The 50,970-nt window shown below is 72.5% G+C and carries 40 protein-coding genes and 1 riboswitch (1 of these 41 only partly in view); of the genes, 17 read left to right on the top strand and 23 right to left on the bottom strand.

The features are described 5' to 3' along the window. Positions 1-100: 100 nt before the first annotated feature. The gene (gene purH / locus ABD241_RS00965; protein ID WP_344057504.1) at positions 101-1,765 is read right to left on the bottom strand and encodes a bifunctional phosphoribosylaminoimidazolecarboxamide formyltransferase/IMP cyclohydrolase; all 1,665 of its coding nucleotides are present in this window, start codon (positions 1,763-1,765) and stop codon (positions 101-103) included. Between the two features lie 79 nt (positions 1,766-1,844). Next, positions 1,845-1,921: riboswitch (ZMP/ZTP riboswitch) on the bottom strand. Positions 1,922-1,929: 8 nt separating this feature from the next. Further along, positions 1,930-2,526, bottom strand: a complete 597-nt coding sequence (purN, locus tag ABD241_RS00960) for a phosphoribosylglycinamide formyltransferase (protein WP_344057654.1) — start codon at positions 2,524-2,526, stop codon at positions 1,930-1,932. 165 nt (positions 2,527-2,691) lie between these two features. Between purN and ABD241_RS00955 the strand changes: the two genes are divergently transcribed. After that, complete coding sequence (locus tag ABD241_RS00955) at positions 2,692-3,084, top strand: hypothetical protein (RefSeq protein WP_344057502.1); 393 nt, start codon at positions 2,692-2,694, stop codon at positions 3,082-3,084. 50 nt (positions 3,085-3,134) lie between these two features. Here the strand turns inward: ABD241_RS00955 and ABD241_RS00950 are convergent, their stop codons facing one another. Then, the gene (locus tag ABD241_RS00950; RefSeq protein ID WP_344057500.1) at positions 3,135-4,430 is read right to left on the bottom strand and encodes a cell division protein PerM; all 1,296 of its coding nucleotides are present in this window, start codon (positions 4,428-4,430) and stop codon (positions 3,135-3,137) included. A 204-nt stretch (positions 4,431-4,634) separates the two neighbouring features. On the opposite strand from ABD241_RS00950, the gene ABD241_RS00945 reads away from it, so the two are divergent. Next, positions 4,635-5,351: a polysaccharide deacetylase family protein gene (locus ABD241_RS00945; protein ID WP_344057498.1), complete on the top strand. Its 717-nt coding sequence runs from the start codon at positions 4,635-4,637 to the stop codon at positions 5,349-5,351. Positions 5,352-5,518: 167 nt separating this feature from the next. Here the strand turns inward: ABD241_RS00945 and sucD are convergent, their stop codons facing one another. The 3 genes from sucD to ABD241_RS00930 form a co-directional block, all read right to left on the bottom strand. Then, the gene (sucD, locus tag ABD241_RS00940; protein ID WP_344057496.1) at positions 5,519-6,412 is read right to left on the bottom strand and encodes a succinate--CoA ligase subunit alpha; all 894 of its coding nucleotides are present in this window, start codon (positions 6,410-6,412) and stop codon (positions 5,519-5,521) included. 32 nt (positions 6,413-6,444) lie between these two features. Further along, entirely contained in the window at positions 6,445-7,629 is a 1,185-nt protein-coding gene (gene sucC, locus ABD241_RS00935) for an ADP-forming succinate--CoA ligase subunit beta (protein ID WP_344057494.1), read from the bottom strand. A gap of 315 nt (positions 7,630-7,944) precedes the next feature. Beyond that, positions 7,945-8,418, bottom strand: a complete 474-nt coding sequence (locus tag ABD241_RS00930) for a cobalamin B12-binding domain-containing protein (protein WP_344057492.1) — start codon at positions 8,416-8,418, stop codon at positions 7,945-7,947. 79 nt (positions 8,419-8,497) lie between these two features. Between ABD241_RS00930 and ABD241_RS00925 the strand changes: the two genes are divergently transcribed. Together ABD241_RS00925 and ABD241_RS00920 are read left to right on the top strand one after the other, a co-directional pair. Further along, complete coding sequence (locus ABD241_RS00925; RefSeq protein ID WP_344057490.1) at positions 8,498-9,499, top strand: esterase/lipase family protein; 1,002 nt, start codon at positions 8,498-8,500, stop codon at positions 9,497-9,499. A gap of 124 nt (positions 9,500-9,623) precedes the next feature. Then, positions 9,624-10,424 carry a M23 family metallopeptidase gene (locus ABD241_RS00920; RefSeq protein WP_344057488.1) on the top strand — a complete coding sequence of 267 codons (801 nt, stop codon included), beginning with the start codon at positions 9,624-9,626 and terminating at the stop codon, positions 10,422-10,424. Positions 10,425-10,535: 111 nt separating this feature from the next. Here ABD241_RS00920 and pcrA read toward each other — a convergent pair whose 3' ends face one another. The 4 genes from pcrA to ABD241_RS00900 all read right to left on the bottom strand — a co-directional run bounded on the left by pcrA (position 10,536) and on the right by ABD241_RS00900 (position 17,476). Beyond that, entirely contained in the window at positions 10,536-13,034 is a 2,499-nt protein-coding gene (pcrA, locus tag ABD241_RS00915; protein WP_344057486.1) for a DNA helicase PcrA, read from the bottom strand. A 191-nt stretch (positions 13,035-13,225) separates the two neighbouring features. After that, complete coding sequence (glpD, locus tag ABD241_RS00910; protein WP_425580644.1) at positions 13,226-14,893, bottom strand: glycerol-3-phosphate dehydrogenase; 1,668 nt, start codon at positions 14,891-14,893, stop codon at positions 13,226-13,228. 59 nt (positions 14,894-14,952) lie between these two features. After that, positions 14,953-16,467, bottom strand: coding sequence for a glycerol kinase GlpK (gene glpK, locus ABD241_RS00905; protein WP_344057484.1), 1,515 nt, complete (start codon positions 16,465-16,467; stop codon positions 14,953-14,955). Between the two features lie 160 nt (positions 16,468-16,627). Beyond that, a complete protein-coding gene (locus ABD241_RS00900; RefSeq protein ID WP_344057482.1) occupies positions 16,628-17,476 on the bottom strand; it encodes an MIP/aquaporin family protein in 849 nt (282 codons plus the stop codon). A gap of 206 nt (positions 17,477-17,682) precedes the next feature. Here ABD241_RS00900 and ABD241_RS00895 point away from each other — a divergent pair, with 206 nt between their 5' ends. The 7 genes from ABD241_RS00895 (at position 17,683) to ABD241_RS00865 (ending at position 26,406) form a co-directional block, all read left to right on the top strand. Then, positions 17,683-18,450: an IclR family transcriptional regulator gene (locus ABD241_RS00895; protein WP_344057480.1), complete on the top strand. Its 768-nt coding sequence runs from the start codon at positions 17,683-17,685 to the stop codon at positions 18,448-18,450. Beyond that, positions 18,447-20,030 (top strand): glycerol kinase GlpK, encoded by a 1,584-nt coding sequence (gene glpK, locus ABD241_RS00890; RefSeq protein WP_344057478.1) that lies wholly within the window; start codon positions 18,447-18,449, stop codon positions 20,028-20,030. The genes ABD241_RS00895 and glpK (ABD241_RS00890) overlap by 4 nt, the downstream gene beginning before the upstream one ends. A gap of 1 nt (position 20,031) precedes the next feature. Further along, on the top strand, positions 20,032-20,520 hold the full coding sequence (locus ABD241_RS00885) for a GNAT family N-acetyltransferase (protein WP_344057476.1): 489 nt from the start codon (positions 20,032-20,034) through the stop codon (positions 20,518-20,520). Continuing rightward, complete coding sequence (locus ABD241_RS00880; RefSeq protein WP_344057474.1) at positions 20,521-21,954, top strand: wax ester/triacylglycerol synthase family O-acyltransferase; 1,434 nt, start codon at positions 20,521-20,523, stop codon at positions 21,952-21,954. It begins immediately after the preceding gene. Between the two features lie 10 nt (positions 21,955-21,964). Then, positions 21,965-22,948 carry a quinone oxidoreductase family protein gene (locus tag ABD241_RS00875; protein WP_344057472.1) on the top strand — a complete coding sequence of 328 codons (984 nt, stop codon included), beginning with the start codon at positions 21,965-21,967 and terminating at the stop codon, positions 22,946-22,948. Beyond that, on the top strand, positions 22,945-24,516 hold the full coding sequence (locus ABD241_RS00870) for an amidohydrolase (protein WP_344057470.1): 1,572 nt from the start codon (positions 22,945-22,947) through the stop codon (positions 24,514-24,516). Before ABD241_RS00875 ends, ABD241_RS00870 begins: the two co-directional genes overlap by 4 nt. Positions 24,517-24,684: 168 nt before the next feature. Then, positions 24,685-26,406 (top strand): sigma factor-like helix-turn-helix DNA-binding protein, encoded by a 1,722-nt coding sequence (locus tag ABD241_RS00865; RefSeq protein WP_344057468.1) that lies wholly within the window; start codon positions 24,685-24,687, stop codon positions 26,404-26,406. On the opposite strand, the gene ABD241_RS00860 is transcribed toward ABD241_RS00865, so the two are convergent. From ABD241_RS00860 to ABD241_RS00845, 4 genes are read right to left on the bottom strand one after another with little or no spacing between them, the layout of a single operon-like run. Further along, entirely contained in the window at positions 26,403-26,612 is a 210-nt protein-coding gene (locus ABD241_RS00860; protein ID WP_344057466.1) for a hypothetical protein, read from the bottom strand. The genes ABD241_RS00865 and ABD241_RS00860 overlap by 4 nt on opposite strands. 27 nt (positions 26,613-26,639) lie before the next feature. Further along, entirely contained in the window at positions 26,640-26,993 is a 354-nt protein-coding gene (locus tag ABD241_RS00855; RefSeq protein ID WP_344057464.1) for a hypothetical protein, read from the bottom strand. A 10-nt stretch (positions 26,994-27,003) separates the two neighbouring features. Next, positions 27,004-27,774, bottom strand: a complete 771-nt coding sequence (locus ABD241_RS00850) for an NUDIX hydrolase (RefSeq protein WP_344057462.1) — start codon at positions 27,772-27,774, stop codon at positions 27,004-27,006. Continuing rightward, on the bottom strand, positions 27,771-28,895 hold the full coding sequence (locus tag ABD241_RS00845; protein ID WP_344057460.1) for a glycosyltransferase: 1,125 nt from the start codon (positions 28,893-28,895) through the stop codon (positions 27,771-27,773). The genes ABD241_RS00850 and ABD241_RS00845 overlap by 4 nt, the downstream gene beginning before the upstream one ends. Before the next feature lie 35 nt (positions 28,896-28,930). Between ABD241_RS00845 and ABD241_RS00840 the strand changes: the two genes are divergently transcribed. The 3 genes from ABD241_RS00840 (at position 28,931) to ABD241_RS00830 (ending at position 33,957) form a co-directional block, all read left to right on the top strand. Beyond that, a complete protein-coding gene (locus ABD241_RS00840) occupies positions 28,931-29,764 on the top strand; it encodes a PIG-L deacetylase family protein (protein WP_344057458.1) in 834 nt (277 codons plus the stop codon). A 183-nt stretch (positions 29,765-29,947) separates the two neighbouring features. Continuing rightward, complete coding sequence (locus ABD241_RS00835) at positions 29,948-32,284, top strand: heavy metal translocating P-type ATPase (RefSeq protein WP_344057456.1); 2,337 nt, start codon at positions 29,948-29,950, stop codon at positions 32,282-32,284. Beyond that, positions 32,281-33,957, top strand: a complete 1,677-nt coding sequence (locus tag ABD241_RS00830) for a long-chain-fatty-acid--CoA ligase (RefSeq protein ID WP_344057454.1) — start codon at positions 32,281-32,283, stop codon at positions 33,955-33,957. Before ABD241_RS00835 ends, ABD241_RS00830 begins: the two co-directional genes overlap by 4 nt. A 146-nt stretch (positions 33,958-34,103) precedes the next feature. On the opposite strand, the gene asnB is transcribed toward ABD241_RS00830, so the two are convergent. From asnB to ABD241_RS00795, 7 genes are read right to left on the bottom strand one after another with little or no spacing between them, the layout of a single operon-like run. Continuing rightward, positions 34,104-36,773, bottom strand: coding sequence for an asparagine synthase (glutamine-hydrolyzing) (gene asnB, locus ABD241_RS00825; RefSeq protein WP_344057452.1), 2,670 nt, complete (start codon positions 36,771-36,773; stop codon positions 34,104-34,106). 10 nt (positions 36,774-36,783) lie between these two features. Then, positions 36,784-37,485 (bottom strand): phosphatase PAP2 family protein, encoded by a 702-nt coding sequence (locus ABD241_RS00820; RefSeq protein ID WP_344057450.1) that lies wholly within the window; start codon positions 37,483-37,485, stop codon positions 36,784-36,786. Continuing rightward, positions 37,482-39,071, bottom strand: coding sequence for a glutamine-hydrolyzing GMP synthase (gene guaA / locus ABD241_RS00815; protein ID WP_344057448.1), 1,590 nt, complete (start codon positions 39,069-39,071; stop codon positions 37,482-37,484). Before guaA ends, ABD241_RS00820 begins: the two co-directional genes overlap by 4 nt. A 43-nt stretch (positions 39,072-39,114) precedes the next feature. Continuing rightward, positions 39,115-40,020 (bottom strand): hypothetical protein, encoded by a 906-nt coding sequence (locus ABD241_RS00810; RefSeq protein ID WP_344057445.1) that lies wholly within the window; start codon positions 40,018-40,020, stop codon positions 39,115-39,117. After that, positions 40,010-43,264 carry an efflux RND transporter permease subunit gene (locus ABD241_RS00805; protein ID WP_344057443.1) on the bottom strand — a complete coding sequence of 1,085 codons (3,255 nt, stop codon included), beginning with the start codon at positions 43,262-43,264 and terminating at the stop codon, positions 40,010-40,012. The genes ABD241_RS00810 and ABD241_RS00805 overlap by 11 nt, the downstream gene beginning before the upstream one ends. Then, positions 43,261-43,704, bottom strand: a complete 444-nt coding sequence (locus ABD241_RS00800) for an efflux RND transporter periplasmic adaptor subunit (RefSeq protein WP_344057441.1) — start codon at positions 43,702-43,704, stop codon at positions 43,261-43,263. The genes ABD241_RS00805 and ABD241_RS00800 overlap by 4 nt, the downstream gene beginning before the upstream one ends. Continuing rightward, positions 43,701-46,886 (bottom strand): efflux RND transporter permease subunit, encoded by a 3,186-nt coding sequence (locus ABD241_RS00795; RefSeq protein ID WP_344057439.1) that lies wholly within the window; start codon positions 46,884-46,886, stop codon positions 43,701-43,703. Before ABD241_RS00795 ends, ABD241_RS00800 begins: the two co-directional genes overlap by 4 nt. Before the next feature lie 331 nt (positions 46,887-47,217). On the opposite strand from ABD241_RS00795, the gene ABD241_RS00790 reads away from it, so the two are divergent. Continuing rightward, on the top strand, positions 47,218-48,510 hold the full coding sequence (locus ABD241_RS00790) for a sensor histidine kinase (RefSeq protein ID WP_344057437.1): 1,293 nt from the start codon (positions 47,218-47,220) through the stop codon (positions 48,508-48,510). Continuing rightward, a complete protein-coding gene (locus ABD241_RS00785; RefSeq protein WP_344057435.1) occupies positions 48,507-49,220 on the top strand; it encodes a response regulator in 714 nt (237 codons plus the stop codon). The genes ABD241_RS00790 and ABD241_RS00785 overlap by 4 nt, the downstream gene beginning before the upstream one ends. Before the next feature lie 66 nt (positions 49,221-49,286). Here the strand turns inward: ABD241_RS00785 and ABD241_RS00780 are convergent, their stop codons facing one another. Together ABD241_RS00780 and ABD241_RS00775 are read right to left on the bottom strand one after the other, a co-directional pair. Then, positions 49,287-49,661 (bottom strand): DUF3817 domain-containing protein, encoded by a 375-nt coding sequence (locus tag ABD241_RS00780; protein WP_344057433.1) that lies wholly within the window; start codon positions 49,659-49,661, stop codon positions 49,287-49,289. Further along, positions 49,658-50,425, bottom strand: coding sequence for an SURF1 family protein (locus ABD241_RS00775; protein ID WP_344057431.1), 768 nt, complete (start codon positions 50,423-50,425; stop codon positions 49,658-49,660). Before ABD241_RS00775 ends, ABD241_RS00780 begins: the two co-directional genes overlap by 4 nt. An 82-nt stretch (positions 50,426-50,507) precedes the next feature. On the opposite strand from ABD241_RS00775, the gene ABD241_RS00770 reads away from it, so the two are divergent. Then, on the top strand, positions 50,508-50,970 hold the 5' portion of the coding sequence (locus ABD241_RS00770) for a hypothetical protein (RefSeq protein ID WP_344057429.1). 206 nt of this gene lie beyond the right edge of the window; the window shows 463 of its 669 coding nt (coding positions 1-463); the start codon lies at positions 50,508-50,510; the stop codon falls past the right edge of the window.

Below are 50,970 nucleotides of genomic sequence, written 5' to 3'. Positions count from 1 at the left end.
GGTGTGGGGGCGGCCAGACGTGGCCTCTCGACGGTGTGGGGGCGGCCAGACGTGGCCTCTCGACGGTGTGGGGGCGGCCAGACGTGGCCTCTCGACGGTGTCAGTGGAAGAAGTGGCGCGTCCCGGTGAAGTACATCGTCACTCCGGCGGCCCTGGCCGCCTCGATGACCTCGTCGTCGCGGATGGACCCACCGGGGGCGACGACGGCACGCACGCCCGCGTCGAGCAGGATCTGCAGGCCGTCGGCGAACGGGAAGAACGCGTCGGACGCCGCCACGGAGCCGCGGGCCCGGTCCTCCGCCGCCCGACGCACCGCGAGGTAGCAGGAGTCGACCCGGTTGACCTGGCCCATGCCGACACCGACGGCCGCGCCGTCCTTGGCGAGCAGGATCGCGTTGGACTTCACCGCGCGGATGGCGCGCCAGGCGAACTGCAGGTCGGCGATCGTCGCCTCGTCGGCGGCCTCACCGGCCACGAGCCGCCAGTCGGCCGCGTCGTCGCCTCCGGTCACCTCGCCCCCCTCGCCGCGCACGACGGCGTCGACCTTGTCGACGGTCTGCACGAGCAGCCCGCCGCTGACGGGTCGCGTCTCGATCGGGTCGGCGGCCTCGGCCATGCCGGCCGGCAGGCGCAGGACCCGCAGGTTCTTCTTGGCGGTGAGGATCTCGAGCGCCTCGGGCTCGTAGTCGGGCGCGATGATGACCTCGGTGAAGACCGGCTTGGCCGCCGCTGCCATGGCCGCGGTCACCGTGCGGTTCGCCGCGATGATGCCGCCGTAGGCGCTGACCGGGTCGGTCGCGTGGGCCTTCTCGTAGGCCTCCTCGATCGTGGCGCCGACGGCGATGCCGCACGGGTTGGCGTGCTTGATGATCGCGACGGTCGGCCGGTCGCCGTGGTCGTGCGCGGCTCGCACAGCGGCGTCGGTGTCGACGTAGTTGTTGTACGACATCTCCTTGCCGTGCAGCTGCTCGGCCGACGCGACGCCCGGGCGCCAGTGGCGGTATAGCGCGGCGCCCTGGTGCGGGTTCTCGCCGTAGCGCAGCACCGCGGCCCGCTCGAAGGTCGCGCCGGTCCAGGCCGGGAAGCCCGTGCCGTCGGTCGTGTCGGCGACGACGGTGCCCATCCAGTTCGCGACCGCGTTGTCGTAGCTCGCGGTGTGCACGAACGCCTCGGCGGCGAGACGCCGGCGCTCGGCCAGGGTGAAGCCACCGACCGCGACCGCCTGCGCCACGTGGTCGTATGCCGCCGGGCTCGTCACGATGGCGACGCTCGCGTGGTTCTTGGCGGAGGCCCGCACCATCGACGGGCCGCCGATGTCGATCTGCTCGACGCACTCGTCCTCGCTGGCGCCCGAGGCGACGGTCTCGCGGAAGGGGTAGAGGTTGACGACGACGAGGTCGAACGGCTCGACGCCCAGGTCGGCGAGCTGCTGCACGTGGTCCGGGTTGCGGGTGTCGGCGAGGATGCCGGCGTGCACCTTCGGGTGCAGCGTCTTGACCCGGCCGTCGAGGCACTCGGGGAAGCCAGTCAGCTCCTCGACCTGCGTCACGGGAACGCCAGCGGCCGCGATGGTCTTCGCCGTGGAGCCGGTGGAGACGATGGCGACACCGGCCGCATCGAGCGCCCGGGCCAGCTCGTCGAGGCCGGTCTTGTCGTAGACGGAGACGAGGGCCCGCTTGATCGGGCGGCGGCCGTCGGACTCGGACGAGCCGGAGGAGCCGGCAGAGGCGGCGGTGGACGCGGCTGCGGACGGGACGGCAGTCATTCGGTGCACTCCTGGTTCGGTGACATCGGTCGCGGTGCCCGGGTCGTGCAGGTCGGCAGACCCGACGGCATCCGTTCTCGCGAGGCACCCAGGCGGTCGATGCTCCCGACGTCACTCCCCGGTGGTGTCCCACCCGCGCCAGTCGTGTGCGACCAGCGTAGCGGTCAGCGCTTCCCGATCCGAACTCGTCGCCCGTCGACGGCGAAGCCCTCCCGGGCCAGCCGGTGCACGACGTCGACGAGCAGCTCGCGCTCCTGCACCTTGATCCGCTCGTGCAGGCTCTCCTCGGTGTCGTCGTCCTCGACGGCGACGACGCGCTGCTCGATGATCGGCCCGGTGTCGACGCCCGCGTCGACGACGTGGCACGTCGTGCCGGTCACCTTGACGCCGTAGGCGAGCGCGTCGCGGACGCCGTGGGCGCCGGGGAAGCTCGGCAGCAGGGCCGGGTGCGTGTTGACCACGGGCACCAGGCCCAGCGTCGCCGGGCCGAGGATCCGCATGAAGCCGGCGGTCACGACGAACCGGGGGGCGGCGCCCGCCACGCGCTCGGCGAGCGCGAGGTCCCAGGCCGTGCGGTCGGCGTACTCCCGCGGCGCCACGACGAAAGTCTCCACCCCGGCCGCTGCGGCCCGCTCGAGCCCCACGCAGTCCCGGTCGGCGCCGACCGCCGCGATCCGCACGCCGTAGGCCGGCTCGGCCGCCGCGTCGATCAGCGCCTGCAGCAGCGTGCCGGAGCCGGAGACGAGTACGACGACCGGCACCGGGTCAGGTCGGACGTCGGGCCGGGCGTCGCGCCGGACGGCACCGCGGGGATGCGGCTCGGACGTGCTGGCGGGTGCGTCGGTCGTCACGCGCCGGAGTGTATCCGCCGCCTCAAGCACCTCCCGATGCCGTGCCGCGGCCCGGGATGGGTGAGGATGGAGCGCATGACCGATCCGCGCCCCGAGCAGGACCTCGCGTTCCGGCGCGAGAAGGCCAAGCGCACCCTCCCGGTGTCGCTGCTCGTGCTCCTGGGCCTGGTCGCGATGTACCTGCCGCTGCCCAAGCGGTTCGTCGCCTTCCTCCCGCTCGTGCTCGCGGTCGTGCTGACCGTCCGGTTGCTCCGGTTCCTGTCGCCGAGCAGCAGCCGCGAGAAGGTGTGGCCCGCCCTGACGCTGGCGATGGTGGGGCTGCTGCTGTCGACGCTGACCATGCAGGTGGCCTTCTACGACAAGGTCAGCGCCTACGAGCAGTGCCTCGACCAGGCCCAGACCAACCTCGCCCAGGGTGAGTGCGAGCAGCAGCGCAACGCCAGCCTGCTCGGCCTGCTCGTGCGCTGACCGTCACCCGGCACAGCAGCGCCCTTGCCCGGTAGCCGTATGCGTTCGGCTCAGTCCGCGTCCGCCGTGGCGCCGGCGCCTGGGCCAGCATCCGGCTCCTGCGTCGACCGCTCGCGGCGGCGCTCGAGCAGGATGAGCGCACCGACGTAGAGCAGCGCGCCGGCGACGACCTCGGCCGTCAGCGCAGCGGCGAACGACCAGAGGTGCGGTCCGACGGACGAGAGCCGGTCGACCCCGACCGCACCCCTGCCCAGGGCGGTCACGGCCACGACGACCGCCACGGCGACGACGGCCGCGACCCCGGTGGCCAGCAGGCGGGCACGCACGTCACCGAAGAACTCGAGCTCGGTGTCGACCCGACGGCCCACCCACGCGCCGAGGGCCACGGGAGCCAGCAGGACGGCATACGTCATCGCGGGATAGTCCGCCGCCTGCGGGAGCGCGCCGAACACGGGGACGAGCGGCAGCAGGCCCGGGTGCGCGCCCGCCGGCGAGATGGTGGAGCCGAGGGCGACCTGGAAACCGGGGCCCGCCAGGAACGACAGGGCCCACGTCGCGCCGTTGCCGAGGAGGGCGAGCTGCGCGAGGGAGATGACGACCACGGCGCCGAGGTTGGACCCGTACTGGTCCTGGATGTCGGCGACCGCCGACCACGAGACGGCAAGCCGCACGACCGCGACGAGGAGCCCGAGGCCGAGCAGCAACCCGGCCGCGCGCCATCCCGTGCGCCAGACCGAGGGCAGCCACGTCGGGCCGCGGCGGAACCACGTGCGCACGAACGCCGGCGCCTCCTCGTCGTCGGGACGCAGCATGACGAAGCCGAGCGCGGCGACGGGCACGAGCAGCGAGCCGAGCACGGCGGCGACGCCCGGTGTGGCCGGCCCGCCGAGCGTGAGGAGGGCGAAGAGAGCAGAGACCAGCCCGTAGCCCACGACGAAGCCCGGGACCACACCCCACTGGGCGACCCGGCTCCAGTCGGTGCCGCCGACCCGGTGCCGCTCGGTCGCGGCCAGGCGCCGCGCGAAGCGGTAGGCGATGTGGACGAAGACGGCCAGCAGCAGCAGCGGCGTCACCGAAATCGCCACGCCACCAGCCCCGACCGACTGGCCGTGCCCGAGGAACCACACGGCGCTCGCGAGCGACACCGCGGAGAACCAGCCGACCGTCGTCTCGGGTGCCGCCAGCCAGCCGACGAGCGCCGGGAGCACGACGACCACCCAGGTGCCGACCGCGGCCAGCGCACCCGCGCGCAGCGCTGCCGGGACGGCGGTGGACGGGCTCGTCGTCGCCGTCGCGGACTTCGCGGGCGGCGTCGTGGTCGTGCTCGGCGGGGCCAGTGGTCTCACTCCTGCGCGTCGGGTGCCCGGGTGCGGCGTGCGCGGGTCGGGCCGGTGCCCCCATGGTCACAAGATCCCCGCCCCGCAGCGAGCACCCACGCCGGTGGGACCCCGCTCGCCCGGATTGCCCCGCACAGTGTGACCGACGGATCACGCGATTCCAGACAGCCGGAGGAAACCGGGTCGACAATGAACGTAAGGGGATGAACGACCATGAACAGCAAACGCCTTCTCCTGCTGACGCCCCTGCTCATCGCACTGACGCTCATCGCAGGCCTCGCCGTACCGAACCCGGCGAACCTCACCACGACGTCCCCGACGCACCCTACCGGCCCGGTCGCCACGGCACCCCAGACCGTCGCGGCCGTCCCGGTCGCCTACGCCGGCACCGTCTACCTCACCTTCGACGACGGACCGAGCTACACCTACACGCCGCAGATCCTGTCCGTGCTGCGCAAGTACGGGGTCCGGGCTGTCTTCTTCGAGGTGGGCCAGAACATCACCTGGTACCCGTGGATCACCCGGAACCTGCGCTACTACGGCAACCTCATCGGCAACCACACCTGGAGCCACCCGTACCTGACGAGCCTGTCCGACTACTGGGTGAACTGGCAGCTCGACCGCATGGAGTCGGCCCTCGGCTACCGGCCGCGCTGCGTCCGGCCGCCCTACGGAGCCACCAGCTACCGGATCCAGGCCATCATCGCGGCCCGCGGTCAACGCCACATCCTGTGGACGGTCGACCCCAGCGACTGGGCTCGACCCGGCACGTGGACCATCGTCAACCGCGTGCTCTACTACGTCCGCGACGGCTCGCGGATCCTCCTGCACGACGGCGGCGGGGACCGTTCCCAGACGGTCGCGGCCCTCGACCTGCTGATCCCCCGGTTGCGCGCGCGGGGCTTCGTCATCGGCCTGATGGCCTGCTGAAGACCCGATCGGCCGGTCACCCGGCGGTGACCGGGAACCGCGCCGCGGCGCAGTTCAAGCCGGGCCCGACCCTCGAACGCAACAGAAACCGCGCCGCGGCGCACTTCAAGCACGAGTGGGCGGTCACCCGGAGGTGACCGCCCACTCGTGTGTGCTTGTGCCAGAGGCTACTTCGCGAGGCCCTGCATGATCTCGCGCATGAGCTCGGCGGTCTCGGAGGGCGTCTTGCCGACCTTGACGCCGGCGGCCTCGAGGGCCTCCTTCTTGGCCTGGGCCGTGCCCGAGGAGCCCGAGACGATGGCGCCGGCGTGGCCCATCGTCTTGCCCTCGGGGGCGGTGAAGCCGGCGACGTAGCCGACGACCGGCTTCGTCACGTGCTCCTTGATGTAGGCGGCAGCGCGCTCCTCGGCGTCGCCGCCGATCTCGCCGATCATGACGATCGCGTCGGTGTCGGGGTCGTTCTGGAACGCCTCGAGGCAGTCGATGTGCGTCGTGCCGATGATCGGGTCGCCGCCGATGCCGACGGCCGAGCTGAAGCCGAAGTCCCGCAGTTCGTACATCATCTGGTAGGTCAGCGTGCCCGACTTGGACACCAGGCCGATGCGGCCCGTGCCCGAGATGTCGGCCGGGATGATGCCGGCGTTGGAGACGCCGGGCGTGATGAGGCCGGGGCAGTTCGGGCCGACGATGCGCGTCGTGCCCTTGTCCTTGGCGTAGTTGTAGAACTCGGCGGTGTCCTTGACCGCGACGCCCTCGGTGATGACGACGGCGAGCGGGATCTCGGCATCGATCGCCTCGACCGCGGCGGCCTTGGTGAACTGGGCGGGCACGAAGATCACCGACACGTTGGCGCCGGTGGCCTCGACGGCCTCCTTGACGGAGCCGTAGACGGGGACGGAGACGCCGCCCTCGAAGTCGACGGTCGTGCCGGCCTTGCGCGGGTTGACGCCGCCGACGATGTCCGTGCCGGACTTCAGCATGCGCTGGGTGTGCTTCATGCCCTCGGACCCGGTCATGCCCTGGACGATGACCTTCGAGTCGGCGTTGAGGAAGATAGCCATGTTCGTCGTTCTCTCTTCTGGAGGCTCGGTGGTCAGTTGGCGGGCCGGGCGGCGAGCTCGGCGGCGCGGCGCGCGGCGCCGTCCATCGTCGGCTCGATCGTCACCAGGGGGTGGTTGCGCTCCTGGAGGATGCGGCGGCCCTCCTCGACGTTGTTGCCGTCGAGGCGCACGACCAGCGGGCGGTCCTCCTCGTCACCGAGCGCGTCGAGGGCACCGACGATGCCGTTGGCGACCGCGTCGCAGGAGGTGATGCCGCCGAAGACGTTGACGAAGACGCTCCTGACCTGCGGGTCCGACAGGATGATGTGCAGGCCGTTGGCCATGACCTCGGCGCTGGCGCCGCCGCCGATGTCGAGGAAGTTGGCCGGCTTCTGGCCGCCGAACTGCTCGCCGGCGTACGCGACGACGTCGAGCGTGCTCATGACGAGGCCGGCGCCGTTGCCGATGATCCCGACGGAGCCGTCGAGCTTGACGTAGTTGAGGTCCTTCTCCTTGGCGGCGGCCTCGAGCGGGTCGGCGTGCGCCTTGTCCTCCAGGGCCGCGTGGTCCGGGTGGCGGAAGTCCGCGTTGGTGTCGAGGCTGACCTTGCCGTCGAGCGCGACGATGTCGCCGTCCTCGGTCTTGACGAGCGGGTTGACCTCGACGAGCGTGGCGTCCTCCTCGCGGTAGACGGTCCACAGCTTCTGGATCACGTCGGCGATGGCCGCCTTGTCGGCGTCGTCGAAGCCGGCCGCCTCGACGATCTCCTGCGCCTTGGCCTCGTCGATGCCCGTGTTGGGGTCGACGGCGATGCGGGCCAGGGCCTCGGGGCGCTCGACGGCGAGCTGCTCGATCTCCATGCCGCCCTCCTTGGAGCACATGGCGAGGTAGGAGCGGTTGGCCCGGTCGAGCAGGATCGAGAAGTAGTACTCCTCGGCGATGCGGGCGCCCTGGGCGACCATCACGGTGCCCACGGTGTGGCCCTTGATGTCCATGCCGAGGATCTGCTGCGCGTGCTCCTGGGCCTCGTCGGCGCTCTTGGCGACCTTGACGCCGCCGGCCTTGCCGCGCCCACCGGTCTTGACCTGCGCCTTGACGACCGTGACACCGCCCGACTTCGGGCCGATCTGCTCGGCGGCCGCGCGGGCCTCCTCGGGGGTGGTGGCGATGGCGCCGGCCAGCACGGGTACGCCGTGCTTCTCGAACATGTCGCGGGCTTGGTACTCGAAGAGATCCACGGGTGGGGTCCGTCCTCGTCGTCGATTCGAATCGTCGTCGATCGCGTCGCTGCGGCGTCCCGGGTCCCCGTGCTCGCGCTCGGACGGGCCCTGCACCGTGGCGCAACCGAATCAGGCTGTCTCCCGGACTCTAGTGGCTGGCGTCGCCGGCGCCCGCATCGGGTCGGCCCGACCGGGCGAAGATCACACCGGGTGTCCACGAACTGGCCGGTACGCAGGGTTGCGGGCTCGGACCCGCACCCCACGCGTACGGGTCGGGAAGCCGCGTGGACGCTTTGGACGCGTGGCCGCTTGGACGCGTGGCCGCTGGCCGGGTCAGGCGGGGTGGACGTGCTCCCGGACCCAGCCGACGATCTCCATCGTCGTCGCACCGGGGGTGAAGACCTTGGCGACGCCGAGCTTCTCGAGCTCGGGGATGTCGTCCTCGGGGATGATGCCGCCGCCGAAGACGACGATGTCGCTGGCGTCGCGCTCGGCGAGCAGCTCGACGACGCGCGCGAAGAGCGTCATGTGCGCGCCGGACAGCACGGAGAGCCCGACGACGTCGGCGTCCTCCTGGATGGCGGCCTCGACGATCTGCTCCGGCGTCTGGTGCAGGCCCGTGTAGATGACCTCCATGCCGGCGTCGCGCAGCGCCCGGGCCACGACCTTGGCCCCGCGGTCGTGCCCGTCGAGACCCGGCTTGGCCACGACCACGCGGATGACGTCGGTCGACACCGCGCCCGGGCCACCCACGGCGGTCTCGTCTGCGTTCACGGGGGCGGCCTCGGCGCCGGGCGACTCGCTCATGTCGGGCACTCTAGCCAGCCCGCTGAGACGCGGCGGCAGATAGTGATGCATCGCCCACCCGCGGGGGTACGGTCAGGAGGTGGCATTGGCAGCATGCGCGGCGAGGACGCCGCGGCAGACCGGCACCCCCAGGGTTCGCGGCGAGGGCCCCCGGGGGTTCGCCGCTGCAGTCGGCGAGGTCGCCGGCGCGTTGTTGACGCCCACCGGGCTGGCGGGCGCTGCGCTCGAGGCGACGTGGATGGGGCTGCACCTCGGGCTCTATCCGCTCGGGCTGCTCGGCAACCGGTCCATCCACCGCCGGCAGGGCTACCGCCTCGGGCACCTGCCGCCGAGCCAGCGCGGCCTGGCCATCCGGAACGTCGAGGCCGCAGAGACGCCGATCCTGCTCGTGCACGGCATGGTCGACAACCGGTCCATCTTCACGGTCCTGCGACGCGGCCTCGTGCGACGGGGCTTCGGGCGGATCGAGACGATCAACTACTCCATCTTCACCGGCGACATCCGTGCCGCAGCGGCCGACCTCGGGGCCGAGGTGGAGCGCATCGTCGAGGAGACCGGCTACGAGCGCATCCACGTCATCGGCCACTCGATGGGCGGCCTCATCGCGCGCTACTACGTGACCCGGCTCGGCGGCGACCAGCACGTCCACACGCTCGTCACGCTCGGCACGCCGCACCAGGGCAGCTACTTCGCCTACCTGTGGGACAACGGCCTGACCCGCCAGCTGCGGCCGGGCAGCGGCCTCATGCGTGAGCTGGCCGCTCCGGTCAAGGACTGCCAGACCCGGTTCCTCGTCTACTCCTCCGACCTCGACCAGGTCGTCGTGCCGCAGCGCAACGCCGCCCTGCACCATCCGGACCTCGACGTCCACAACGTCGTGCTCCACGGCGTGGGGCACATGAGCCTGCCCATCACCAACACCGTCGTGCACGGCATCTCGACGGCCCTGGCGCACCTCGACACCTCCGGCGCCACCGTCACGCCCGGGGTCAGCACGCTGCCGAGCCGGCGGGGCGCCCATCGGGCGAAGTCGGGCAATTCACCCGCCGGAAGTCTTGGTTCCGCCGACGCGATGGCCTAGGGTCGAGCGCAGTCGCGCCCCTCCACGCGGCAGGAAACGCCCGGAGCACGCCCCGTTTTCTGATAACGAAACGGTCACGGTACGCTCGCGGTTCGCCCCCTGTGACCGATAGGTAAGTTCTTCCGTGCCCAAAACCAGCTACGTCGGCCGTCACCGGCCGGCCGCACGACCCTCGCGGGGACGGCAGATCGTCGTCCCCGTCGCGTTGCTCTCCTCGACCGTCGCCGCCGGTCTCGTCATCCACGACGCGGGCGCCAGCGAGTCGAGCCCCGAGGCGGCTGCGATGAAGAACGTGTCGGACCCCGTCGCCGGTGGCATCTCCGGGGACCCGGACCTGGCGGCCGCGGCGTCGGCCAGCCGGGCCGGGGGCCGGTCGTCGCGCGACCTCGCCGGCGACGCCCGAACCGTCATCGTCGGCGCCACGCAGACCGCCACCCAGACGGCGACCGAGGCACAGGCCGTCGCCGACAAGGCCGCAGCGGCCAAGGCGGCTGCCGCCCAGGCGCAGCGCGAGCAGGCTCTGGCCGCCGCGCACCGCTGGGTCTCCCCCGTCTCGGGCTACTCCCTCACCTCGGGCTTCGGGTTCCGCTGGGGCAAGATGCACCCGGCGCAGGACCTCGCGTGCCCGGTCGGCAGCCCGGTCCACGCGCTGTCCAGCGGCACCGTCGTCTTCGCCGGCTGGTCCACCGAGGGCTACGGCAACTTCGTCAAGATCCGCTACTGGGACGGCACCGTCTCCTGGATGGCGCACAACAGCCGCCTGCTCGTGTCGGTCGGCGACGAGGTGACCCCCGGCCAGGTCGTCGCCTACAGCGGCGACACCGGCCACTCGACCGGACCGCACGTCCACCTCGAGATCCACCCCGAGGGCGGCACGGCCGTCCCGCCCGTGCCGTGGCTCGCAGCCCACGGCGTCGACCTCTGACCGAGGCGCCCTGACAGAACGACTGAGGCCCGCCCCGCTCCGGGACGGGCCTCAGTGCTGTGCGTCGACGAGCTCCCTCGAGTCGGACCAGCCGCTCACGGGAGTGGGCGGTCAGAGCTTGACGAGCGGGGCGTAGCGCAGCAGGAGGCGCTTGGTGCCGGTATCGGCGCCGAAGTCGACGTGGGCCATCGCCTTGTCGCCGTCGCCCTCGACGCGCACGACGGTGCCGAGCCCGAAGGAGTCGTGGCTGACCCGGTCGCCGGACTGCAGGGCGATGACCGGGCGCTTGCCGGCGCTGCGCACGCCCGGACGGGCGGCGAGGGTCGCGACGGCCGGACGGTCGGAGCCACGGGCGCCGCTGAACGACGGGCCGAGGCGCTGCCAGTCGAGCAGGTCACCCGGGATCTCGTCGAGGAAGCGTGAGGGCGGGTTGTACTGGGGGGCTCCCCAGGCCGAGCGCACGGCCGCCCGGGAGAGGTAGAGGCGCTCGCGCGCGCGGGTGATGCCGACGTAGGCGAGGCGGCGCTCCTCCTCCAGCTCCTTGGGGTCGCCGAGGGCGCGCATGTGCGGGAAGGTGCCGTCCTCCATGCCGGTGAGGAACACGACGGGGAACTCCAGGCCCTTCGCTGTGTGCAGCGTCATGAGGGTGACGACGCCCTGGGCCTTGGCCTCCGGCTCGTCGGGGATCTCGTCGGCGTCGGCGACGAGCGAGACCTGCTCGAGGAACTCCTCGAGAGCACCCGCGGGTCCGACGTCCTCGGGCTCGACGCCGGGAGCCAGCTCGCCGCCGGACTCGGCCAGCTCGGTCGCGCGCCGGTCGTCGTACTCCTGAGCGACGGCGACGAGCTCGGCGAGGTTCTCGACGCGGGTCTCGTCCTGCGGGTCGTGGCTGGCGCGCAGCTCGGCGAGGTAGCCGCTCTCCTCGAGCGTCATCTCGAGCAGGGCCGCGACGCTGTCGTCGGCCTCGTAGGAGGTGCGCAGCTTCTCGAGCAGGGCGGTGAAGCCGTTGATGGCCGCGACCGAGCGCGTGGCGATGCCCGGCGCGTCCTCGGCCCGGCCGAGCGCCGCGACGAACGGGATGCGCTCGCGCTCGGCGAGCGCCGCGACGCACGCCTCGGCCCGGTCGCCGATGCCGCGCTTGGGGGTGTTGAGGATGCGCCGCAGGTTGACGGTGTCGGTGGGGTTGGAGATGACCCGGAGGTAGGCGAGCGCGTCCTTGACCTCGCGCCGCTCGTAGAACCGCGTGCCGCCGACCACCTTGTAGGGCAGGCCGACCCGCACGAGCACCTCCTCGATGGCCCGGCTCTGCGCGTTGGTGCGGTAGAACACCGCGACGTCGCCCGGCTTGACGCCGTGCTTGGCGAGGTCGTCGATCTCCTTGCCGACGAAGGCCGCCTCGTCGTGCTCGTTGTCGGCGACGTAGCCGGTGATCATCGGGCCGTCGCCGGAGTCGGTCCAGAGGTTCTTGGCGCGGCGGCCCTCGTTGCGGGCGATGACCGAGTTGGCCGCCCGCAGGATGCGCTGCGTCGAGCGGTAGTTCTGCTCGAGCAGGATCGTGCGGGCGTCGGGGTAGTCCTGCTCGAACTCGAGGATGTTGCGGATGGTCGCGCCGCGGAAGGCGTAGATCGACTGGTCGGAGTCGCCGACGACGCACAGCTCGGCGGGCGGCACGGCGTAGGCACCCTCGGGGCCCTTGACCTCCCCGACGAGCTCCTTGATGAGCTGGTACTGCGCCTGGTTGGTGTCCTGGTACTCGTCGACGAGCACGTGGCGGAACCGGCGACGGTAGTACTCGGCGACGTCGGGGAAGGCCTGCAGCACGTTGACGGTCATCATGATGATGTCGTCGAAGTCGAGCGCGTTGGCCTGGCGCAGGCGCCGCTGGTACTGGGTGTACGCGTCGGCGACCGTGCGCTCGTAGTGGTTGCCCTCGGTGACCTGCGAGGCGTAGGTCTCCTCGTCGACGAGCTCGTTCTTGAGGTTGCTGACCTGCGCGGAGAAGCTGCGCGGCGGGTAGCGCTTGGGGTCGAGGTCGAGGTCGCGCAGCACGAGGCTCATCAGGCGCTGGCTGTCAGCCGCGTCGTAGATGGAGAAGGTCGACTTCATGCCGACCTTGGCGGCCTCGCGGCGCAGGATGCGCACGCACGCCGAGTGGAAGGTCATGACCCACATGGCGCGGGCGCGCGGCCCGACGAGGGCCTCGACCCGCTCGCGCATCTCCGCCGCGGCCTTGTTGGTGAAGGTGATGGCGAGGATCTGCCCGGGCTGGGCGCCGCGCTCGCCGAGCAGCCAGGCGATGCGGTGCGTGAGCACGCGGGTCTTGCCCGAGCCGGCGCCGGCGACGATGAGCAGGGGGGTGCCCTCGTGGACGACGGCCTCGCGCTGCTGCGGGTTGAGCCCCTCGAGGAGCACCGCCGGGTCGAGGTCGGCCCGGCCCTGGGCCGCGGTCGCGACGCCGCCCTGCGCCGCCGCCTGGGCCCACGTCGGCACGCCCTGCTCGGTGACGTCCCCACCACGGGCGGAGCCCGCAGACCCGCTGGACGGGCTCGACGCCGCCCCCTGACCGTGCGCGAAACCGGGAATGGGAAGGTCGTCGAAGAGCGTGCTCATGATGGGTGACAGCCTACGTCGCCGCACCCACAGCGCCCGCCGCCCACGCCCCGCCGCGTGCCCGACGCCGTGTGCCCGACGCCGTCTGCCGTGTCGGCTGCCGTATGCCGTGCCGCCGGCCACCGGCCCGCCCGCGGGGAGGCGGGCCGGCAGCCCACGGCATACGGCACACGGCACACGGCCGACAGGGGTCAGGCGGCGCCGGGCGTCACCAGGCCGTCGCTGCGGACGTCGGGGGCGCCGAGGCGGGCGGCGTCGGCCGTCCGGTCGTCCGGCTCCTCCTGCGACTGCAGCTCCGCGTCGAGCCGGGCGTGGTAGTGCTCGACCTCGCGGGCCGTCACCGTCTCGTCCCAGCCGAGCAGCGGCGCGACGAGCTCGGCCACCTGCGCCGCGCACGCCCTGCCACGGTCGGGCGTCTCGATCGAGATGCGCGTCCGGCGGGTCAGGATGTCGTCGAGGTGCAAGGCCCCCTCGGCGAGCACGGCGTAGGCGATCTCGGCCCGCAGGTAGGTCGGCGCCCCCTCGAGCGGCTGGGCCAGGTCGGGCTGGTCCGCGACCAGCGCGAGCACCTCCTCGGTGAGCGAGCCGTAGCGGTGCAGCAGGTGCTCGAGCCAGGCGACGTGCAGGCCGGCGCGCTGGGCTCGCACGTGCCGCTGGTTCCAGGCGGCGCTGTAGCCCTCCGCCCCGACGAGCGGCACCCGTTCGGTGCACGACGGCGGCACCTTCGTCGGGAGCGACTCGACCGCGGCGTCGACGGCGTCCCTGGCCATGACGCGGTAGGTCGTGTACTTGCCTCCCGCCACCATGACGAGGCCTGCCACGGGGCTGGCCACGGCGTGCTCCCGCGACAGCTTGCTCGTGGCCTCCGACTCGCCCTGGAGCAGCGGCCGCAGGCCGGCGTAGACCCCGACGATGTCGTCGTGCGTCAGCGGCGTGCGGAGCAGCCGGTTGGCGTGGCCGAGGAGGTAGTCGATGTCGGTCCGGCTGGCGGCCGGGTGGGCGAGGTCGAGGTCCCAGTCGGTGTCGGTCGTGCCGATGATCCAGTGGGTGTCCCACGGGATGATGAACAGCACGCTCTTCTCGGTGCGGCTGATGATGCCGGTCGTGGCCTGGATCCGGTCGCGCGGCACGAGGATGTGCACACCCTTGGAGGCCCGCACGTTGAACTGCCCGCGGCCGCCGACCATGTCCTGGATCTCGTCGGTCCACACCCCGGCCGCGTTGATGGTGCGCTTGGCGCGGATCTCGTGCTCGGCCCCCGTCTCGAGGTCGCGCACCCGCGCCCCGACCACCCGGTCGCCCTCGCGGAGGAAGCCGGTCACCCGCGTGCTCGTCGCGCACAGCGCGCCGTACTGCGCGGCGGTGCGCGCCACCATCATCGTGTGGCGGGCGTCGTCGACCTGGCCGTCGTAGTACTGGACGGCCCCCACCAGGGCGTCCTTCTTCAGCGACGGGAACGCCCGCAGCGCCTGCCGCTTGGTCAGGTGCCGGTGGCCCGGGACGCCGTGGCGCCCGCCCATGGTGTCGTAGAGCAGGACGCCGCTGCCGACGTACGGGCGCTCCCAGAAGCGGTGCTGGAGCGGGTAGAGGAACGGCACGGGGCGGGCAAGGTGCGGCGCGAGGGTGCCCAGGATGAGCGAGCGCTCGCGCAGCGCCTCCCGCACGAGCGAGAAGTTGAGCTGCTCGAGGTAGCGCAGGCCGCCGTGGACCAGCTTGGAGCTGCGCGACGACGTGCCGGACGCGTAGTCGCGCGCCTCGACGAGGCCCACGCGCAGGCCCCGGGTGACGGCGTCGAGGGCGGCCCCCGCCCCGGTGACACCGCCACCGATGACGAGGACGTCGAGCTCCTCGGACGCCATCTGCCGCAGGGCCTCGTCGCGTCCGGCGCGGCTCAGCGCGGTCGCGTGGGTCTGCACGCTCACACCTCCACCCAGCCGAGGGTCCGCTCGACGGCCTTGCGCCACCCGCGGTAGCCCTCCTCGCGCTGCTCCTCGGTCCACGAGGGCTCCCACCGCTTGCTCTCGTTCCAGTTCTGGCGCAGCTCCTCGGGGGTCTCCCAGAAGCCGACGGCCAGCCCGGCGGCATACGCGGCGCCGAGGGCGGTCGTCTCGGCCACGACCGGCCGGCTGACGGAGACGCCGAGGACGTCGGCCTGGATCTGCATGCACAGGTCGTTGGCCGTCACGCCGCCGTCGACCTTGAGCACCTCGAGCTTGACGCCGGAGTCCTTCTCCATCGCGTCGGCGACGTCGCGGCTCTGGTAGCAGATCGCCTCGAGGGTCGCCCGGGCGATGTGCGCGTTGGTGTTGTAGCGCGACAGGCCGACGATCGCGCCGCGCGCGTCCGAGCGCCAGTACGGGGCGAAGAGGCCCGAGAAGGCGGGCACGAAGTAGCAGCCGCCGTTGTCGGGGACCTGCCGGGCCAGCGACTCGCTGTGGCTGGCGCCCTGGATGATGCCGAGCTGGTCGCGCAGCCACTGCACGGCCGAGCCGGTGACGGCGATCGACCCCTCGAGGGCGTAGACAGGCTTGGCGTCGCCGAACTGGTAGCAGACGGTCGTCAGCAGGCCGTTGTCCGAGCGCACCAGCTCCTCGCCGGTGTTGAGGAGCAGGAAGTTGCCGGTCCCGTAGGTGTTCTTGGCCTCGCCGGCGGACAGGCAGACCTGTCCCACCATGGCCGCCTGCTGGTCGCCGAGCGCGGCCGACAGCGGCACCTCCCCGCCGAGCGGCCCGTGGGCCAGCGTCTTGCCGTAGAAGCCGGGGTCCGAGGACGGCCGGATCTCCGGCAGCATCTGGCGCGGCACCCCGAAGATCGCGAGGAGCTCGTCGTCCCACTCGAGGGTCTCGAGGTCCATGAGCATCGTGCGGCTGGCGTTCGTCACGTCGGTGACGTGGACGCCGCCGTCGACGCCGCCGGTGAGGTTCCACAGCAGCCAGCTGTCGGTCGTGCCGAAGAGGGCGTCGCCGCGCTCGGCCGCCTCCCTGACCCCGGGCACGTTCTCGAGGATCCACTGGATCTTGCCGCCGGAGAAGTACGTGGCGGGCGGCAGCCCGGCGCGCTTGCGGATGAGCTGACCACGCTCGTCCTTGTCCAGCGCCGCGGCGATCTTGTCGGTGCGGGTGTCCTGCCAGACGATCGCGTTGTAGAAGGGACGGCCGGTCCGCTTGTTCCAGACCACGGTCGTCTCGCGCTGGTTGGTGATGCCGAGCGCCGCGAGGTCGGCGGCGCACAGGCCCTGGCTGTTCATCACCGTCTGCAGGACCGCGCTCGTGCGCTCCCAGATCTCCACGGGGTTGTGCTCGACCCAGCCGGGTTTGGGCATGATCTGCTGGTGCTCCAGCTGGTGCCGGGCCACCTCGTTGCCTCCGTGGTCGAAGATCATGAAGCGGGTGCTCGTGGTCCCCTGGTCCACCGCGCCGACGTAGTCAGCCATGTCAACTCCTCCTTGAGCTGGGTCCTGCATAGGTAAGTGTGGGTGTGCGTTGGGCGTGCGTACAGGCGTGCGTGTTCGTGTTCGTGTTCGTATGAGTGTGGTCGGTGGGCGTATGCGTGGTGCGGGCCGCGTGCGCCGGGCGCCCGTGGCGGCGGCTCCGTCAGGAGACGGTCGCGCGCTGCGGGTGGACGTGCGGTTCGCCGGACGGCACCTCGCCGACCTCGTTGGGCTCGTCGTCCTCGGGCAGGTGCCGCTCGAGCAGCCAGACGTAGGCGCCGGCTCCCAGGAGGCCACCGATGAAGGGGGCCACGATCGGCACCCAGAAGTAGAGCGCCCCGTTCTGGTCCTGGAAGGCGGTGCTGTAGCCGGTCAGGAACGAGGCGAGCCGGGGACCGAAGTCGCGCGCCGGGTTGATCGCGTAGCCGGCGTTGGTGCCCCACGCCATGCCGATCGCCACGACGATGAGGCCGATGATGAACGGCGCCATCCACTGCACCGGTGCACTGTTGCGCATGTCGGTCACGGCCAGCACGAGGAAGAGCAGGATCGCCGTGCCGATGACCTGGTCGATGAAGGCGGTGCCGATGCTGATGGGCAGCGAGCCGTTGCCGGGCAGCGTCGAGAAGATGCCCTGGGTGGCGATGGTGTGCCCCGGGTCGACGTTCGCGATGGCGTCGGCGTAGGCGAGGCGCACGACGAGCGCGGCGACGAAGGCGCCGGCGGTCTGGGCCAACGCGTACGGGACCACCTTGCGCCACTCGAAGCCCTTGAAGGCGGCGAGGGCGAGGGTGACGGCCGGGTTGAGGTGGGCGCCGCTGATGCGTGCGGCGACGTAGACGCCGAAGGTCACGCCGAGGCCCCAGGCCCAGGCGATCGAGTCGTGGTCACCGAGGCCCTTGCCGGTGACGACCTGGGCCACGACCCCCACCCCGAAGAGGATGAGGACCAGGGTGCCGAGGAACTCTGCCACCAGCTCCCCGGGAAGGGTGCGCTTGTGAGGAACGTCCATGTCGACTCCTTTGTCGTCGGAACTGTGGGAGCGAATCTGATTGCCGTTCGGGTTGATTGCCCACCGTGAGGGCAATGCCGGAAACGTACGGAGGACACGAGGGCCGGACAACGCGCGGCGTTCGCCATCGTCGAACCCGGCGCCGTTCGGCATCGCCGAACGGAGCGCCCCTTTCGGGACCTCTCGGACGGACCTAGGCTGAAAAGATGTCCGGTCCGGTGCAGTCGGTGGAGCGCGCGGCCGCCATCGTCCAGCTGCTCGCCTCCGAGGAGGAGCCGCTCGGGCTGGCCCAGATCGCCGCCGCCCTGTCCCTGGCGAAGACGACGGCGCACGGGCTGCTGGGCACCCTGTGCGACGTCCGGTTCGTGGAGAAGGACGACGCGGGTCTCTACCGGGTGGGGCGCGACCTGCTCCAGATCGGGTCGACCCGCCTCGACGCCAACGAGCTGCGGGCCCGAGCCCTCAACTGGACCGACGCCCTCGCGGCGCGAACGGGTGCCGCGGCCCGGGTCGCGATGTTCCGGGACGGCGATGCCGTGATCGCCCACCACGTGTTCGCGATCGGCTCGCAGCACCAGCTGCTCGAGACCGGCCGGCGGATCCCGCTCCACGCGACGGCCCTCGGCAAGGTGCTCCTGGCCTTCGACCCGGGCGCGGCGCGGACCGTGCTGGGCGGACCGCTGCCGAGCCTCACCTACCGCACCATCACCGAGCGGTCCGCCATCCTGCGCGAGCTCGCGGACATCCGTGACGCCGGGCGGGCCGTGTCGGTCGAGGAGTGCGAGCCCGACCTGGCCGGCATCGCCGCCCCCGTCCGCGACCGCGGCGGCTACGTCGTGGCCTCCATCGGCATCACCGGCAGCGTGGACGACCTCTGCGACTCCCGGCACCGGCCCCACCGCGCGCTCGAGGACGAGGTGCTGAGGGCCGCCCGTGCCGTCTCCGCCGAGTTCGGGCACGGGCGCACCTCGTGAGCGAGAGCTACGTCGCGGCCATCGACCAGGGCACGACCTCCACGCGGTGCCTCGTGTTCGACCACCACGGACGGCTCGTCGCCCTGGCCCAGCAGCAGCACACCCAGCACTTCCCGCGGCCCGGCTGGGTCGAGCACGACGCGGCCGAGATCTGGCGGATCGTGCAGCGCCTGCTGCCCGAAGCACTGCGCAACGGAGGGCTCGACGCCTCGCAGATCGTGTCCCTGGGCCTGACGAACCAGCGTGAGACGGTCGTGGTGTGGGACCGGCTGACGGGCGAGCCGGTGACCCCGGCCATCGTCTGGCAGGACACCCGCACCGGGCCGCTGCTCCCCCGGATCGCCGCCGAGATGGATGCCACCTCGATCCACGAGCGGACCGGGCTGCCCCTCGCCACCTACTTCACGGGCCCGAAGCTGCGCTGGCTGCTCGAGAGCGACGAGGACCTGCGCCGGCGCGCCGAGGCCGGTGAGCTGCTCCTCGGCACCATGGACACCTGGCTGCTGTGGAACCTCACGGGCGGTGTCCGGGGCGGGGTGCACTCCACCGACGTCACCAACGCCAGCCGCACCATGCTGATGAACCTTCAGACACTGCAGTGGGATCCGGAGCTCCTGGCCGTGATGCGCGTGCCCCGCGCCGCGCTGCCGCAGATCCGGCCAACGCTGGGAGACCACGGCACCACGACGGACCCCGTCGCCGGCATACCGGTGCGCGCCGTCATCGGCGACCAGCAGGCCTCGCTCTTCGGGCAGACGGCCTTCGAGTCCGGCGAGGCCAAGTGCACCTTCGGCACCGGCGCCTTCCTGCTGCTCAACACCGGGACCCAGCCGGTGGCCTCCTCGCACGGCCTCGTCACGACAGTCGCGCACCAGATCGAGGGAGAGCCGACCGTCTACGCGCTCGAGGGGTCGGTCGCCATCGCCGGCGCCCTCGTCGAGTGGTGCCGCGAGAGCCTGGGGCTCATCCGGTCCCCGGCCGAGATCGAGACGCTCGCGACCTCCGTCGACGACAACGGGGGCTGCTTCGTCGTCCCGGCCTTCGCCGGCCTCTACGCCCCGCACTGGGAGAGCCGCGCCCAGGGCATCGTCGCCGGCCTGACCGCCTACATCACCAAGGGCCACATCGCCCGCGCGGTCCTCGAGGCCGTCGCGCTGCAGACCCAGGAGGTGCTGGCCGCGATGAACAGCGACGCCGGGCTGGCGCTGCGCAGCGTCGCCGTCGACGGCGGCATGACGAGCAACAACCTGCTCATGCAGACGGTCGCGGACCTGCTCGACGTGCCGGTGGTCCGGCCCATGATGGCCGAGACGGTCGCCCTCGGTGCGGCCTACGCAGCCGGGCTCGCGGCCGGCTACTGGTCGGACCAGCAGGTGCTGCGCCGGCAGTGGCACCGGGCCGCGGAGTGGAGCCCCGCGATGGAGCCGGCCCGCCGGGCAGAGATGCTCGAACGCTGGTCGCGTGCCATCGAGCTGTCCGTCGCCTGGGGTCGGCCACGAGCCCGGACCACGGACGCAGACCTGGCCGTCCCGCCCGCGGGCCTGGCAGCGGCCCACGGGCGCAGGGTCGAGGATGGGTGACGTGACCGACTACGACATCCGGGACGCCACCGTCTCCGACGTGCCCGACCTCATCCGCCTCGTGCAGGGCCTCGCCGCCTACGAGAAGGAGCCCGACTCCGCCACCGCGACGCCCCAGCAGTTCCGCGAGGCGCTCTTCCCTGCCCAGGGCGACCCGACGGCATACGCCCTCGTGGGCGTGCGGGAGGACAGGGTCGTGGCGATGGCGATCTGGTTCCGCAGTTTCTCGACGTGGACGGGGCAGGCCGGCATCTGGCTCGAGGACCTCTTCGTCGATCCGGAGCAGCGCGGGCTCGGGATCGGCAAGGCGCTGCTCTCGCGCCTCGCCGCCATCTGCGTCGAGCGTGGGTGGACCCGGCTGGAGTGGACGGTGCTCGACTGGAACACCCCGTCGATCGAGTTCTACCGGGCGCACGGCGCAGCCCCGCTCGACGAGTGGACGACCTTCCGCGTCGACGGACCCGCGCTCTCCGTGCTGGCAGGCACGTAAGTGCCGCGGCGCTCGCGCCCGATGGGCTCGGCCGACATCCTCTGGCTCACCATGGACCGGCCCACCAACCTCATGGTCATCGTCTCGGTGGTGCTGCTCGAGAGGGTCCCGGACTGGGACCGCGTGCTCGGCGTCATCCGGGAGAGGATCGTCGAGCCATACCCCGTGTTCAGCCAGCGCGCCGTCCGCAGCCGCGGCCCCCTCGCCCGCCATCGGTGGCAGGACGACCCCGCCTTCGACCTCGAGCGGCACGTGCGCCGGGCGACCCTTCCCGCGGGGGCGACGGACGCGGACCTGCAGGCCTACATCGAGGACCACCTGACCCAGCCCCTCGACCGCACCCGGGCGATGTGGGAGGTGCATCTCGTCGACGGTCCTGCGGACGGTGCCGCGCTCGTCTTCCGCATCCACCACGCGCTCGCCGACGGCATAGCCCTCACCCGCGTCCTGCTCGGCCTGACCGAGGATGCCGACGGCCGACCCGGCGACCTCCTCGGGGCGGCGTCGGCTGAGCCCGCTCCCCCGCTGCCGCCGCCCGGGACGCGCCCGGGCGCCGTCGCCGCCGCGTCCCGACTGGTCCTCACGGCGGCGCGCGTGGGATGGAGGCGCCTGCGCGCCAAGGGGGTGGGCGCGACCCTCACGGACGTCGCCGGCACCACCCTGCGCACCGGCCAGGTCGTCTCGGACCTGTTGCTGACCACGAACCCCGCGAGCGCGGTGGGCGGTGAACCGGGGCGGCGCAAGCGCATCGTGTGGACGACGCCGCTCCCACTTCCCGGCCTGAAGCAGGCCGGCCGGCTCGTCGGAGCCACGCTCAACGACGTGCTGCTCAGCGCTGTCGCCGGCGCCCTGCACACCTACCAGGCCGAGCGGGGCCTACACCCGGTCGACCTGGTCACGATGGTGCCGGTCAACGTCCGCCCCCTCGACGAGCCGCTGCCCCGCGAGCTCGGCAACCGCTTCGCCCTGCTCTTCCTGCGCTTCCCGAGCCGGGACGCCACGCCACTCGGTCGCCTCGCGCTGTCCAAGGCGCGGATGGACTGGCTCAAGGCCTCACCGGAGGCGGCGCTCACCTTCGCCCTCATCTCGGTCATCGGCCACCTGCCCGCCCGGCTCGAGCGCAGAGTTGTCGACTTCTTCGCCGACAAGGCGATCGGCGTGACGACGAACGTCGCCGGCCCGCGGGAGCTGCGCCACCTGGCGGGCGTCCCCGTGACGGGCGTGCTCGGGTGGGTGCCCGGGTCGGGTCGCCACACGCTGGGGTTCTGCATCGTCACCTACGACGACGCGGTGCGCATCGGTGTCATGGCCGACGAGGGGAGGGTCACCGACCCCGAGGCGCTGCTCGCGGCCCTCGAGGACGAGGTCGCCCTGCTCGTGCGTATCGGGGCTGCGGGCGACGCCGCCCCCGGACGGAGGCGGCCCCGGTCGTAGGGTGGCGAGCATGAACCGTGCGACCAGCGTCTTCGTCTCCGAGCCCGGCGACCGCAGCGTCCTGCAGGTCCGCGACCACGACCTCCCCGACCCCTCCGAGGGCGAGGTCCAGGTCGAGGTGGCCGCGGCCGGAGTCAACTTCATCGACGTCTACAAGCGCCAGGGCGTCTACCCCGTGCCCACGCCGTTCGTCCTCGGCGAGGAGGGTGCCGGAACCGTCACCGCCGTGGGACCCGGCGTGTCGGACCATGCCGTCGGCGACCGCGTCGCGTGGTGCCAGTCCGCCGGGAGCGAGTCGACGCTGGTCAACAAGCCGGCCCGCCTGCTCGTCCCCGTCCCCGACGGCGTCGACCTCGAGGTGGCCGCCGCGGCGATGCTGCAGGGCCTCACCGCCCACTACCTCGTCACGAGCACGTATGCCGTGGGCCCCGGTGACGTCGCCCTCGTGCACGCCGCCGCCGGCGGGGTCGGGCAGCTCCTCGTCCAGATGGTCACCGCCCGCGGTGCCACGGTGGTCGCCACGGCCGGGTCCGACGAGAAGCTCGAGATCGCAAGGGCGCTCGGCGCCCAGCACCTCATCAACTACGAGACCGTCGACGACCTCGCCGCAGCGGTCCGGGACGCCGCCGGGCGCGGCGTCGACGTCGCGTACGACGGGGTCGGCAAGGCGACCTTCGACGCGTCGCTCGCCTCGCTGCGCCCGCGCGGCATGATGGTCCTCTTCGGTGGCGCGAGCGGCCAGGTGCCGCCCTTCGACATCCAGCGCCTCAACAGCGGCGGGTCGCTCTTCCTCACCCGCCCGACGCTCGGTCACTACGTCGCCGAGCGTGAGGAGTTCGAGTGGCGGGCGCGCGAGGTGCTCGGCGCGGTCGCCGACGGCTCGCTGAAGATCGACATCGGCGGGCGCTACCCGCTCACCGAGGCCGCCGCCGCGTACGAGGCGCTCGAGGGCCGGCGCACCACCGGCAAGCTCATCCTGGTGCCCACCGCATGAGCCGCACGCTCTTCCGGCACGACCACATCTGGACCGGCGACAGCGCGCGCCCCTGGACGCATGGCCTCCTCGTCGAGGACGGCGTCGTCGTCGCCGTCGGCGACGAGGCGGTCGAGAGGGCGGGCTCGGGCGCCACGACGGTGGACCTGCCGGGTGCGCTGGTCATGCCGGGCCTGCACGACGCCCACATCCACACCGAGTGGCTCTCGCGCGACCTGTCGTCGGTCGACCTGCGCGAGGCACGGTCCCTCGAGGAGGCGCTCGAGCTGGTCCGCGCCCACGCCGAGACGCTCCCCGAGGGCGAGTGGCTGCACAGCGGCCGCTGGAACCACAACCGGTGGCGCGTGCCGAAGCAGCCCGACCGCCACGCCCTGGACCTCGTGGCCCCCGACCGGGTGGCCGCCCTGTCCAGCGTCGACGGCCACACGATCTGGGCGAACTCCCTTGCGCTGCAACGGGCCGGCATCACCCGTGACACCCCCGACCCGGTCGGCGGCGAGATCGAGCGCGACGAGTCCGGCGAGCCCACCGGCATCCTGCGCGAGTCGGCGCAGGAGCTGCTCGACGTCATCCCGCGCGAGGAGTCACCGCTGCGGCCGTGGCTCGAGCGGTGCCAGGAGTGGCTGCTCTCCGTAGGCCTCACCAGCATCACCGACATCGACGGCGAGGACGCCCGTAGGGACTACGCGGCGATGCACGAGGACGGGGCCCTGCGACTGCGGGTCACCAAGTGCACCCGCGACGGCGACCTCGAGCTCGCCATCGCCGAGGGCCGGCGCTCGGGGCAGGGCGACGCCCGCTTCCGGGTGGGTCCGGTCAAGTTCTTCAGCGACGGCGCCCTCGGCTCGCACACCGCGCACATGACCGAGCCCTTCCTCGGCCACGAGGGCTGCGGCATCGCGGCCATGCCCTACGAGGTGCTGCTGGAGCGAACCCTGCTGGCGGCGCGGTCGGGGCTCGACGTCATCACCCACGCCATCGGCGACGAGGCCAACCGCCTCGTCCTCGACACGTTCGAGGTCGTCCGTGGCGAGGGCCTCGACACGCTGCTGCGCATCGAGCACGCCCAGCACGTGCGCCCGGTGGACGTCCCGCGCTTCCGGTCGCTCGACGTCGTGGCCTCCATGCAGCCGAGCCACTGCACGGCCGACCTCGAGCTGGCCGACGAGATCATCGGCCCACGGCGGCTGGCGTCGTATGCGTGGCGCACCTTCCTCGACGCCCGCGTGCGGGTCGCCTTCGGCTCGGACGCACCCGTCGAGGACCCCAACCCCTTCTACGGGCTGCACGCGGCCGTCACCCGCCAGCGTCCCGACGGGCACCCGCTCGGGGGCTGGCGGCCGGAGGAAAAGGTCACGCTCACCGAGGCCGTGCACGCCTTCACCGTGGCTGCCCACGAGTCGGTGGGGCGCACCGACGTCGGCCGTCTCGTGCCCGGCCAGCTGGCCGACCTCGTCGCGGTCGACCGTGACGTGTGGGCCCTCGAGCAGTCATCCCCCGCCGAGATCCGCGACGCCGTCGTGCTCCAGACCTGGGTGGGCGGGGACCTGGCCTTCGAGCGCTCGTAGCAGGCGGCATACGGCACACGGCCCGCTCGACACACCAAGCCGGACGTGCCCGCCGCCGCCGAGCCCGCAGCTCGGCGGCGGCGGGCACTTCGTGTGTCCGGCGGGACTGGCGCCCTCGGGGGCTGTGCTGGAGCGGTGACTGCGCCCATCCTTGTGGGAGGAGGGCGTATGCGCGGGATCGACGCGGACTTCGCCGGCTGGGTGCGTGGACGGCAGCTGGGCCTGCTCCGTGGCGCCTGGCTGGTCACCGGCGACGACCGCCGGGCCGAGGAGGTCGTGCTGAGCGCCCTCACCGGCCTCGCCCGCCGCTGGGGCCACCTCGGCGAGGCGCCACCCGAGGCGTTCGTCCGCGCCCGCGTCCACCGCGAGGCGGTGGCGGAGGCGGAGGAGGTCGCGGCGGCCGGTGGCGGCCCCGCTCCCGGGCTCGCACTCCTGGCCCTGCTCCCACCCCGGGAGCGCGCGGTGCTGGTGCTGCGCTGCCTCGAGGGGCGGTCGGTCGACGAGACCGCCGAGGCGCTGGGGCTCGTCCACCGGCGGGTCCGGGAGGCGGAGAGCGCCGCGCGGCTCGCGCTGGCCCCCGCGGACGGTGCGGCGCCGACCCCGCTGGAGGTCCGGGCCCTGCTGGAGGAGCTGGGCGCCCGCGTCCGCGAGGTCGAGCTCGCCGACCGGGCCTGGCAGCAGGCGCTCCTGCAGCGGTCCTCGGCACGCCGCCGGGTGCTCTCGACACTCGTCGTGGCGGCCCTTGCGGCAGCGGGGCTCTGGGTCGGCGGGCGCGGTGCCACTGTCCCGCACGACGCCGCCACGGACCGCCTGAGCGGGCTGACGGGCCTCACCGGCGTGCGCGGGCTCGGGGGGCCGGCGACGGTCGGCCTCACCCCCGTCCCGCAGGCCGCCGAGGCGGTCTGGCACACCACGACCGACGGCCTGAAGTACGTCGTGGCGCCTCCGGCGGGCACCGAGGCGAGCCAGCCGCAGCTGGACACGGGCCTCGCCGAGGTCATCGACCCCGACCGCCTCCACCAGCTCGCGAGCAGCCGGCGACCCAGCGGGCTCGAGTCGCTCGGGGACGCGGTCTACCTCGAGGAGCGCTCACCCGGGCGGTGGGTCCCGGTCGTCGTGTGGGGCGACGGCCAGCTGTTCACCCTCGACACGGTGTCGCTGACCGGGCTGCGGTCCGGGACGGGCCTGCCCCGGCCGCCGCTGGACGTATGGGCCTTCTCGGCCGACAAGACGTCGCTGGCCTTCCCCCAGCCGGGCGGAGTCGTGGTCGTCGACGTGGGCACCCGTTCGGCGCACACCGTCCCAATCCCGTCGCCGGACCTGCAGTGGGCGGGCTGGCTGGGTGGCTACCTCCGCGCCGGATCGACGGAGGGCACCTGGTCCCCGGGGCTCTCCCCGCGCTGGCCCGCACCGGACCCTCCCCGCAGCCCCGGAGCCCGCGAGTTCCGGGTGCAGAAAGGGCAGACGGTCCTCGACGAGCACTCCCCCGACGTCTCGGCCCGGGCCATCCCCGTCGGCTGGCCGCAGACGCACCCGCTCGGCGAGACCGTGTCGGACGCCGCGCAGTACGCGTCCGCCTTCACCCTCGCTGCCGGCGACGGGCCGCCGCTGCAGGCGGTGGATCCCCGCACGGTCATCGTGGCGACGAACAGGCACGGCTACCAGCGCATGCTGGTCTTCGGGGACGAGCAGCCCCGCGACCCGGACTGCTGCACCGTGCTCGGGTGGACGGTGCGTCACGAGGTGCTCTACCTGTCGGTCGCTCCCAGCGGCACGTGGATCATGGGCTGGGACCCCGACACCGGCATCGTGCACCGGGTCACGCACTTCCTCACGTCGGCCTCGGTGCCTCCGGTCATCGCGCTCGGGGCGCGCTTCACCGTGGGCTAGCGGGGCACGAGCGCGAGCATCAGCGTCGCGAACCACGTCAGCGCGGCCACCGCGAGCAGGAAGAACCCGATGACCGCCATGTTGCCCGCCCCGTCGGCGCGCGACCGGCGGCGGCGGTGACGGCCCAGCACCACCAGGGTCACCCCGGCGACCACCCACACCAGTCCGATGAGCAGGCCGGCGAGAACGCCTGCGTCCCAGTGCATCTCAGTAACCGCCTTCGGGTGCCGGCGTCACCAGAGGGTGGCGACGAGCACGTTGACGACGGCGCCGCCACCGGCGACGTCGAGCAGGCTGCCCGTGTCGCGGCCCTTGCGACCGCGGGCCGCGCCGATCTCGGCGGCGGTGAGCACGACGAGCGCGATCACGAGCTTGACCGCGATCTTGGTGTTGTTCACGTGGTGCTCGTCGTCCTTGATCGCCTCGGCCACACCGACGAGCGCCAGCCCCGTCACGACCTGTGCCCGTGCCCCCCAGAGGATCGGCGCGACGACGGTGCGGCCCGACCGGACGGCGATCCAGCCGCCCACGACCGCGGCCATGCCGAGCAGGTGGAGGGCGACGAGGAGGTTGTAGACGAGGTCCATGGCCGACATCCTACGGAGCGTCGTACGCCGCCCCGCCGGCCCCCTTCGGACGGCGGAGGTGGTCCGCCGGTGCTGGCTGCGCGGGGTCCTCGAGCAGGCCCAGACCGCGCCACGAGGCGCTCAGCCGGTAGTCGCCGAGGCGCTCGGCCGGCACCCAACGGGCGTCCGCCGTCGTGCCGCCGACATCGTGGACGACGACGTCCGTGGGCTCGGGACACGTTGCGGCATAGACGATCCGGACGGCGTGGAAGTCCTCCAGGACCCCCGACGGCGCCCGCCCGACCCAGTGCTGCGACTGCACGACGACGAGCTCGCCGAGCTCGATCCGCTGGCCCGTCTCCTCCCACACCTCACGGTGCACGCCCTCGACCGGCGACTCGCCCTCCTCGAGACCGCCACCGGGAAGGCCCCAATCCCCCGACACGTGCGTCTGCGAGCTGAACTGCGTCAGCAGCAGGCCGCGCTCGCTCCGCACCACCGCATAGGTCGCCACCCGCTGGAAGGGCTCGCCCACCTCGTCGTCCCCGACGCCGGGGTCGCGCCGGACCCGCGCCTCGCGGTCCGGCCGAGGCCGTATGCCGTCCGGCTCGCTCACGTGGAAGGCCAGCTCGAGCGCCCCGTCGTCGTGGACGGTCGCGAAGGCCGGGGACTCGATGAGCCATCCCGCCTGGGCCAAGACGACGTCAGGGTGCTCGCCGTGGCGCAGCCGTGCCTCGGCGACGCGGTCGCCTCCAGCGGTGAGGGCGACGACGCGCAGCCCTCCCGGCACGTTGGTCCTCATCGGCGCACCAGGCCGACCGCTCGCTCGTACTCGGCCACGGCCAGTGCGGCGACGTTCGGCCAGTCCTGCGTGGGCTGGTGCGCGACGTTCCAGGCGCGCATGCGTGCCACCGCCTGGGGTTCGGCGGCCAGTCTCGCAATCGCTTCTGCCATCTCCGAGTCGCTCGACACCACAAGGCCGTTGACTCCGTGGGTGACGAACTCGCCGATGCCGGAGCCCGATCGCGCGATGACCGGCAGGCCCACGGTCCGCGCCTCGAGGGCTGCGATGCCGAACGACTCGAGACGTGCGGGCGACAGGTAGACGTCGGCGGCGGCATACCTCTGGCGCAGCTCGTCGCGCGACACCCGGCCCGGGAGGGACACCCAGTCGAGGCCACGCCGGCGCACCAGGGCCTCGACCTTGCGACGGTCGGGTCCCTCGCCGAGGATCGTCAGGGTCACCGAGCAGCGACCGGCGGTGCGCGCCGCGTCGGCGACGAGCTCGACGAGCGCGGTGGGCCGCTTGCGCGCGGCCAGCCGCATCGCGGTGACGAGGCGGAGCGGTCCCGGCTCTCGGGGAACGGCGCCCACGGTCCAGCGCCCGACGTCGATGCCGTTGGGGAGCACGCCGACCGTGCTCGCGGGACCGAGGAGGCGGCGCAGCGGCGCGGCGGCGACGTCCGAGACCGCCGACATGGCAACGCCCCTGGCCGCCCAACGCCGCACGAAACCGGCCACGCGGAAGGCCGGCGCGACGCCCGCGAGCATGCAGTGCCACGTCATCGCCGTCGGCAGGCCGATCCCGAGGGCGACCCGCGTCGCGTCCCAGGCGAACGGGGAGACGACCCCGGTCTGGACATGCGCGACGTCGAAGCCGCCCTCCGCCAGCCGCCGGCGCAGCTCGGCCGGCGCGAACGGGTTGACGGGCAGCTCCCACGGCATCCGGGCAGCCATCCGGTGCACGGGGACGCCGTCGACGACCGTCACGGCACCGTGCATCTCCCCCTGGCTCCCGCGCGTGGCGGTGAAGACCTCCACGTCGTGACCGGCCAGGCGGAGGTGCTGCGCGAGGTCGTGCGTCTGCACCTCGATCCCACCCAGCCTGGGCAGGTAACAGTCGGACAGGAGCGCCACCTTCACGGGAGACACTGTGCCATGCGCCAAGATGGGTGACTGTGCCCCACACGCTCCTCGCCTTCCACGCGCACCCCGACGACGAGGCCCTGCTGACCTCGGGGACGATGGCACGAGCCGCGGCAGAGGGGCACCGCGTCATCGTCGTGGTCGCGACCGACGGCGAGCTGGGGCTCGCCGCACGTGAGTTCACCGCTGACGGCACCTCGCCCGGAACCCTGGCCGCAGCCCGGATGGACGAGCTGCGCGCGAGCGCCCGAGCCCTCGGGGTGGCGCGGATCGAGCACCTCGGCTACGCCGACAGCGGGCTCGGGCCGGAAGTCGCGCCGGACCCTACCGGCACGACGCGGTTCGTGCGCGCCGACGTCGAGGAGGCCGCCGGCCGGCTGGCCGAGATCCTGGTCGAGGAGCAGGTCGACGTCCTGCTGCACTACGAACCGAACGGGGGCTACGGCCACCCGGACCACAAGCAGGTCCACGTGGTCGGTCGTCGCGCGGCCGAGCTGGCCGGCACGCCGCGGGTGCTCGAGGCGACCGTGCCGCGTGACGCGATCTGCCGGGCCATCGACCTCGTCGCGAAGGTCTACCGCTTCCCTCCGGAGTTCGACCGCTCGAGCTTCGACCGGGCCTTCTCGGCACGAGGTGAGATCACCCACCGGATCAACGTCCGCCGCCACATCGCCGCCAAGCGCGCCTCGATGCGCGCCCACGCCTCCCAGGCCAGTGCTGACGGTGGCGCGGACCGTACCCTCGCCGCCTTCCTGCGCATCCCGCGGCCGCTCTACGACCTCGTCTTCGGGCGGGAGTGGTTCGTCGACCGGTCGCTGCCGCCCGGGTCCGCGATCCGTCGGGACGTCTTCGCCGACCTCCCCTGAGCGGCAGGTCGTGGCCTCTTGACGGGTGAGGAGCGGCAGGTCGTGGCCTCTCGACGGGTGAGGAGCGGCAGGTCGTGGCCTCTCGACGGGTGAGGAGCGGCAACACGTGGCCTCTCGACGGGTGGGGTGTGAGTCGGGTCCCCATCGGCCGCCGGTGGCTCGCCCGCGGCGGAGAATGGACGTGTGAGCTGGTGGCGTCGCCGCGCGGCCGCGGTCTTCTTCGCCACGTCGGCCCTGCTCCTGGCCGCCGGCGTGGTGGCCGCCGTCGCCGGCGCCGACCGCGCCTCGCAGATCCTGTGGGTGTCGGCGACGCTGCTGGGACTGGCCCTGTCGCTGCTGTGGACGGTGCGATCCGTCGCGGACCGGCGCCCGACGGTCGACGTCATCGCCGTGCTGGCCCTCGCCGGGGCCCTGTGGGTGGGTGAGCCGTTCGCCGGCGCCATGGTGACCGTCATGCTGGCCACCGGCCGGCTGCTCGAGGAGCGGGCCGCCGCGCGCGCCGACCGGGAGCTCCGGCTGCTCGTCGAGCGCACCCCGCGCACGGCCCGGCGTCGCCGCGGGGACGGCGTCGACGGCATACCCGTCGAGGAGGTGGCACCCGGCGACGTGCTCGTCGTGGGCACCGGCGAGGTCGTGCCGGTGGACGGGCGGCTCCTCGGGCCGGCCACCTTCGACGAGTCGGCGCTCACCGGTGAGCCGATGCCGGTGGAGCGCCCGACCGGCGACGACGTGCGCAGCGGCGTCGTCAACGCCGGTCCCCCGGTCGACCTCGTCGCCACCTCCACCGCGTCGGCGTCGACCTACGCGAACGTCGTGCGCCTCGTCGAGCAGGCAGCCGCCACCTCGGCGCCGTTCGTGCGCACGGCCGACCGGTTCGCCGTGCTCTTCGTCCCGCTCACGCTGGTCGTCGCGGGCATCGCCTGGGCGCTCGGCGGCGGGCCCCTGCGAGCCGTGGCCGTGCTGGTGGTCGCGACCCCGTGTCCGCTGCTGCTCGCCGCCCCGGTCGCGATCATGTCGGGCCTGTCCCGCGCCTCCCGGATCGGCGTGGTCGTCAAGGGAGGGGCGGCCCTCGAGGCGCTGGCGGCCGGGGAGGTCGTCCTCTTCGACAAGACCGGCACGCTGACCCACGGCCGGCCCGAGCTCACCTCGGTGGTCGTCGCCCCCCACGCCCCGCCGGCCTCGGAGGTGCTGCGGCTCGCCGCCTCCCTCGACCAGGTCTCGCCGCACCCTCTCGCGAGCGCCCTGGTGAGCGCCGCCCGGGCGCGGGGACTGCACCTCGACCTGCCCAGCGAGGTCCGCGAGGTGCACGGCTACGGCCTGGAGGGACGCGTCGGGTCGAGCTCGGTACGCCTGGGCAAGGCGCGCTGGATCGTCGAGGACCTCGACGCCTCCGCATCCTCCGATGCGCACGGGACCGCCGAGCCGCCGTGGCTGCGGCAGGTGCGCCGGCGTGCCGCCCTCGACGGCTGCCTCACCGTCTTCGCGGCCGTCGACGGGCGCCCCGCCGGCGCGTTCCTGCTCGAGGACCCCGTCCGGGCCGACGCCCCCCGGATGGTGCAAGCCCTGCGTGACGCCGGCATCCGGCGGACCGTCCTCGTCACCGGCGACCGCGCCGACATCGCCGAGACCGTCGGCCGGATCGTCGGGGTCGACACCGTGCTGGGCGACCGCGACCCCGCCGACAAGCTGGCCGCCATCCAGGACGAGTCGGCGAGCGCGCACACGATCATGGTCGGCGACGGCGTCAACGACGCGCCGGCCCTCGCGGCAGCCGGCGTGGGCGTCGCCCTCGCCGCCCGTGGGGCCACCGCGTCGTCCGAGGCCGCGGACGTCGTGCTCACCGTCGACCGGGTGGACGCCCTCGCGGACGCCATGATCATCGCCCGGCGGTCGCGACGGATCGCGCTCCAGGCCGTCCTCGTCGGCATGGGCCTCTCCCTCGTCGCGATGGTGGTCGCGGCGGCGGGGCTGCTGCCCCCGGCGGCCGGCGCCGTGCTCCAGGAGGGCATCGACCTGCTCGCCATCGGCATCGCCCTGCGGGCCCTGCTCCCGAGCAGGCTGCACACCGTGCGCATGTCGCCGGAGGACGTCGCCACCGCCCGCCGGCTCCGTGACGGGCACGACCGCGTCATCGAGGCCGTCGAGCAGATCCGCACCGTGGCCGACGGCCTGCACACGCGCGACTGCCGGTTGGAGCCCGTGCAGGACCTCCTCGACCGGCTCGAGGGCGAGCTCGTCCCGCACGAGCGGGCCGACGAGGAGGAGCTCATGCCCCTCGTCGCCCGCGCCCTCGGCCCGTCGGCCACCACCACGATGCGGCGCGCCCACGCCGAGATCGAGCACCAGGTGGGCAGGCTGCGTCGGCTGCTCGAGGGCATCGAACCGGGGTACGTTGCCCCGGAGGACGTCACCGAGCTGCGCCGCCTGCTCTACGGGCTGTATGCCGTGTGCCGGCTCCACAACAGCCAGGAGGAGCAGGACGCGTTCGCGCTCGTCCCTGCAGAGCGGAGAAGCGGATGACGGCCGGGCTCGAGCGCACGTGGGTGGCCCACTACGCCGAAGGGGTGCCCACCGAGATCGAGCCTCCGGACTCCTCCCTCGTCGACCTGCTGACGCAGGCGGCGACGGCCTACGGGCCGCGCCCGGCCCTCGAGTTCTTCGGCGCCGAGACGACCTATGCCGAGCTCCGCGCCCAGGTGGACCGCGCCGCCGAGGGCCTGCGCCGCCTCGGCGTGGGTGCCGGCGACCGCGTCGCCCTCGTGCTGCCGAACTGTCCCCAGCACATCGTCGCCTTCTACGCGGTGCTGCGTCTCGGGGCGGTCGTCGTCGAGCACAACCCGCTCTACACCGCGACGGAGATGGCCCACCAGCTCGCCGACCACGGCGCCACCGTCGCCGTCGTCTGGGACCGGGTGGCGCCAACGGTCACGGGGCTGCCGGAGGCCCCGCAGGTCGTCGCCGTCGACCTCACAGCGGCGATGCCCTGGACCAAGCGGGCCGCCCTGCGCCTGCCGGTCCGTCGGGCCAGGGGGCTGCGCGCCCAGCTGACCGCCGCCGCACCCGGGACCGTCCCCTGGCGCGAGCTGCTCGAGCACGGGCCGCTCGATCCGTCCGTGCCCGGTCCGGGCGTGGACGACCTGGCCGCGATCCAGTACACGAGCGGCACGACCGGCCGGCCCAAGGGCGCCATGCTCAGCCACCGCAACCTCGTCGCCAACGCGGCCCAGGGCCGGGCCTGGGTGCCCGGGCTCACCCCCGGCCACGAGGTCGTGTATGCCGTCCTGCCGATGTTCCACGCGTACGGCCTCACCCTCTGCCTGACCTTCGCGATGAGCATCGGCGCGCGGCTCGTGCTCTTCCCCAGGTTCGACGTCGACCTCGTGCTGGCCGCCGCGAAGAAGCACCCGCCGACGTTCCTGCCCGCCGTACCGCCGATCTACCAGCGCCTCGCCGTCGCCGCCCGCGAGCGCGGCATCGACCTCACCGCGACGCGCTTCTCGATCTCGGGGGCCATGCCCCTCCCGCGGGAGACGCTGGAGCTGTGGGAGGAGGTCACGGGCGGACTCCTCGTCGAGGGCTACGGGCTGACCGAGACGTCACCGGTCGCCATCGGCAACCCGATCGGCCTGGAACGCCGGCCGGGCGCCGTCGGCGTCCCTTTCCCCAGCACCGACATCCGGGTCGTCGACCCCGACGACCCGACGCGCGACCGTCCACCCGGTGAGCGCGGCGAGCTGCTCATCCGCGGGCCGCAGGTGTTCGGCGGCTACTGGAACCGGCCCGAGGAGACCGCGGCCTCCCTGCTCGACGGCGGGTGGTTCCGCACGGGCGACATCGTCACCGTCGACCCCGACGGGTTCGTCTCGGTCGTCGACCGGATCAAGGAGCTCATCATCACCGGCGGCTTCAACGTCATGCCCTCGGAGGTCGAGGAGGCGGTACGCACCGTGCCCGGCGTCACCGACGCGGCCGTCGTCGGCCTGCCCAGGCCCGACGGCAGCGAGGAGCTGGTGGCCGTCGTGACGACCGAGCCGGGCGCGGAGGTCGACCTCGAGGCCGTCCAGGCCCGGTGCCGGTCACAGCTCGCCGCCTACAAGGTCCCCCGGCGCGTGGTCGTCGTCGACGAGCTGCCCCGGTCGCTGCTGGGCAAGGTGCTGCGCCGCCAGGTCCGCGACTCGCTCCTCGAGGGCTGAGCGGCACCGCACGAGCCGGTGGGACGGCATACGCTATCGCGAGACGTGGCCTCTCGACCGCCGCGGAACGACCAGACGTGGCCTCTCGACGGTCGACCAGCGGCCAGACGTGGCCCCTCGACGGGTGAGGCGGGGGTGGGTCGGGGTCAGGCGGAGGGCTTCTCGAAGACGATGGCCATCGGCGTCTGCTCGGAGCCCTGGCCCAGCGGGTTGTCGGCGAACATCGCCTCGTAGCGCTCCTTGGGACCGGGCGCGTCCATGCCGAGGACGTTGCGGCCGATGTCGTTGGCGTCCATGACGATCGTGCCGCCGAACGTGCTCCGGTATGCCTCGGGCACCCGCGCGCGGATCGCCGCGGAGAGGCGCGCCGCCACCTGGTCGGGGTCCTTGGGCGCGAGCTTCGCCGACACGTTGGCCGGGTAGACGGAGTACTCGGTGGGCCCGTCGATCGCCCGGATGTCGTTGCCGACGAGCTCGTAGAAGAGGCCCTTGCGGCCGATCACCTTGCCGACCGCGCCGCCGGCGGAGGCGTAGAGCACCCGCGGCAGCCCGACCTCCTCGATGGCCAGCTGCATCGTGAACGGCGAGCCGAGCCCGATGCCCGCCGGCGTGCGGGTGACGTAGCGCGACAGGACGCGGGCCGGCCGGGAGACCTTGATGTCCCAGATGAAGTACGAGCGGCCCTGCGTGATGGCCACGATCTTCTCGGAGATGAAGAAGTACCACTTCCCCGTCGTCGCGGCGGCGTGCTCGGGGCCGGCCTCGGGCAGCCCGGCGAAGAAGCGGTCGACGTAGCCGAGGGCCTTGGCGTCGAGGTCGTCCTCGCGGGCGAAGAGGTCGGTGCGCAGCGGGTAGCGGCGCACGGCCGTGCCGTCGCTCGTCACGAGGTCGAGCTGCTTGCGCGCGTTGGGCTCGTAGTCGGTCTTGACGCGGGGGGCCTCCACCTCCTCCGGCTTGTCGTCGAAGAACTCCTGCAGCCACAGCTCGAGGTTGAGCAGGCGCCAGAAGGTCATGGAGTCCACGTCGTTGGTGCCCTTGATCCACCCCTCGAAGGCGTGCAGCACCGCGGTCTGGTCGAAGTAGGGGCGGTTCGCGAACGACTCGGACAGGAAGATGCCGTAGAGGTGGTTCTTCAGCCGCATGAACCACTCGCCCTGGGGCGTCGTGAAGCCGATCTTGTTGCGGCGCCGGTTGATCGACTCGGGCAGCAGGTCGCGGGTGGCGTCGCGCAGCACGCGCTTGTTCCAGCCGTCCTTGATGATCGCCTCGTCGGAGAGGCTGAAGATGAACTTCACGACCTCCTTGTCGAGGAACGGCACGCGCCCCTCGAGCGAGAAGCGCATCGTGTTCTTGTCCTCGTAGCGCAGCAGCGAGGGCAGGGAGCCGACGAAGAGGTCCTCGATGAGGCGCTTCTTGAGGTTGTGGTTCTCGGTCGTGTAGCGCTCGCTGGAGTGCGCCGCCACGAAGTCGCGCCCGAGCAGCGAGGTGGTGGGCACGTCCTTGCGGCCGCGCAGCTTGGCCTTGAGCTTGAACCGGCCGAGCCGGTAGAGCACGTCGAGCGACTTGCTCAGCTCCGCTGCCGCCTTGCCGGCGCCCTGGGCGCGCAGTTGGCGCAGGTAGACGAAGTAGTACGGGATGTAGCCCGCCATCATCTCGTCGGCGCCCTGGCCGTCGAGCAGGACCGTCACGTGCTTGGTGGCCTCGCGCATCACCTGGTACTGCGCGTACGGGCCGCTGCTGATGAGCGGCTCCTCCTGCGTGCGCACGAAGTCGACGAGGTCCTCCTTGAACTCGGAGGGCGTCGGCTTGATCTTGTGCCCGGCGACGTGGCCGCGGCAGATGTCGAGGACGTCGTCGACGTAGCGCTCCTCGTCGTTGACCGAGTTGGGGAAGACCGCCGAGAAGGTGTTCTGGCGCGTGCCCACGGACTCGGTCGTCGCGTCGCCCTCGTTGATGAGGCGGTTGATGATGACCGCCACGGCGGAGCTGTCGAGACCGCCGGAGAGGGAGGTGCCGACGGGCACCTCGGACTGCAGCCGCAGGCGTACGGCCTCGATGAGGCGCGACTTGTACTCGGCAGCGGCGGCGGCGTCGTAAGGGCGCTGCTCCTTGGCCAGCTCGGCGAGCTCCTCGCGCAGGCGCGTGAAGGGGCGTCGCTCGACGCCCTGGGCCGAGATCGTCATGACCTCGCCGGCCTCGAGGCGCTCGATGCCGTCGAAGAAGGTCTCGCGCCCGTCCTCGTGGATGCGGAAGCGCAGGTAGCGGTAGATGGTGCGGTCGTTGGGGCGCTTGTCGTAGTGGCCGCTGGCGAGGATCGGCTTGATCTCGCTGGCGTAGAGCCACGCGTCGGCGCCGTCCTTGCCGGCACCGGGGACGCGGCAGACGTAGAGCGGCTTGATGCCGAAGTGGTCGCGGGCGAGGGTCAGCTCCTGCTTCTCGGAGTCCCAGATGGCGATGCCGAACATGCCGTTGAACCGGTCGAACGCCTGGACGCCCCAGGCCGCGAAGGCCTCGAGGACGACCTCGGTGTCGCTGTCGGTCTCGAAGGCGACGCCGAGGCCCTCGAGCTCGCCGCGCAGGTCGAGGTAGTTGTAGACCTCGCCGTTGTAGACGATGGTGAACCGGCCGTCCTTGGTCCGCATCGGCTGCTGGCCGTGCGCGACGTCGATGATCGACAGGCGCCGGTGGGCCAGCCCGCCGAGGCCGTCGACGAAGATGCCGTCACCGTCGGGGCCCCGGTGCCTCTGGCAGTCGTTCATCCGCCGCAGGAGAGCCTCGTCGGCCTCGAACCCGTGGTAGCCCGCGATTCCACACATGGCCTCAACCCTAACGGCCCGGGGCCGGGCCTCCGCGCCGCCCGGGCGGCGCGACACGCGCGCCGAGGCGCAGTGGCCACCGCAGGAGCAGCCACAGCAGCAGCGACCCGAGGAACATCGAGGCCACCACGTCGCTGAGCCAGTGGAAGTGCAGCCAGACCAGCGCCACCGCCACGAGCAGCGTCCAGCCGGCGGCCAGCGCCCAGGCGAGCCTGCGTCGCCCGGGATCCAGCCCGGAGACGAGCGCCGCGAGCACGCCGGCGCACACCAGCGCGGTCGCGGTGTGCCCCGAGGGATACGAACCGTAGTCACCGAGCACGTCCGGGAGCCGCGGTGAGGCCCTGGGGATGACGTTCTTGCCCAGCAGCACGGCGAGGGTCAGCACACCGAGCGCCGGCGCCACGAGGAGCGCCGGGCCCCAGGTCCTGGCACGCAGGCACAGGGCCGCCGTGATGGCGGCGACGGCGGCGACGCACAGGGCGGGCGTCGCGAGGTCGACGACCAGCAGCGCCAGCACCTCGGGGACGAGCGGTCCGTTGCCCCGGCCGGGCGTCCAGCCGTAGACGACGTCGTCGAGGTGCACGCTGGGTCCGTCGCGCACGACGCTCAGCGTGACGACGCAGAGCCCGGCCAGCAGGAGCAGTGCCACCCCGGGACCGACGGCCCACCCCGCGAGGCCGCGCGAGGTGCGGGCGCGCCCGCTGACGCTCACTCCCACTCGATGGTGCCCGGCGGCTTGCTCGTCACGTCGAGCACGACCCGGTTGACCTCTTCGACCTCGTTGGTGATGCGCGTCGAGATCGTCGCGAGCACGTCGTAGGGCACGCGTGCCCAGTCGGCCGTCATCGCGTCCTCCGACGCGACGGGGCGCAGCACGACGGGGTGACCGTAGGTGCGGCCGTCCCCCTGGACGCCGACCGAGCGCACGTCGGCGAGCAGCACGACCGGGCACTGCCAGATGTCACGGTCGAGCCCGGCCTTCGTCAGCTCCTCGCGGGCGATGGCGTCGGCCCGGCGCAGGATGGCCAGGCGCTCGGCGTCGACGGCACCGATGATGCGGATGCCGAGGCCCGGGCCGGGGAACGGCTGGCGCCAGACGATGACCTCCGGGACACCGAGCTCGAGGCCGACCTGGCGCACCTCGTCCTTGAAGAGGGAACGCAGTGGCTCGATGAGGGAGAACTGGAGGTCGTCGGGCAGTCCGCCGACGTTGTGGTGGCTCTTGATGTTGGCCGCACCCTCACCGCCGCCGGACTCGACGACGTCCGGGTAGAGCGTGCCCTGGACGAGCCACTTGACGGGGTGCTCCTCGTCGCCGCGGTCGTGGACCACGTCGCGGGCCGCCTGCTCGAAGACGCGGATGAACTGCTCGCCGATGATCTTGCGCTTGGCCTCGGGGTCGGTCACGCCGGCCAGGGCGTCCAGGAAGCGCTCGCGGGCGTCGACGACGACGAGGTCGACGCCGGTGGCCTCGACGAAGTCCTTCTCGACCTGCTCGGCCTCGCCCTCGCGGAGCAGGCCGTGGTCGACGAAGACACAGGTCAGCTGGTCGCCGACGGCCTTCTGCACCAGTGCCGCCGCCACCGAGGAGTCGACGCCGCCGGAGAGGGCGCAGAGGACACGGTCCTCGCCGACCTGCTCGCGGATCGTCGTGACGAGCTCCTCGACGACGTGGCCGGGGGTCCAGTCGGGCGTGATGCGGGCGCCCTTCCAGAGGAAGTTCTCGAGCACCCGCTGGCCCTGCTCGGAGTGCAGCACCTCGGGGTGCCACTGCACGCCGTAGAGGCGCCGCTCGTCGTCCTCGAAGGCGGCCACGGGCGTACCGGCGGTCGTGGCGGTCACCGTGAACCCCTCGGGCGCCTCGGTGACGGAGTCGCCGTGCGACATCCACACGACCTGGCTCGTCGGCTGCCCGGCGAAGAGCGTCGAGTCCACCTCGCCGATCGAGGCGGCGGTCTTGCCGTACTCGCGGGCTCCGGTCCGCGCGACGGTGCCGCCGAGCGCCTGCGCCATCGACTGGAAGCCGTAGCACATCCCGAAGACGGGGACGCCCGCCTCCAGGAGAGCGGGGTCGAGGCGCGGGGCGCCGTCCTCGTAGACCGAGCTCGGGCCGCCGGACAGGATGATCGCCGCCGGCTTCCTGGCGAGCAGCTCCGCGGCCGGCACCGAGTGCGGCACCACCTCGCTGTAGATCTGCGCCTCGCGCACCCGCCTCGCGATGAGCTGGGCGTACTGCGCGCCGAAGTCGACGACGAGGACGGGGTGGCTCTGCAGGTCGGTCGGTTGCGCGTCGCTCACGGGCGCCAGCCTAACGGCTGGCGCCCGGCGCGATGTCCGGTGCTCAGCGGGGCAGGTGGGCCGGACCGGTGGCCCGGTAGTCCTTGGACACGTTGTAGGCGCGGTGGTCGAGCCGCAGGGCGTCAGCACGCACCGCGCTCAGCTGCTCGGGCCCGAGCTTGCGAAGGGTGGTCAGCGTCATGACCTCCTGGGCATCGCCGCCCTGGGCCGCGATGCGGACCAGCCCGACGTTCGGCGCGTAGTACTTGAGCTGGTTGCCGTCCTCCGGCGCGTTCGGAGCCCACTCCTTGATCTTGACGACGCCCGAGTAGCACCCGGTCGGCACGCAGGTGCGCAGGCCCGTGCCCACGACCTGCCCCACGTCGTAGAAGTCGATCGCCGGTGCGCGGCCCTGGACGAACGGGGGTGTCCCGACGGTCGGGTGGCCCGGGACGAGGATGCCGGCGTGGGCCCCGCGGACCCCGTTGATCCACGTGCTGGGTGCGCCCTGGAACGTGCCGTTCTCGTACTCCTCGGGGTACTCGCCGAGCGTCCACACGTTGCCGGCGTCGTCCTGGGCGAAGAAGGCGAGCTCCGCCTCGGAGAGGACGCCGTCGTTGTAGTCCCGGTCGAGGACGACGCGGGCATTCGTGCCGTTGACGTTCTTGACGAGGTCGGTGACGGCGAAGACCACCTGGTGGTGGTGGGTGCCCTCGGCGTCGGTCACCGTCCCGTCGTAGGAGTAACGCATCCCGGGGGTCAACGGGAAGTACTTCGAGTCGGTGCGGAGCGGGTGCGAGAACGTCCCGGTGCCGCCGGGGGTGCTGGTGGCGGTGCCGCCGGCGGTGCCCGCGCCGGCTGCGGGGGGCGCGAGGGAGACGGTCGCCCCCAGCAGCGCGGCAGTGGCGATCAGCGCGGGGGCCGTGACGGCCCGGCTCAGTCGGGTGCGGAGGTGCAGGTCAGGTCGCATGGGGTTCTCCTTCGGCGCCGGCCACGGGCGCCGGCTGGTCGAGCGGTCGGTCTAGCGGTCGGTGGAAGCGCAGGTAGATGGAGGGGACGACGAACAGGCTGAGCAGGGTCGAGGTGACCAGGCCGCCGAGGATGACGACGGCGAGCGGGTGCTCGATCTCGTGCCCCGGCCGGGAGCCGAGCACCACGAGGGGCACCAGCGCCAGCCCGGTGGCGAGCGTCGTCATGAGGATGGGTGCCAGGCGCTCCTTGGCGCCCCTGATCACCAGCGGGAGCCCGAAGGGCATGCCCTCCTCCTGCTCCAGGTGCTGGTAGTGGTTGATGAGCAGGATCCCGTTGCGCGCGGCGATGCCGAAGACGGTGAAGAAGCCCACCAGCGACCCGAGCGACAGGATCCCACCGGCCATCCAGGCAGCGAGCACGCCGCCCACGAGGGCCATCGGCAGGGTCAGGAACACGAGGATGGCCAGCCTCCAGCTCCGGAACGCCGTCTGGAGCAGCAGGAGGATGAGCAGCCCGGCGGCCACGGCGGAGGTGAGCAGCCGGCTCTGGGCGGTCTGGCGCTCCTGGTACTCGCCGAGCACCTCGGCGTGGTAGCCGCGGGGGAAGCTGACCTTGGCGAGCTTGGCGTTGAGCTCGTTGACGACCGAGCCGAGGTCGCGGCCCTCCACGCCGGCCCCGACGTCGAGCCGGCGGGAGTCACCCTGGCGCTCGATCGCGTTCGGGTTGGGCCGCACGGACACGTCGGCCACGTCCTTGAGCTTGACCCGGGTGCCGGAGGGCGTGTCGATCGGGAGCTGCTCCAGGGCGGTGACGTTCGACCGGGTCTGGGGCGTGCTCCACACCACGACGTCGTACGCGCGTCCGGCCCGGAAGATGTCGCCGACCTCCTCGCCGGCCACCAGGGTCGCGGCGGCGCGGCGGACGTCGCCGGGCTTGAGGCCCACCTTCTCGGCGGCGTCGAGCTTCACGCGTACCTCGACCTGGGGGATGTCCTGCGAGATGTCGGTGTGCGCGTCCTTGACGCCGGGAATCGAGGCGAGCACCGAGAGGACCTCCTCCGACTTCGAGCGCAGCACCTTCAGGTCCTCGCCGTAGACACGGATGATGATCGGCTCCTTGCCTCCGGTCAGCACCTCCTCGACGCGCTCGTCGAGGTAGGTCTGCACCTCGGCGAAAAGGCCGGGGTACTTGGCTGCGACGGCGTTGATCTGCTCCTTGGCCTGGGTGTAGTCGGCCGAAGGGTCGAGGCTGATCCAGTTCTCGCCGAAGTTCACCCCGAAGACCTCCTCGCCGAGCAGCGCCTGCCCGATGTGGGCCCCGAAGCTGCGCACTCCGGGCACGGCCCGGATCTCCTTGCTGACGGCGGTGGTCGTGCGCACGGTCTCCGCGTCGGAGGTGCCCGGCACGCCGACCCAGTGCATGAGGAAGTCACGCTCCTGGAACGCGGGGAACAGGCTCTGGCCGAGGCCGGAGGCCACGAAGCCCCCGAGGACCGTGACCAGGGCCGCCGCGGCATACACGCCCCGTGGGCGGATGGCGATGCGTCCCAGCGCGGCGACGTAGCCGCGTTGGAGCCAGCGCACCACCGGCGAGGTGCGCCGCTCGATCGGAGCCGACCGCAGCAGGATCAGGCACAGCGCCGGCGTCAGCGTGAGGGCGACGCCCATCGACGCGACGATCGCCAGGGTGTACGACACGGCCAGCGGCTGGAAGAAGGCGCCGGTGAGCCCTTGGAGCATGAAGACCGGAACCGCAGCCGCGACGATGATGAAGGTGGCGTAGACGATCGGGCTCCGCACCTCGAGCGAGGCGTTCAGGATCACCGAGGCCGTCGACTCGGTGCTGCCCGACAACCGGCGTTCGCGCAGCCTCCGCACGATGTTCTCCGCGTCGATGATCGCGTCGTCGACCACGGCGCCCAGGGCGATGACCAGTCCGGCGAGGGTCATCGTGTTGATCGTGGCTCCTCTCAGATGGAGCACGAGCAGGGTGGCCACGAGCGACAGCGGGATGGTGAGCAGGCTGATCAGGGCCACCCGCCACTCGAAGAGGAACAGCAGCAGGATCGCCACGACGAGCAGGAACCCCAGCAGCAGCGACTGCGACAGGTTGGAGATCGCCAGCTTGACGAAGTCGGCCTGCTGGAAGACGTGGGTGTCGAAGGTGACGTCGGGCAGGCCCGGCTGCAGCTGCTTGATGGCGTCCTCGACCCCTGCGGTCAGGTCCAGGGTGTTGGCCCACGGCAGCTTCTCGACCACGAGGAGGATGCCCGGCTCCGAGTTGATGACCGCGTCCCCGATGAGCGGCTGGTGGGTCTCCGCGACCTTCGCCACGTCGCCCAGCGTGGGCGCACGGCTGCTGCCTGCCCCACTCTGCGGGGCACCCGCACCCGTCGCAGCGTTCGTCGAGGCGCCGGCCGAGGCGCTCCCGGGGACCGGACCCGCGCCCTTGATGGGGACCTTGGCGAGGTCTGCCGGCGTGACGATCGGCAGGACGTTGCGCACCGACAGCCGCTGGTTCGCCGACTCGACCATGCCTCCGGTCCCGATGACGCTGCCGGACGAGAACCTCAGCAGCCCGGAGTCGACCGCGTCCGCCGTCGTCTCCATGACCTGGTCGAGGGACACCTTCCTCCCGGCCATCCGGGCGGGCTCGACCTGGACGGTCATCAGCTGGAGGCGCTCGTTCCAGATGGCGACGTTGGCGACGCCGGGCACCTGGAGCAGCCGGGTGCGGATGTTCCAGTAGGCCGACATGGACATCTCGATGAGCGACTTGTTCTTCGAGGTCATGCCGATCTGCATGGCGCGGCCCGTGGCCGACACCGGCGCCAGGATGACCGGTGGGGCCGCCCACGTGGGCAGGCTCGGCGACACGATGGCGAGGCGTTCCTGGACGAGCTGCCGCGCCCGGAGCAGGTCGGTGTCGGGCGAGAAGAGCAGCTCGATCGACGACAGCTGCGGCACCGACCGCGAACGCATGTCGTCCAGGCCCTGCAGGCCGTTCAGCCCCTGCTCGAGAGGCACGGTGACGAGCTCCTCGACGTCGGAGGTCGACAGGCCGACGCAGGCGGTCTGGATGACCACGCGCGGCGGCGCGAACTCGGGGAAGACGTCGACCCGCATCTGTGACAGCGAGGTGAACCCGAGGACCATCAGCACGACCGACGCCGCGACCACGAGGAACCGCAGGTTCAGGCTGGACTGCACGATCCAGCGGATGACACCGCGCCGCTGCGTCATTGTTCGCCGCTGATCTCGAGCTCGGCGCCGAGCACCTCAGGGGCGCCGACGGTGACGACCTGCGAGCCCACCGGCGGGCCCGCCGTGAGCGTGGCGACCTGACCCGAGATGGACTGGACCCGGATCGGCACCCGGCGGAACGTGTTCTTCGCCTGGACCTGGTACGTCCACGTCGAGCCGTCGAGGTAGTACATCACCGCGGAGTACGGGATCCTCAGCTGGCCCGGCGCGGAGGCCTGGGTCACGGGTGCGGTGGAGATGCCGGCGGCCTGGGCAGCGTCGTCGGTCAGCTGCACCGTCTTGACGTCCGAGCCGGGGACCGTCTCGACGACGGCCGGTGGGTCCGACTCGGGCGCAGCCGCGGACTTCGCGCAGGCACCGAGGGCCGGGACCGAGAGCAGGCACACGGCCAGCAACCCGGCAGACTTGGCATTCCTCATTCTTGGGCTCCCTTCGGGACGCCACGCAGGGCGGGTATCAGACACAGCACGACGAAGGAGCTCGTCACCAGGCCCGCGAGGAGCGAGACGGCGAAGGGCTGCATCACCTCTGAGCCGGCGCGGCCCCCGAGGACGGCGGCCGGGGCCACCGTCAGGGCGACCAGCAGGGCTGCGCGCAGCACGGGAACGACGCGCTCCGAGGCCACGGCGGCAACCGAGCCAGGCTGCGGACCGGTTCCCGCGGCGGGGCCGTCGGGCAGGGCGGTCCGTGCACCGACGCCACCGACGTCACCGACGTCACCGACGGCACCGACGGCACCGACGGCACCGACGGCACGGGCGGCACGGGCGGTCACGAGGCCGCCGACCAGGGTGAGGGTGATGGCCGCGAAGACGCCGAGCAGCGCACCCGTGGTCATCAGGCCCCCCACCGCCGGGGCGGCGAGCACGGCCCCGACGCCGCCGAGCGGCGCGAGCAGGACGACCGCGGCAGCGGCTCGCCAGCTCCCCGTGGCGGCCTGGACCATCAGCAGCAGCCCGATGAGGACGCCCAGCGAGATGAGCGCGACACGCCGCAGGTCCGCCTCACGGTCAGCGGCGTCGCTGAGGACCTGCAGGTGGGTCTCGCTCGGCATCGGGAGGCGGTTGACGGCCGACGTGACGTCGGAGACCACCGTGGAGGCGCCGCCGCCGGCCAGGTCGGCCACGACGTCGACGCTGCGCAGCGCCTGGTCGTGCACGATGGTGGCGGGCTCGGGCCCGACCGTGATCTTGGCGACGTCGCCGAGGCGCACCTGCGACCCGCTCGGGGTGTCGATCATCACGTCGTCGAGGCCGGAGAGGTTGGCCCGTGTCGTGGGCGTGCCGAGGACGACGACGTCGAAGACCTTGGCCTGTTCGTAGAGGTTGCCCACCGTCAGCCCGCTGGCCAGCGTGGTGGCCTCGCGGCGCACGTCCCCCGGGCGCAGGCCGGCACGGTCGGCCGCCGCGAGGTTGACCTCGACGTGCACGGTGGGCTCCTGCGGAGTGGTCACGACGTGGGTGCCCTGCAGACCCGACACGGTCGACATGGCGCCGACGACCTTCGCGGCCGTCGCCTTGAGGGCGGCGGAGTCCTGGCCGAACACCCGCACCACGACGTCGTGCTGCGAGGCCGCCGTCGCCTGGTCGACGCGGTCGTTCGCGTAGGTCATGAGCGCGGTGTGCACGCCGGGGTAGCGGTGCCCGACCCGGTCGATCGACTGCGTGACCGACTGGTAGTCGGCTGCGCCGTCGAGCGTGAGCCAGAGCTCGCCGCTGTTGACGTCTCCCAGCTGGTCGGAGGTCACGGCCCGGCCGACGTGCCCGCCGACCGCCGTGATGCCGGGAAGCGCCCGCAGCTCGGACGACATCCTCTCCGACACCCGGGACATCTCGGTCAGGGACGTGCCCATCGGCATGTCGACGTGCAGCAGCAGGTCGAGGTCCCGCGCCGTCGGTACCAGCGCGGGGCGGCTGAGCGTCATCGCGGCCGCGGACGCGCCCACCCCGACGACGGCGAGCACCGCGACGAGCGACCACACGAGCGGCCGGGTCGTGGCGAACCGGGAGACGAGCCCCGTGACCGACCGGGCGACCGCCCGCACCGGCCGGGTCTCACGCCGCACCGGGGTCTGGTCGCGCAGGAACAGGAGCAGCAGGGCCGGGGTCACGGTGAGCCCCACGACCAGGGCGGCACCGAGGGCCAGGCCATAGGTCAGCACGAGAGGCCTCGTGAACGCTGTCGCGAGGGTGCTGAGGGCAAGCAGCGGAACCACGGCCAACACACAGGCCAGCAGGCCCACGAACGCCGTCCGTCGGGTGGCGAGCAGCGCCTCGGTCACGAGGTCGCGTGCCGTGCCCGTCCCGCCCGCGGCCTTCTCGGCGCGCCAGCGTGCCCGGACCGACTCCACGTCGCTCGCGACCTCGTTGACGATGAGGACCAGTGCGAGCAGCAGCCCGGCAAGGGTCATGCTGGTCAAGGTGGTCCCACGCAGGAACAGCACGTAGAGGGTCGCGGTCACCGACACGAGCACGGAGCCGGCGATGACCAGGGCGGCCCGCCAGGACCAGAAGAGCAGCAGCGCGCCGAGCGTCAGTGCGACGAGGCCGGCCGCGCCGGCGATCCCGATCGTGCGCAGGGACGTCTCGATGAAGCTGGCGGGACGGTAGACCGACGTGTCCACGTTGATCCCACCCAGCCCGGGGCGCAGGCCGGCGAGGGCATCCTCGACGGCCTTGGTCACCGTCTGCGTGTCGGCCTCCGGGAACTTCTGGATGACGAGGAAGAGGGCCGGCTCGGACGTGACGGCGTCACCGATGAGCGGCTGGTGGTCCTCGATGACCTGGGCGACGTCACCGAGCCGCTTCGGCGACGATGAGCCCTCCACCGAGACCTGGGCCAGGCTCTTGGCGGTGGTGATCGGCAGCACGTGCTGGACGGCGAGACGCTGGTTGGGTCCTTCGACGAATCCTCCGGTGCCCGGCGTGGACGCCTCGACGAACGTCAGGGGCGAGACCCAGAGCGCGTTGCCGGCGGTCTCGATCACCTGCGTGAGGGTGACTCCCTTGTCGTGCAGCGACTTCGGGTCGACCTGCACCTGGAGCTGCCGGTCCCGCTGGCCGTAGATGGACACGTTGGCCACGCCCGGGATGCCCATGAGCCGAGGGCGGATCTTCCACCGGGCAAGAACGGACATGTCGATGAGGGGGACGGTCGTGGAGTGCAGGCCGATCATGGCGACCCGGCTGGCCGAGGCGAGGGGCTCCACCATGATCGGGGGGCTGCCGACGTTGGGCAGGGCGTGCGCCTGGGTCAGCCTCTCCTGGACCATCTGCCGGGCGGCGTAGATGTCGGTCCCCGGCTGGAACAGCACGTCGATGGCCGACAGGCCCGCCTGCGAACGCGAGTGGATCCGGTCCATCCACGGCACGCCGTTGAGCAGGTCCTGCTCGATGGGCACCGTGATGAGCTGCTCCACCTCGGCTGCCGACAGCCCGAGGGCCTCGGTCTGCACCTGCACCGACGGAGGCATGAACTCGGGCAGGAAGTCGACCTTGGCCGAGCCGAGCGCGGACGCACCGAGCACCAGCACCCCCGCGGCGATGGCCAGGACCAGCCTGCCGAAGCGGGGGTTGGCGCCGATCAGGACCCCGGGGCTCATGGCCGGCGCCCTGTCGGGACCGGGCGCCGTGCCCGCAGGGCGCTCGAGTGGCGTGCGCGCGTCCGGTACGCGCGCCTTGACAGCGTGATGGCAGGCATTCCGCTCCCCTCACTGGGAGTCCGTCGTACGGTGAATTCGACGTTAGTGAGGGGTGAGGGGCGTGGTCTTCCGCCGGCGGGACCCAAGTCGCCTCGTCCTCTCGCCGGAGCCGGGGGTACTGAAGATGGACGACGCCTCATCCCGGAGGAGGACGGGTGTCCCCCTCGATGACCACGACAGTGACCAGTCACCGCAGCGCGCCAAGGTGGTAGATGTCGCCATCGTCCTGGTGGTGACCTTCGCCTCGCTCGTCGGCTTCATCGAGCGGGCCAAGCAGGCCCTGGACGGCGAGGACCTGCCGCTGCGCTACGCGGGGCTGGACCTGCCGGGGACGGCCCTCACGCTCGTGGCGTGCCTCACCCTGCTCGGGCGTCGGGCGTTCCCGGGGTGGGTGCTCCTGGTCACCACGCTCGCCACCGTCTCGGCCAACGCCCTGGGCTACCCGCCGGCACCGGTGCCGTATGCCGTGGTCGTCGCCGCCTTCACCGTCGGCCAGCGCTGGCCGTTCCCCCGGTCCGTCCTCGCGGTGGCCCCGGCCGCGCTGGCCCTGGCGGTCAGTGCGTTCGCCCGCTTCGGCATGGACGTGGACGACGAGGTCCTCACGGAGGTGCTCGCGGTCTTCGCGGCATGGGCGCTCGGCCGGGGCTACCGGCTCGGCCGCATGCACACCCGGCTGCTCGAGGAGCGCACCAGGCTGCTCGAGCAGCAGGCCCGACACCTGACCCGGGAGCAGTCGTCGGTGGCGGCGCTCGCCGCCGCCCGCGAACGCGCCAACATCGCGCGCGAGCTGCACGACGTGGTGGCGGGCAACGTCGGCATCATCGTCGCGCAGGCCGCTGCGGCGCGTCGCCGGCTGCGACACAGCAGCGGCGGGTCACCCGAGGTGCTCGCCTCGGTCGAGTCCCTCGGCCGTGAGGCACTGACCGACATGCGGCGGCTGGTGGGGGTGCTCCGGTCCATCGACGACGGCAGCACCGAGGCCACCCTGCCCAGTCTGGACCAGCTCGAGGAGCTCGTCGCCAAGGTGGCCGGGACCGGCACGTACGTCGGGCTGGTGGTGACCGGCGAGCGTCGCGCGCTCCCGCCGGCCGTCGAGATCAACGCCTACCGCATCGTGCAGGAGTCACTGACCAACGCGATGAAGCATGCGAAGGGCTCACCCATCACGGTCACGGTCGACTACGGCCGCGAACGCCTCCACCTCCTCGTCCGGGACGAGGGACCGGGTGCTGGCGACGTCCTGACGCCGGGCAACGGCCTGCTCGGGATGCGCCAGCGCGTGGACCTGCTGGGCGGCACCCTGCGCACGGGAACGGCGCCCGGGGGCGGGTTCCTCGTGGACTGCCTCCTGCCCACCACCGCTTCCACGCCGGGACCGACCCCGCCCCCGCCCGAAGGGCCACCCCGGCCTCCGGCGCGGCCCATGGCCCTGCCCTCCACCCCCTCGTTCGCCCGACACCCCGCTGGAGCGGCGGCCCGAGTCCCCGACCCCGAGCCCCGAGCCCCGCGAGGAGCAGCCTCGTGACCGTGCGCGTACTGATCGCCGACGACCAGCCGCTGATGCGCCGCGCGCTGGCCGACTGCCTCGCGGACGAGGACGACATCGAGGTCGTCGGCGAGGCGAGCAACGGCCAGCAGGCGGTCGACCTCGCCGCACGCCTGGAGGCAGACGTCGCGCTCCTCGACATCCGGATGCCCGTGCTCGATGGGGTGGAGGCCACCCGCCGCATCGTGGGGTCCGGCAGCTCTGCGCAGACCCGAGTCGTGGTGGTCACGACCTTCGACCTCGACGAGTACATCGTCGCGGCCCTGCGTGCAGGAGCGAGCGGCTTCCTGCTCAAGGACGCGACGCCGGAGGAGCTGGTCCGGGCGGTCCGGGTCGTCGCGTGCGGTGAGGCGCTGCTCGCCCCGACCGTCACGAAGCGGCTGCTGGAGCGCTACTCGCGCTACCTGCCCCTGACACCCGTCGGCAACCCGCTTCCCGAGCTGACCCCGCGAGAGCTGGCAGTCCTGCGCCTCGTGGGCCGCGGCTACACCAACGCCGAGATGGCCGCCGAGCTGCATCTGGCCCAGAGCAGCGTCAAGACGCACATCGCGCACCTGCTCGCCAAGCTGCACGCCCCTGACCGCGTCCACCTGGTCATCCACGCCTACGAGAACGGGATCGTCCTGCCCAACGACGCCCCGACCGCCAACGGGCCCTACGGCGTCACGCCGGGCCGTGACGGGCTGTGATCGACGCTGACCGGCCCTGACCGGCCCTGACCCGGCCCTGACCGGCGCCGACGGCTGCGACCCCGGTCAGACCTGCTCGTGCTCACCGGCGACGTAGGCGCGGGAGAGCAGTGCCTCGGTCTCGGCTGTGTTGCGGCGCTCCGCGATCCACGGCACGACCGGCACGAATCCGGCGAGGAGGTTCTTGACGATGCGGACCGGGCCCCAGGCCGCCTTGAGGCCGAGGTTGGCGACCGACACGGCATAGGCGAAGTAGATGAGGCCGTGGATGGGGCTCCAGTACTGCGTCAGCAGGTTGGTCTGGTGGAACGCGTACTTCATGACCATCTCGAGGATCAGCACGAAGAGGGCGAAGCCCGCGACGATCGCGAGGACGCGGTAGGCGGACAGCGCCGAGCGGATCTGCTGCGGCTTGGCCAGGGTCTGGGGATACGTGCTCACGTCGGAACGCCTTCTCTCGGGGCAGCGACGGGCTCGCCCGCCTGCTGCTCTGCTCGGAACATCTTCCACCACATCCAGATCGCGAAGATCCCGAAGACCCACCACTGCACCGCGTAGGCCGCGTTGCGCAGGTTGAGTGGGGCGTCGAGCTCGGGCGGTGGCACCCGGGTCAGGCCCGCCGGGGACAGCGGGTTCCCGGTGTCCGGGCCGGCCGACTCCGCGGAGGCCAGCACGACGACGTTGTAGAGGTCACCCGGCCACTCGTTGACGAGCGCGGCCAGGTCGACCGAGCGCACCTGCGGCGCCGGAAGCGGGCCGCCGGGCTTCGGCGACTCCCCCGGGCCCAGCGTGCCGGTCACGGTCACGGTGCCGGACGGCGGCTCGGGCACCTCAGTGGGGGTGCCGTCGACGAAGCCGCGCAGCACCGGGACCGTGCCGCCCTGGGTCTCGAGCGGCGTGACGACCCAGGAGCCGACCCGGCCGTCGAGCCGGCGGTCGACGACCAGCAGGGTGCGCGCGGCGGCATACGTCCCCGTCACGGTGACGGGACGGTTGGAGTACTCGCCCCTGAAGGCGCTGTGCGGCCCGGTGACCTGCTGGAGCGGTGCCCGCTCGAGGGTCGAGGCCGCCGCCACGACCTCCTTGCGGCCGGAGTCGCGGGCCACGCCGAGCTGCCAGAGCCCGAGCAGGACGCACGCCGCGACGACGACCAGGAGGGCGGCGAGCATGCCGACCCAGCGAGGGGTGAGCAGGCGCCGGAACACCTCCCAAGGGTAGGTCACGGTTGCCGCCGGACCCGAACCGGCCACCGGGGCCGGGGCCCCACCCGTGGCAGACTGCTGGGCCATGTCCCCCTTGTCCCGACGCTCCCGCCGTATGCCGCCCCGCGCCCTCTGGCTCGTGGCGGCCGTCGCCGTCGCGGCCCTCCTCGCCTCCTGCGGGGCCACGGACGCCGGGTCGGGGCGGCCGACCGTCACCGTCACGGTGGACCCGCCGACGGGGTCGACGGGGGCGGGCGGTGCCGCCGGGAGCACCATCCCGACAGTGGCCGCGACGTCGGCCGAGCTGCCGACCGCCATGGCGGCCGGCAAGCAGCGCGGCGCCCCGAAGTCCTTCGCCGAGGCGAAGGCACGGATCGACAAGGCCAAGCCGGATCCCAAGGTCACGACGCGCTTCGTGAGCCCCACCGGCAACATCGTGTGCCAGCGCAGCACCGACTCGACCGCCGCCGCGTGCGAGGTCGCCGAAGGCCGGATCGCCCCTCCCCTGCCGACGGTCTGCGCCGCGCAGGGCCCCAAGGACATCGGCC

The organism is Terrabacter lapilli, from assembly GCF_039531305.1.
Lineage (GTDB): Bacteria > Actinomycetota > Actinomycetes > Actinomycetales > Dermatophilaceae > Terrabacter > Terrabacter lapilli.
This window is presented reverse-complemented; position numbering and strand designations above follow the sequence as displayed.

Bases quoted from the DNA above. Each gene is read 5' to 3' on its own strand.
- glpD (WP_425580644.1), bottom strand. From the start codon at position 14,893: ATGGCGTCCGAGGAGCTCGACGTCCTCGTCATCGGTGGCGGTGTCACC.
- ABD241_RS00855 (WP_344057464.1), bottom strand. From the start codon at position 26,993: ATGGACCTCGTCTACAACCTCCTCGTCGCCCTCCACCTGCTCGGCATG.
- ABD241_RS00900 (WP_344057482.1), bottom strand. From the start codon at position 17,476: ATGGACGTTCCTCACAAGCGCACCCTTCCCGGGGAGCTGGTGGCAGAG.
- ABD241_RS00945 (WP_344057498.1), top strand. From the start codon at position 4,635: ATGAACAGCAAACGCCTTCTCCTGCTGACGCCCCTGCTCATCGCACTG.
- ABD241_RS00870 (WP_344057470.1), top strand. From the start codon at position 22,945: ATGAGCCGCACGCTCTTCCGGCACGACCACATCTGGACCGGCGACAGC.
- ABD241_RS00830 (WP_344057454.1), top strand. From the start codon at position 32,281: ATGACGGCCGGGCTCGAGCGCACGTGGGTGGCCCACTACGCCGAAGGG.
- ABD241_RS00850 (WP_344057462.1), bottom strand. From the start codon at position 27,774: ATGAGGACCAACGTGCCGGGAGGGCTGCGCGTCGTCGCCCTCACCGCT.
- pcrA (WP_344057486.1), bottom strand. From the start codon at position 13,034: ATGAGCACGCTCTTCGACGACCTTCCCATTCCCGGTTTCGCGCACGGT.
- ABD241_RS00860 (WP_344057466.1), bottom strand. From the start codon at position 26,612: ATGCACTGGGACGCAGGCGTTCTCGCCGGCCTGCTCATCGGACTGGTG.
- ABD241_RS00955 (WP_344057502.1), top strand. From the start codon at position 2,692: ATGACCGATCCGCGCCCCGAGCAGGACCTCGCGTTCCGGCGCGAGAAG.
- ABD241_RS00875 (WP_344057472.1), top strand. From the start codon at position 21,965: ATGAACCGTGCGACCAGCGTCTTCGTCTCCGAGCCCGGCGACCGCAGC.
- ABD241_RS00930 (WP_344057492.1), bottom strand. From the start codon at position 8,418: ATGAGCGAGTCGCCCGGCGCCGAGGCCGCCCCCGTGAACGCAGACGAG.
- glpK (WP_344057484.1), bottom strand. From the start codon at position 16,467: ATGGCTGACTACGTCGGCGCGGTGGACCAGGGGACCACGAGCACCCGC.
- ABD241_RS00810 (WP_344057445.1), bottom strand. From the start codon at position 40,020: ATGCGACCTGACCTGCACCTCCGCACCCGACTGAGCCGGGCCGTCACG.
- ABD241_RS00795 (WP_344057439.1), bottom strand. From the start codon at position 46,886: ATGAGCCCCGGGGTCCTGATCGGCGCCAACCCCCGCTTCGGCAGGCTG.
- purH (WP_344057504.1), bottom strand. From the start codon at position 1,765: ATGACTGCCGTCCCGTCCGCAGCCGCGTCCACCGCCGCCTCTGCCGGC.
- sucD (WP_344057496.1), bottom strand. From the start codon at position 6,412: ATGGCTATCTTCCTCAACGCCGACTCGAAGGTCATCGTCCAGGGCATG.
- ABD241_RS00865 (WP_344057468.1), top strand. From the start codon at position 24,685: ATGCGCGGGATCGACGCGGACTTCGCCGGCTGGGTGCGTGGACGGCAG.
- ABD241_RS00800 (WP_344057441.1), bottom strand. From the start codon at position 43,704: ATGAGGAATGCCAAGTCTGCCGGGTTGCTGGCCGTGTGCCTGCTCTCG.
- ABD241_RS00895 (WP_344057480.1), top strand. From the start codon at position 17,683: ATGTCCGGTCCGGTGCAGTCGGTGGAGCGCGCGGCCGCCATCGTCCAG.
- asnB (WP_344057452.1), bottom strand. From the start codon at position 36,773: ATGTGTGGAATCGCGGGCTACCACGGGTTCGAGGCCGACGAGGCTCTC.
- ABD241_RS00805 (WP_344057443.1), bottom strand. From the start codon at position 43,264: ATGACGCAGCGGCGCGGTGTCATCCGCTGGATCGTGCAGTCCAGCCTG.